Raw genomic sequence first — 56,782 nt, 5'->3', positions numbered from 1 at the left:
TGTTCGGAAAGCCTGACAGCGTGAAGGCTAACGCTATTATGCTGGAATCAGGCGTGGATGGCAAAGGCAGCCTTATTCTCACGTATGGCGAGATGGAAGCGATCCTGATGCACTCCAAGATATCCAGCTCTAATCTGCCTACCGAGATACAAGGGGAAGCAGCTAATATGATCATCGAACGAATTAGCCAACCGGCCACTGTTCATATTCAGTATAGAGATGGACGGCCAGATGAGGATGTTGGAAGGCCTCAGGTCAGCAATACGATGCTGTATGAGATTCAATCATTCGCAGAGCTAATTAGAGAAGGAAAGACCGAATCGCCAGTCAATTCTTTTGCCAACTCGCTTACGGTGCTTGAAATAATGGACGAAGCAAGAAGACAAATTGGATTGGTATTCCCGGCTGATCAGGTGCAGTAGCATATAAGTGGAGAAAAAGAGGCTGTGCCAATGTCGGCAGACATTGGCACAGCCTCTTAAATATTGCTTAACCGGCGTTCTGAGGAGCCTGCTCAAGCTGTTCCATTAGAAAAGCGGACAGCTCCTGATAACGTTTTGTTACAGTGGCAGCGGACACCTCATATTTGTCGGCCAGCTCATTCTTCGTGCATGCTCTCTCGGTTACTTCGCAAACCATATATTCGAGTGCCGCGCAAATCGCTCCGGCCTTGCGGAACGTTGGCTTGGTTCTATTCGCGTAATCATGCCAGATCATAATCGCCATAGCAATATGGTCATACTTATAATCGGCTTTCATAGTGTCGATCACTTGGTGAGCAAGCTCTGGGTAAGAGGCATGCTCCCACTCCATTTCCTTGTCGACCATTTGATTCAGCACCGCTTCATTATAGACGCGCTTGCCATTGGTGTTCCCGGCTTGTCTTGCTAGTTCCTCATCTTTGGGCAGGCAGCACTTTTTATATTTAAGTCCGCTGCTGCAATGGCATAATTCATTTCGACCTAATTTAACCATAATATCGTTTCGTTTCTCCTTCATCCGTAGATCATTTGTGAAAAACACGTCTATTCATCATACCACAAATTGAAGGCAGGAAAAATGAAAACCGAATTTTTCCAAGCAAAAAGCAGCAGATGCCTACATTCTGGAAAGGAATAGCAGGAAACTTTTATAAGCTTATTTTTCCTGTTATAATGACCTTCATATGTTGCTAGCCATCAGATTCATAGGAAAGATCATACTCGTATATACTAATCAAAAGAAGTGAGGAGAAGAGAGATGACGAACCAATTAGAGAATAACCTGAGCAAATATGCAGAACTAATTATTAAGACAGGCGTCAACGTGCAGCAAGGACAAGAGGTCTTCATTACAGGCTCAATAGAGATGGCGGAGCTTGTGCGGCTTATAGCGGCTAAAGGCTATGAAGCTGGCGCGAGCAATGTACATGTCGATTGGGTCGATGAAAGCTTGTCCCGGCTCAAGTATGAAAAGGCTGCGAACGATATTTTTAACTACTATCCAGAATGGGAAACAGCTAAGCGCAATTCATTCGTTGAACGCAATGCGGTCTTTATTAGCATCGTCTCCTCCAGCCCGGATCTTCTAAAGGGTATCGATTCAGAGCGCATTGCCAATTATCAAAAAGCTGCCGGACTTGGACTAAAAGAGTTCCGCAGAGCGACACAGGCGGATAAAGTAAGCTGGACAGTAGTCGCAGCGGCAGGCAAACAATGGGCTGCCAAGGTGTTCCCGGAGGCGAAGCCGGAAGAGGCAGTCGAACGCTTATGGAACACGATCTTCGATGCCGTAAGGCTTCATGCGGAAGATCCGGTACAAGCATGGGTGGATCACAATGACACGCTTCATTCCAAAGGCGAGATTTTGAACAACCAGCATTTTCATAAGCTGCATTACACAGCACCAGGCACAGATCTGACGATTGAGCTGGCAGACAAGCACCTGTGGGTGGCTGCGGGCAGCATTAATCAGAACAATGTATCATTCATGGCTAATATGCCTACGGAAGAAGTATTCACAGTGCCTCTGAAAACAGGCGTGAACGGTTATGTATCCAGCACGAAGCCGCTCAGCTACGGCGGCAATATTATTGACCGCTTCAAGCTGACCTTTGAGAATGGGCGGATTGTGAAGGTGGAGGCAGAAGAAGGCCAAGAGATCCTTCAGAAGCTTGTGGATACAGATGAGGGCTCGCATTATTTGGGCGAGGTTGCCTTAGTTCCGCATGAGTCGCCAATTTCACAATCAAATATTTTGTTCTATAATACGTTGTTTGATGAGAATGCTTCGAATCATCTGGCTATTGGCAGCGGCTATGCCTTTAATATCGAAGGCGGGAAGACAATGTCTCCAGAAGAGCTTGAGGCAAGTGGCGTGAATGCAAGCATTACCCATGTTGACTTCATGATTGGGTCCGCAGAAATGGATATTGACGGCATTCTTGCTGATGGAACAGCAGTACCCGTATTCCGTAAAGGCAATTGGGCGATTTAGTTAGAGCGCCGAATAAGGCCTTCTGGCAATGAAGAAAAGTGTTGGTGCTTCAGGTGAGTGAGTCCTGGCCCAGCACTTTTTTATTTGTCTAAGCTGCAATTGGATATATAAAGAAAAAGATTGACATCGTTAAGGAAAATTGATATCTTTAATTCCAATAAAACACATAAGATTAATTCTATATAAAAGTCGACCGTATGAACGGAGACATTCTCAGGAGCAATGGGGGATGTCTCTTTTTTTGTTCATTTTTTGTAGATTAACTTGTGGATGAGAGGAGGAAATGCGATGTGGACACCTGTAGAAGGGGCGGTATTGGATAAAAGAAGTTCGAAAGCCAAGATTGTAGTTCTCGGCTCTATACTGCCCATAACTTTACTTGCAGGGTGGCAGGTATTCGGACAGCTGGGCTATATTTCTCCACTGCTGTTTCCTCCGCCGCTGGCGATAGCAGAGGCTTTTGGAAGATTGGCAGCCTCGGGAGAGCTGCTGGAGCATTTTCAGATTAGCATAACTCGCGCATTGCTTGGCTTCTTGCTCGGCGGCGTGTTCGGTCTGCTCATGGGAATTGCGGTTGGCATGTTCCGGCAAACAGAACGGGTGCTTGACCCTACGATTCAGATGATCCGAATGGTGCCGAGCTTGGCTGTCGTGCCGTTATTCGTGCTATGGTTCGGTATTGGAGAAGAATCCAAAATCTTATTAATCGCAAAAGGCGCTTTTTTCCCCTTGTATATCTACTCTTTTCTAGGCATTCGGAATATCGACAATAAGCTGTTTGATGTGGCAAAAGTGCTTGGCTTCAGCCGCTTGAAGCAGTTGACCAAGCTGATTATTCCGGCTACTATGCCTAATATATTGTTAGGAATTCGTCTATCCATTGGCCTGTCCTGGCTCGGGCTGGTCGTAGCTGAGTTAATGGCCTCGACCTCAGGAATCGGTTATTTGATGACAGATGCAAGGCAATTCAACAAGACGCCGATCGTATTTGTCGGCATTATTATTTTCGCCGTTGTAGGTAAGCTGACTGACTCCCTCGTCCGAATGCTGGAGCACCGATTATTGAAATGGCGAGATCATTATGAGGGCTAGGGGGCAGGAGGCATGAGCAATCAAGTCGATCTGGTTGTACAGACACGTATTACAGGGACGCAGCAGCGGAAAAGAAATAAGCTGTGGAATGAACAGTGGCGAAGGAGAGGCAATGACGTCATCGTCGGGGCAATGATTCCGCTGATGATTTTATTGCTATGGCAGCTTGCAGGGGCTTTTGGCTGGATATCCGTGTTCTTTCTGCCAACGCCATCTATGATCGCTGCCCATGCAGAGGAGCTATTGCTGTCAGGTGATCTGTTCTCTCACTTGTCCATCAGCGTCCAGCGGGCGTTGCTGGGCTTTGTCATCGGAGGTGGAATCGGCTTCCTATGCGGGCTGCTGGTTGGCTTCTCCAGAACGGCCGAGCATGTACTTGACCCGACCTTCCAGATGTTAAGGATGGTCCCTCACCTAGCATTGGCACCGCTGATCATATTGTGGTTCGGCTTTGGCGAGACGTCGAAAATATTCATTATTGCCAACGGGGCATTCTTCCCGATGTATATTAATACGTTCATGGGCTTACGCAGTGTGGACAATCGGCTATTCGATGTGGCGAAGGTGCTGGAATTCAATCGGTTCAAGCTTATCACTGGACTTATCGTACCTGCGGCTTCTCCGCAAATTATGCTGGGGTTGAGAACTTCATTGGCCGTTTCTTGGCTTGGGCTTGTCGTCGCAGAGCTGATCGGCTCTCAAGCCGGCATCGGCTTCATCATTAATCTGGGCAAGCAGACCTCCGTTACGGAGCTTATCTTCATTGGCGTCATCATATTCGCGATTGTCGGCAAGCTGTTCGATTCCTTCGTAAGGCTGCTTGAGAAGAAGTGGTTGAACTGGCGGGACAGCTACTTAGGATAGAGATGCGGGTATCATCGGATATGGGCAGTGAGCTGCGAGTCGTTTGCTATTGTAGATGAAGGAGGAATGAAAAGTGACAGAATTAAAGGGTGAAGACATACAGTTCCATGCGGATGTACTTGTTATAGGAGGCGGACCGGCTGGAGCATGGGCAGCTGTTACGGCAGCAGCGAAAGGGGCCAAGGTCGTTCTTGCTGACAAAGGCTATTGCGGCTCAAGCGGGGCTACTGCACCATCAGGAACCGGTGTATGGTATGTAAAGCCAGAGCAGGAGCTGAGGGAAGAAGCGAAGATGAGCAGATTCCACATGGGAGGGCAGCTCGCCGAGAATCGCTGGATGGATCGAGTGCTCGATCGTACTTATGACAACATGAATAAGATCGCGGAATGGGGCTATCCCTTCCCACATGACGGCAACGGAACCCAATATCGAAGATCACTGCAAGGACCTGAATATATGCGCCTCATGCGTAAGCTGGTTAAGAAGTCCGGCGTAAAAATATTGGATCACAGTCCAGCACTGGAGCTGCTGGCAGACGAACATGGCGTTGGAGGAGCGAAGGGTGTGAGGACGCAGACGGGTGGTACGTGGACGGTACATGCCGGCTCCGTCGTGATCGCTACTGGCGGCTGTGCATTTCTAAGCAGGGCACTTGGCTGCAACGTATTGACGGGCGATGGCTATTTGCTGGCAGCAGAGGCTGGGGCCGAAATGTCAGGCATGGAGTTCTCTAATGCGTACGCCATATCCCCAACCTTCTCCTCAGTGACGAAGACGGCGTATTATCGTTATGCAAGCTTTTATTATGAGGATGGCTCAATTGTGGAAGGTGCCGGATCAACGAAGGGCCGATCGGTTATTGCCCGCAATTTGTTGCAGGGACGTCAAGTGTATGCGAGCCTAGACCAGGCACCGGAGGATATCCAGCCGCTGCTTCGGACGGGGCAGACGAATTTCTTCCTCCCGTTCGACAGGCAAGGAATCAATCCCTTCAAGGATAAGTTCCCGGTGACGCTGCGCCTGGAAGGCACGGTTCGTGGAACCGGAGGTATTCAGATCGTCGATGATTACTGTGCGACAAGAGTGCCAGGGCTATATGCAGCTGGAGATGCGGCTACCCGTGAGCTGATCTGCGGAGGCTTTACTGGAGGAGGGAGCCATAATGCGGCATGGGCGATGTCTTCAGGTTCTTTTGCGGGGGAAGGGGCTGCCGCATATGCGCTCGCCTTGGGTGAGCGTACTTCTTCAAGGCTGCTGCAGGGGCTGTCGACCTCGCCGCTCACGAGCAAAGCAGTGGCACCATCTAGAGCAGAGGAATATATTCGCGCCATTCAAGACGAAGTGGCTCCATATGATCGGAATTTATTCCGAACAGAGAAGGGGCTGACAGAATCGGTGGAGCGGCTTGATGGATTGTGGAAAGAACAGCGAGACCAAGCGATCAGCTTGGATGCAGCAGGAGTCAAAGCTCGTGAAGCAGCAGCGATGACTGCTACTGCACGATGGATGTATCGTTCCGCCCTTGCTCGTACCGAGACTAGGGGAATGCACAAGCGCGAAGATTTCCCTGTTCAGGACAACGAGCAGCAGTATCGCTTAATCAGCGGAGGATTGGATGAGGTGTATGTGAAGACACAAGCCGTGCAGAAGGAGGCCGTTACCACTTGATAGAAGTCATCAGCGAGTCCAAATGTATTGCCTGCAACCAATGCGTGAGTGTATGCCCAACCAACGTATTTCAACGAGTCGTAGACGGCATTCCCATTATAGCGAGGCAAAGCGATTGCCAGACCTGCTTCATGTGCGAGCTGTATTGTCCTGTCGACGCGCTTTATGTGGCTCCAGACAGCGAAGCTCTTCTTCATGTCAGTGAGGAGGCAGTAGAGCCGCTGCTTGGCGGTTATCGGGAGAAGGTAGGCTGGGGTCCCGGCAGACAGCCAGTTGCCAGCCATGACAATATGTATCAGTTGGGATTGCGGACCAATCTATAATCTAACGTATAGCAGAAGTGAGAGGGGTAAATAGAGATGAGACAGAATAGCTTGCAAGGACGTTTAAAACAATGGGGTCTTATTAGTGTAATGGTTTTTATTTTGATTATTATCCAAGCATGCGGATCGGAAAAAGGAGATAATAAAGCGAATGTTCCGGCTAACGGCAGCGCTTCTTCTGTACCAGCCGTATTGAATTATGGCTACATTGGATTGAATGAGATGAATCTGCCCACTGGTGCGGAGGGCTGGGGCTTTTATAAAGGAATTATTCAAGAGGAGCTTAAAAAGCATGGCATTACCGAGATTAAGCTGACTGCATTCCCGAACGGCCCTGACCAGAATGAGGCGCTTATTAGCGGCAGACTGGATATCGGAAGCTTAGGGGATACACCAGCGATCCTGGCACGTTCTTCAGGTGCTAAAACCCGCTTGATTACACAGGGGAGTACACAAGGCATTGCTTATCTAATTGGCAAGAAGGACGGCATAAAAACCGTTAAGGAGCTAGAGGGCAAGACAATTGCCATTCAGAAGGGCTCCTTCATGCATCGCTATGTGGTAGGGTTATTGCAGCAGGAAGGGGTAAAGGATTACAAGCTTGTACATTTGCTCCGTCCTGATGGAGAAGCGGCGCTTGCCAGAGGCGAAGTGGATGCCATTACGAATACAGGCGTTCATGCCTTGCAGCAGCTGGAGGATGGATTCGTCTTATTGGATGATGCAACGAAGCATCCTGATCTATATGGAACGAGTGCTACGGTCGTATCCGAAGAGTATCTCGCCAAATTCCCGGACTTCCCTAGAATATGGAATGAGGCGAGGCAAAAGGCGCTTGCCGACCTGTTGCAGCATGAAGAGGAGTACTATGAGCTGGTTGCCAAAATTCAGAAGACAACACCAGAGCTGGCGAAGCAAGCTTCGCCAATCTCTTCGATCAAGGATGTTGCTTTCACGGATGAAGGATTGAAGCTGCTGGAAGGTACCAAAAACTTTTTAGTCCAAGAAAAACTGGCGGATAATGATTTTGATGTGAACGAGTGGGTGCAGAAATAGAACAGCCATCTGAATAAGCATCATGTAGAGGCTCTTATGCTGGATTATATCTAGCATAGGAGTCTTTTAATTGTCCTATCGAAAGCTAAGAGAAGGCCGTAGAGGAGGACGAGCGCAACTTACTTGGCAAATCATAGTAATATAGATAGGCGAACAAGAAGCTTTTGACCACTAGAGGAGGAACGAAGATGAATAAGAAAACAACTAATGGATGGAGCATTCGTATTCTATTTACTATGCTGCTAATAACGGCTCTCTCGATACCAGCCGGTATTCCTGCACCTGTAGAAGCGGCAGCTACTCATCATTGGACACATTATAACAAAGGCGTCAGTTATATGAAGAAGGGCCAGATCAAGCAAGCGATCTATGAATTCGAACAGGCAGTTAAGCAGTCCGAGCAGGCGGGCTACTTGCGGAAGCTAGCGGAAGCCTATCAGCAGGACAAGCAATTCCAGAAGGCGGCGGATACGTATTATCGCGAAGCGAAGATACATTTGGCTCTTGGGCAGAAGTCCGGGGACTTGAATACGTATTATGCGGTGCTGGCCAAAGCAGATGCGCTGAATACGCAGATTGAGCTGTATCTGGAGAAGGACGGACAAGGCGGATCGAACACTGGCGGCAGCAAGCTGGCGAAGTTCGAGCCGGCAAGCGGGATGTACATTGGTGCTTTTGTCGACAAAGATAGTGGTGTCGAGAAACTAAAGGATGAGAAATTCAATGCCTTTAATAAATTGACCGGGAAGCAGCATGCCGTGTACTTCACTTATCACAAATACGGCAGTCCTTTTCCTTATCACTGGGCGCAGCAGGTGAAAGAAGCGGGAGGCGCTATTCAACTGGCCGTACAGCCGGAGCAAGGCCTTAGTGCGGTTAAGGATGATGCATATCTCCGCAAGTTCGCCAAGGATGCACAAGCGGCCGGGGTTCCGGTATTTCTAAGGTTTGCATCAGAGATGAACGGCAGCTGGGTGAAGTGGAATGGCAATCCGAAGCTGTATATTGAGAAATTCCGACTTGTATCGAAAGTGATGAAGGAGTATGCGCCGAACGTAGCGATGGTATGGTCTCCCGCTGCGAACCCCAAGCAGAAGATTAAGGATTATTATCCGGGCGACAATTGGGTGGATTGGGTAGGCCTCAGCATTTATAGCGTAAAGTTCTTTAATGGAGATGTGAAAAGCCCTGCTGATCAGGTTAATCCGCTGGACTCTCTTGATTATGTGTATAAGACCTATTCAGCGCGTAAGCCGATTATGGTCAGTGAGTATGGGGCTACTCATTTCAGCAAGGCAGGCAACACCTCTACGGTCAACTTTGCGATTACGAAGATGAACATGATGTATCATGGAGCGAAGCTAAAGTATCCTAGGCTCAAAGCAATCAATTGGTTCAGCTTGAATACGCTAACCGATTCTCACAGCGCAGACAGAAGCTTGAATAATTTCAGCCTAACGGAGAATAAGAGTGTTCTTAGCGCATACAGTAAGCTAATCGCAGATCCCTACTACTTGAAGAAGGTGGTTCAGTCGTCTGGCTCATCTACAGGATATGGCAAGCAGGTAGCCAAGTTTGCCAACCAAGGAACGATTGGCAAAGCTTCAACAGGAATTGTATGGGTCAAGACCTATGATCCGTATATTAGTAAGGTACTCGTGAAGCTGGATGGCACTGCGGTATTGACGAAGCAGCAGTATCCGTATTCTTTCTCGCTAAATCCGAATAAACTGAAAGCCGGCAGCCACAAGCTAGAGGTCATCGTATACGATTCCAAGAGCAGGGAAGCTTCTAGAAAGTCGTTCACATTCAAGACAGCAGGATGAATAAGAGAGGATGACCAACATGAGCTTCATGGATAAGGTAAAGGCCGGTATGGCCGAAGCGGGTCATAAAGCGAAGACTGTCGTCGAGATCAATCGGCTGAAATTGCAAAATCATAATAAGCTGGGCGAGATCGATCAGCAGTACAAGGAAATCGGGAAGCGGGTATACGTAGCTAGCCTGGAGGACAGCGGTATTGATCGAGTCGAGGGGCAGCTTCATCCGTTTTACAGTAAAATCAAATTTCTGCAGGAAGAGATTCAGCATAATTTGCAGCAAATTAAGTTTTTATCAGAGGAGTAGCAGAGAAGAAAAGGGCTGTAGAACGAGGATGATGATCCCGTTCTACAGCCCTTTGTTATTCATACTTACTTGATTAGTTAGTATAGCTTGCCTTGCTTGTACAATACGGTAGACAGCTTCAACACAGCATGGCTGTAGCAGGTCTGGCGAAGCGGATAACTATTGCCGAAAAAGGAAGGAAGCAGCGAATTCAAGGTTTCCTGCATTTTGTTGAACAGCATGGTGTAAATCTGATCTTCCGTATAGAATTGTGTCTCGCGTCCTTGCAGCCACTCGAAGTAAGAGACAATTACACCGCCTGCATTCGCCAAGATATCGGGAATGATAATGACGCCTTTGGAGGAAAGAATCTGATCGGCCTCGCCTGTGACAGGAGCATTCGCACCTTCAACAATAATTCGTGCTTGTACTTGCTCTACATTGCCTTGATGGATCTGCTCTTCCAGAGCAGCCAGCAGGAGAACGTCTACATTCAGGTAGAGGACATCCGTGCGATCAAGCAAAACTGCTTTTATTCCAAGCACCGTCAGATCAGCTTCCGTAGCGGGAAGATCTCCCTGATTGGCCGCAGCGTATTCAATGAGTGCCGGTATCGGCAGGCCATCCGGATTATATAAGGTTACATTGCGATCACTCACGGCAACCACTTTATTGTGCAGGAAGGAGCACTTATAAGCTTCTAGAGCAGCGATGGACCCCACGTTGCCGAAGCCTTGCACAGCGATCGTAAGCGGCTTGTCTACATGATTAAGTGCTGATTGCGCATAAGGATTCTCACTGCCCGACAACCAATCCGCTTGCTGCTTGAGAAAATCATGGAAGAGATAGCGGAAGGTGAAGTAGACGCCTTTGCCGGTTGCTTCCCGGCGGCCCAGAGACCCGCCATTAATGACGCTCTTGCCCGTGAAGCTGCCCAGATAAGGCTGACCGGGATGTATGCTCTTGAATTCAGCCATCATCCAGTCCATCTCACGTTCGCCGGTACCCATATCAGGTGCCGGAATATCCTTGTCGGGTCCGAGCACATCGCTGAAGTATTGCACGTATTTTTTGCAAATGAGATATAATTCTTTGGCTGAATGATTCCGCGGGTTAATGACTACTCCGCCCTTGCCGCCGCCGAAGGGTACTTCATGCAGGGCATTCTTAAGCGTCATGAGAGCAGCAAGATTCGTTACTTCTTCTTCATTCACCGATTCGTGGAACCGGATGCCGCCTTTGTAGGGGCCAAGTGTATCATTATGTTGAATGCGATAGGCAGGTATGCGTACGACGTTACCATTATCGAGAGGTACACGCAGAAAAGCTTTATGTACACGGTTAGGTGTCGATAATATTGCTCCAAGCGACAGGAAGGCTTGCTCTCGGCTCTGCGTTTGCAAATGCGGTAAAAAACTATTGTCTTCCATTAGAACGTTCAAGGATTGCTGTACGATGGAGCCAGTCTGGCTTGCCATGGGTGAAGACCTCCTTTGGGTTTACACAATAGTGGTGGTAATTCAATCCATGGTAACATATTAGGAGACTAAAGCCAAAGAAAGATGTCGATTGATTCGGTAAATGAAGTGGAAGTGGTATAATAGAAGATAACGAATGAGTCGAGGTGATTACAATGGCGAAAAAGAAAAACGCTCACAACCAATCCACCACAAAGGGGCGTGAGGACAAAGCTCCGACACTAAAGGATCTGCTAAGCGCAGATGTGATCAACAAGCTGAAGCTGCAGTCTGATGAGCTCAAGGCAGAGGAAGCTAATAGGCAACAGGAAGCGGCTCGCAAGGCGGAGGAAGCTAAGAAGCAGGAGCAAAAAAGGCTGGAGAATGATATGGCCTACTTGCTGGACAATAATAAGCAGGATTGGCGGAAATTTAAGTAAAAGATGGGTTGAAGCGGGGGAGCGCATTGCGAAGATGGTTACCAGTTGTTGCGCTGATCATTATGGGCTTGGGAGTGGTCGCCGGTTGCGGTTCAGGATTGGACAAAGGGGATTATATTCTTAGCAAGGAATACTTGACAGCTCCCTATACGATGCTTAGCAATCCGCCTCAGGCAGTCGTACAAAGTATTATGAAACACTCCGATGCGGAATAAGGAGAAAACGTTGGTTCAGAAACGTCCAACTCATATATAAATGCTGCCCTGTTGCAAACAAAAAGGAATCATCGCTGATTGAAGCGTGATTCCTTTTGTGTTTGTTATGGAGTTTATGAAGCTTTTCTCGTAAGGCGGGTGTAGTACGTTCAGCAGGGTTGATGCCTTGCCAGCTTCCTCGCAATTTTGCGGGATTCAGCAAGCCTTGCTTTTCAAGCTTTTGCCGTGCTTTTTTTGCTTTGCTCATTGCCATGGGGGAGTTCCTCCTTAGAATCAAATCTCTACTTCATTATACGACGAAGGGGGAGGACAGGAAAGAGGCGAGAGCAGGCTATGAGCAGCTTTATAAAGTGCATGGCTGATATCTGTAATCTTGAAACTTGGATATTCGCTTCGTGATGGTCAGTTTACCTGACGGATGCTTGCGAATACGGTAGTTTACGATTACATTGCCGTCCGAGCTTCCAGACAGAGAAGCTCTTACAAGCAAATCCTTGGTTGTCTCCCTTCGGATCACCAAGGAAACAATCTGAAGGGGTACAGGACCCGGGTCACCAACGATGACATATAGACGCCCTTTATAAGCGACAGGTTTCAGATTGCAGAACAAGGTTTTGCTAATACGGCAGCTCCAGAATCGTTTGAAATAAGCTAACACTTTGGCACGTGTGCTGAAGCGAAGAGGCAGCTGCGAGTATTCAGTTCCTCGTATTCGAATGACTGTTCCGTTACGTGCAGAGTCGAAGACGGTGAACCAGGATAGCTCGGCGCGGTTAAGGAATGATCGCAGCTGCGGAAGGCTGGTACCCGTTGTGTGTATCGGCATGAACGAACCCCCTTTCACTCTATTATTCTATGATTGTCTATTTAAATAGGTTCGTATTTGAGAGAGTAAGGATGGGATTGCCAGCGCCCTTTTTCAGCAAGATGGTTCAGTGGGAAGGGACGCCGTCATATGAATAGATAAAGGAGAATAGACAAGGCAGTGCGTGATAGGGGGACAAGGACGGAGTATGACATAGACCAACACTCTGTACAGTCTGAGGTGACGACTATAGGTAAATTGAACAGTCAAATAGGAGCAGCTGATTTGGAATTTCATAATGTGCTGGAACAACGGTTAAGCCTTGAGCAGGTGCATGATCGCATTATCTGGTTCATGCAACAGGACCCGCGCGGGAGCTATAACTTTATGATTGGAACGGATTGTCAGGTGTTCCCTGGATTCACGAATTTTATTACCGGACTCGTTATTCAACAGCTTGGCAAGGGAGCCTGGGCTTGTTACCGTCAGGTAATCGTACCCAGAGAGTTAATTTCCATTAGAGAAAAGCTTTCTCTGGAAACTTCCTATAGCGAGGAGGTTGCGATTCATTTTATCGGGCCACGGCGCTTGCAGATGGAGAGCATTGTACTGCCGTACGTGTACCAAGGAGCAACCTTTGAAGCTTACATTGATGTGGATGCGGGTACTGATCCAGCCATCTCCAAGACCGCTATTTTTGTAGAGGATATGCGTCTTCGTGTAGAAGCCATGGGAATGAAGGCTCGCGTGAAGCCCGATGCAGTGGTGGCTTCTGCTTATGCAAATAGGCATACCAAAGCCTCCCCTTCTGGTAGATCTTGAGGGGGAGGCTGGCAGTTGAGCGGTCTCTCAAAGTAGGAGATAGCTCTTTTTATGATTTAGGCGGATAAACGCCTTCCAAGGCGATAATGAAGCTCATGCTCACGAAAGGCTGCATGTTGTTATGAGGCTGGCTGCCTCCAGTCTGAGATAGAGCCAGTGGATTCATCTGTGTATCAATAACATTATCTTTGGAATAGATCGGCTTTGGAGTCAATCCAGATGTAACTCCCCAGAGCCCATTAGTTGGATCAACCGTTCCGCCAACTGTCGCAATAGAAGTAGCCGTATGAGTATGGGAAGGAATCTGAGTGTCAAGCAATGTAGTTGTTGCGCTTCCTCCAGTGGAGGCTATCACTCGGGGAGTAAGCCCTGGGCCTGCTCCCTGGCCGACGGCTGCTTTGGCTTGCAGATTAGGCAGAGCAAAGGTGTTCTTGCCGTCACCGCCGTATTTGAAGCCAACAATAGAAAATAAAGCCGTATTAGATTGAACAGTTAATAGTTGCCCGTTACAGAGCGCCCATCCCACTGGTGCATAGTTTCCTGAAAATATTCTAATTTCACCTACATAAGGGTCCATATTAACTCCTCCTAATTACGTGATGGATAAAGGCCAGTTAGAGCGATACAGAAAGAAAGAACGCTATAAGGCTGCATATTGTTATGCGGCTGTGAGGAGCCTGCAGTTGAGATTGCATTAGAACTCATGGTTGTGTCGGCTGTGCCTGCAAATGTCTGTATGTTGGAAGAAGCCCATACATTCCCTGTCGGGTTGCCCGTGTTGGCGGTACTGTTTGAAGCATTAACGGTATGGTTATGACCGGGCATTTCGTTAATGGTCAAAGTATGAGCTGCTTCTCCGCTTGATTGTCCATAGGCAATGCCTTGGGCTGGGCCTTGATGGACAGGCACGCGCCCTTGCAAATTAGGCAGAGCGAAGTTCGTTCTGCCGTCACCGCCATAAGTTGCGCCTATGATTGAGAATAGGACTTGATTAGTCTGTACATTAAGAAGCTGGCCATTGCATGGTGCCCATCCCTGGGGGATTTGTCCAAAAGCAAACGTTCGTATTTCTCCAACGAATGGTTCTGCCATATTTATTGTTCCTCCTTAAAATATGATTCGGTTATTAGTAGCTGCTAGGCCATAGACCATTGAGGGCAATAATATAATTGACTACAAGAAAAGGCATCATATTATCGTGAGCTTGGTTGCCTCCATACGAGCTGATTATGTTGGCATTCATTGTGCCGGTGGGAGCATTCGTTGTATACTGCTTTGTTAGAGCATTAGCAGCCCAGAATTGATTCGCTGGAGCAGCAGCATCTGCCGCCGTAGCATTAGCCGCTGCTAAATGTGTGTGTGCAGGCAGTTGGGTAGTTGTTATCGTAACGGTTTCAGTACCTGCTTTTTGTCCAAGGGTATAGCTGTTGCCGTTATTCGTTCCGGCATGGATAGGAATCCGGCTTTGTAAATCAGGCAAGCCAAAGGTTGTTCTCCCGTCTCCTCCGTAAGTCGTTCCAAGCAACGTATACAATACTTGATTATCATTAATGCTAAGCAATTGTCCTTTGCATAAAGCCCATCCTTGCGGAGCATAGTCGCCTGAAAACATTCGAATTTCTCCTACATATTGATCACTCATTCAACAAACCCCTTCCGTTTCAATTGTAAGCATCGTTTGTAAGCACCGGATTCCACTCCATTGATATGTACATTTCGGTGGCGCCGGTTATAGTAAAGCCCAGTCGCTCATAGAGTCGAAGGGCAGGGTTGGAGGGCGATACGCTTAAGGAAACCGATAAGCGCTGCTGACGGGCTTGTTCTTGAATCACTCGGATAATGAAAGTTCCAATCTGCTGGCCGCGATAAGCTGGTAGAAGAGAAATATCAATAATACGCAGAGTCCCAGTAGTAGTGAGAAGAATACAGCTTCCGATATTGCAATCATGTCGAATAATATGCGTTGCAGCGTTGGGAAATTGCAAAGCATAGGATTGCTTACGCATGGACCATTGCATATGGAGAAATGATTGGGCCTCTGTAGGACTAAATCCCCATCCGCTAACCTCTTCCATTCGTGTTGAAGCATAGACTTCATAGAGAAACGCCTGATCTTGCTCTTGCGCAAGGAAAAGAGAAGGAGAAATGTTCATAAAATGTTCAGAAGGGCTCCTTTATTACTAGAGTAGATCATAAAAACATTGTCACTTTGTTATTATCATATCTTGCAATAATATGTCAACTTTTGTTTGAAATTAGACTAGTTCTATTGACTAGTAACCATGCATCGTTTAGTCTGGAAAAGGATGTCATTTTAGTAGATTTACTAAAGATGGGAGAACGGTTATGAACAAAAAAGCGGCTTTATTGGTTTTGGCTATGCTATTCGCACTGATCGCGCCGGGAGTAGGACCTAATACGGTGAAAGCAGCAGGTGGAACAGTTACAAAGACCTACACAGCAACTGCTGATACGATGGAATTAAATGGTCAAGCGGAATATAACGGCATCTATGATAATGACGGCGATGGTTTTCTCTATGTCGGCATGAGCAATAATGACGGCTTCGTCAATGTGCGCAATAGAATGGCTGCGTCCTTCAATCTAGGTGCTCCAGAAGGGACCGTTGTATCAGCGGAGCTGGTCTTGACGGTTGCTACAGTATTAAGAGTTCCAAACCACACATTGTACATAGAGGCAAGGGGCTCTACTACGAATGATTTGAATCTTGTAACCTTCCCAACTGTAAATACAGGTAGTGCCTATGCAGATAAATTTACGGCGAAAAGCACTGCGGAAGTGCCGATGGGCACTTATCTACAGGATCAAACGATTACACTCAACGTTAAGAGTGCCGTCGATGCCTTTACGGATGGTTCTGATCGCAAAGTAACTTTCACGCTTAACGGCAATGAAGCAGATGCAGACAGCGGAAAATTTTTATTTTATTCCTTAGAAGCTAATGCTGCATTCCGACCGAAGCTAGTCGTTACTTACCAGACTGGACCGGTTAATAACCCTCCTACAGGAGCTTTCACAATTGTGGAGGGAGCAGCAACGAACACCAACACCGTCAATCTATCTGTAACAGGATCCGATCCTGATGCAGGCGATAGTGTTACAGATATGAGATTTGCCGATAGCGTTGCCAATTTGTCAGCGGCATCTTGGCTGCCATTCAGCAATACAGCAACCTATAGTCTAAGTGGAGGAGATGGAGCGAAGACCATCTATATGCAGCTTCGGGATTCGAACAATGGAATCTCAACCAATTCTTCTCAAACCATTTTATTGGATCAGACAGCCCCGACAGGAACAATTGCTATTAATGATGGCGCTGCATGGACAAATTCGGCTACAGTCACATTGAAAGGAACCTATTCGGATGGAAGCGGCTCAGGAGTTGATCAAGCACGTCTCTCCAACATTAACGGCACTTGGCAGACCAGTTGGTTCAATATCGCTGACCTGAATGGGAGGTCATGGGTCCTCCCGGCTGGCGAGGGAGCTAGGACCGTCTATGTACAATATAAAGATAAAGTCGGCAATTCGAGCAGTTCGACTATTAGCAATACAATTACAGTAGATACAATAGCTCCAACTATTTCGAATGTAGTGAATAACAAAGCATATAACACCATAGTTAATCCTCTATTTAACGAAGGCAGCGGATTGCTCAATGGGAACCCTTATTCTAGCGGTGCAGATATTACGCAGGATGGGACCTACTCACTGATCGTTACTGATCCTGCAGGCAATATTGCGACGGTGAGCTTCAAGATTGATACGATTGCACCTGACGTGGTGGGAGTAGCGAATGGTGGTATATACAATACAAGCAAAACGATTACCTTTAACGAAGGGACAGCGACCTTAAACGGAGCTGCTTTTGTTAGTGGTACACAGGTTACAATAGGTGGTGTGTATACTCTAGTTGTAACAGATGATGCAGGCAATAAAACAACAGTAATCTTCGGGATTGATAAGGTAGCACCTATAGTGACCGGGATTGCGAACAATGGAAATTACAAAGCGGCTGTTAAAGTTTCCTTTAATGAAGGAACAGCAAAATTGAATGGTGCGCCGTTTGCCAGCGGGACGGATATTGATCAGGATGGCAGTTACACTCTGGTCGTAACGGATGAGGCAGGAAACGTAACTACCGTAAGCTTCAACATTGACACTGTAGCTCCTACGGTTTCGGGCGTAACCGCTGGAGGCATTTACAAAGCGAAGGTAACGCCGAGCTTCAACGAAGGAACAGCAACGTTGAACGGAGCTGCCTTTACAAGCGGTACGGATGTTGTACAGGATGGTAGCTATACTCTAATCGTGACGGATGCGGCAGGCAATGTGGCAACCGTGAGTTTCGAGATAGATAAGACTGCACCAATTGTGACAGGAGTAAGCCAAGGTGAATTTTACAATTCGAAAGTAACCGTTGGCTTCAACGAAGGAACAGCGACATTGAACGGAGCAGCCTTTGCTAAGGATACAGAGGTTGATCAAGATGGAGCCTACACGCTTGTAGTTACAGATGCGGCAGGCAATGTAACAACAGTAAGCTTCACGATTGATACGGTAGCTCCTGTTGTGACGGGAGTTACTGATGGCGGGCTTTACAATGTTAACAAGACGGTAGGCTTCGACGAAGGAACAGCGAAGTTGAATGGAGCAGCCTTTAATAACGGTTCAGCCGTTACCCAAGAAGGCAGCTACACGCTTGTTGTGACCGATCAGGCAGGCAATGTAACAACGGTTGGCTTCAAGATTGATAAGACAGCTCCTGTTGTGACTGGAGTTGCAAATAATGGCATATACAAAGCGAAGGTGACGGCAGAATTCAACGAAGGAACGGCAACCTTGAACGGCGCTGCTTTTACGAGCGGAACAGAAATTGAACTGGATGGCAGCTACACGCTTGTTGTAACCGATCAGGCAGGCAATGTAACAACGGTTGGCTTTACGATTGATAAGACAGCTCCTGTTGTGACTGGAGTTGCGAATAATGGAATATACAAATCAAAGGTGACGGCAGAATTCAACGAAGGAACGGCAACGTTGAACGGGGCTGCTTTTACGAGCGGAACAGAAATTGAACAGGACGGCACCTACACGCTGGTTGTCACGGATGCGGCAGGCAATGTAACGACAGTAGGCTTCAAGATTGATACGGTAGCTCCTGTTGTTACTGGAGTAACGGACAATGGCATATACAAAGCGAAGGTGACGGCAGAATTCAACGAGGGAACGGCAACGTTGAACGGAGCAGCTTTTGTTAGTGGAACAGAAATCGAGCAGGATGGCACCTATACACTTGTTGTGACGGATGCGGCAGGCAATGTAACGACAGTAGGCTTCAAGATTGACAAGGAAGCGCCTATCGTTACTGGGGTAACGCCGGGTGGGATTTATAACACGAAGGTAACGCCTGAATTCAACAAAGGAACGGCAACGTTGAATGGAGCAGCTTTTACAAGCGGTTCAGAAGTTGAGCTCGATGGCATTTATACGCTGGTTGTAACCGATGATGCAGGCAACGTAACGACGGTAGGCTTTGAGATCGATACCGTAGCGCCAGTAGTTACAGGAGTTACTGATCTAACGACTTACAAGGATAAGGTGACAGCAAGCTTCAGTGAAGGAACGGCAACACTGAACGGCGCTCCTTATACGGCTGGGACAGATATTGAAGCGGATGGCACCTACACATTAGTTGTCACGGATGCTGCAGGCAATGTGACAACTGTTCAATTCTATATTGACACCATTGGTCCAACGGGCACCGTGCTCATTCATGCAGGTGCAGAATGGATCAACGCAACGGATACCGTACTTGCTCTTAGTTATGCAGATGACGGCGGAGTAGTGGAGATGCGGTTCTCCAGCAATGAAAGTGATTGGAGTGGCTGGGAACCTGTAGCGGCGACTAAGTCCTGGAGCCTTGCAGCAGGTGACGGCGAGAAGACTGTATATGTTCAATTCAAGGATGGCGCTGGCAATATCAGTGCAGCGACGATCAAGGACAGCATTAAGCTGGATCAGACGATTCCTACTGGAACAATCATCATTAACGATGGTACAGCGACTACCAATAATAGGTCAGTTACCTTGCATCTGACTTCTACAGATTCAGCAAGCGGTGTAACGGAAATGCGATTCTCTGCAGATGAGCTTACATGGTCGGATTGGGAGAATGCAGCTGCAACGAAAGCTTGGAATCTTGTTGGAGGCTCTGGTACTAAAAAGGTCTATGTGCAATATCGGGACCTGGCCGGCAATAGCAGCTTAGCCAACATGGCTACTATAGAATTTATTGATAATAGCGGCTCTGGCGGCAATGGAGGAAGCCCTGGCAACGGTGGCGGTATTCCAGGCGGTACGGGAGGCACGAATAATACCGATGTCATCATCAGCGTAGATCAGAAATCAGAACAAGCGGTTAAGGTAAATGTGGCAACAATAGATGGGAAGAAAGTGACAACAGTCACTCTGGAAGAAACGCAGATTAATGAGTTGCTCAAGGATACAACTAAGAAGCCGATTATTAAAATTACGGTTCGCAATAAATCTGACGTCGTTCTAGGGGAAATTAATGCGGAGCTCTTGTCATCCTTAGAGGATAAGGATGCAATGATTCAGGTGACGACAGAAAATGCAACCTATATCCTTCCAGTGGATCAAGTTCATGTTGAGAAATTGAAGGAACAATTAGGTGCTTCTCTGAAGGATATCAAGATTCGCATTGAGATGAGCAATCTTCCTAATTCGGCATTCGTGTTCAAGGATTCGGGTGACGGAAAGATTACGCTTGTTGCACCTCCGGTACAATTTTCTATAAAAGCTGTGTTTGGCAATAAAGAAATTGCAATTAGCCAATTCGATACGTATGTGGAGAGATGGGTAGCTGTTCCGGAAGGAACTGATCCGAAACGTATTACTACAGGAGTGAAGCTTGGTGCGGATGGCACACTGCTGCATATTCCTACTAAAGTGATACAGGATGGTGGACGTTATTACGCTATTCTGAACAGTGTATCCAACAGTATTTATGGACTCATTTATAATGAGAAATCATTCGCTGATATTACTACGCATTGGGCTGAGGAAAGCATAACTGACTTGGCATCAAGGCTTGTTATTAACGGCGCGGATGGAGAACGCTTCTTGCCTAATAACGACATAACACGCGCAGAGTTTACGGCGATTATGATAAGGGCATTAGGGCTAACTTCGGCGAACAAAACGCATAATTTCACAGATATTGCTGAGAAGGACTGGTATTATTCTGCTATTCAGATCGGATATTCTTATGGCTTGGTAGATGGCTACAAGGATGGTTCATTCAAGCCGAATGCGAAGATTACTAGACAAGAAGCAATGGTGATTCTATCCAGAGCTATGAAGCTTGCTGAGCTATATGCAGAGCTTGATTCAACAGAGCAGCAAGCAGCGCTCGGAGCTTTCGCAGACAATGGAAAAGTGGCTCCATGGGCTAGACAGGCGGCGGCATTAACCGTTAAGTTCGGCATTGTCGGTGGTTACCAAGGGGATCTGCTTCCTCAGAAAAATATTACGCGTGCAGAGACGGCCGCTATTATTCAGAGAATGCTTCAAAAGAGCGATCTGATTAATTCCTAACATCAAGAGACTGCGGAACCCGCAGTCTCTTTTCTTTCTTACCAACGTCCAACAATAGGCTGATTATGGGATAAATTTTTTGCAAAACACATAAAGAATCGAGAGTGAGCGAATGAAAGCTAGAATATTAGTAATCAGTGATATTCATGGGTGCTATGAGGAATTTAATAGACTGCTTGAACTGGCAGCTTATCATCCGGCAAAGGACAAGCTGATTCTGCTAGGTGACTTTGTCGACAAAGGCCCAGATAGTCAAAAGGTAGTGGAGCAGGCGATTCAGCTTGTGCGTGAACAGGGTGCTATTGCGATTCAGGGCAACCATGATGAGCGATTTGCTGATGTGATAATGGGCCGAAGTGAAGAGGCTAGAGCAAAGTTTTTCAAGCATGGCGGAGAGGAAACGTTGAGAAGCTATGTACAACAATCCTCCTGCTGGGCAATGGCTGAGGAAGAGAAATTAGCGGAGCTTCAGATGATCGTAAATCATCAATATGAGCATCATGTTGCTTTTATGGATCAGCTGCCTTTGTATGAGGAGGACGAGCATTTTATATACGTCCATGCGGGTTTGAATCCTCGTTATCCGAATTGGAGGGAGCAGCCTAAGCGAGATTTTTTGTATATAAAAGAGCCTTTCCATAGCGAAGATCCTATCGTAAGCAAGACGGTCATTTTCGGACATACCAAGACCATTGATCTTCAGGGCAATCCAGATATTTGGTATGGAAATGGGAAAATTGGTATTGATGGGGGCTGCTCCGTCGGCCTGCAATTGAATGCTTTGGAGATTATTGGGAGCGAAGTTACTAGAAGCTATAGAGTACTAGCAGGCCAAAAGCGTGCATAGAATTGGATGAGTATCCTATTGTATCCAGAGTGGAATGAAAATAAAGTGTTTGGATCAAGTTAGTCTTAGAGAACCTTGACAATAATGATTGAACCAACCAAGTGCTTAAAGCTAGATAAGGTAAAAAGGGTTGTGTTTTCGGATGTTTCGACACCATCTGAGCGCAGAAAAACATAACATTAGATTTTTACCCCCTTATTTAGAGGAATGTACCCCCTTGGATGCATTGACGCTTTCCTGTGCTTGGCATAAAATTTTGATAGGCACCAACAGAAGTTACACCAGCAAGAAAACATTACTTAAGGGGGATTTACAGAATGAAAAGATCTTCACTGGTACTTATGAGTGTTATGCTAATGCTCACCATGTTCTTGGCTGCTTGCGGTAACAACAAAAATGAGCCGGCTCCAAGTGCAAGCCCTGATGCAAGTCAATCTCCAGCAGCTAATGCCGATCCGGTTAAGCTGCGCGTGTTCTCCACTTTCGGTGGTACTGACGCTGCTCGCGAAGTATTCCAAGCCGTATTGGATGAGTTCACAGCTAAATATCCAAATGTAACAATCGACAACGACGTTATGTCCGCGAACGATGATGGCTTCAGAACTAAAGTTAACACTGACATGAACAGCAAAAACGAGCCAGACCTTCTGTTCTACTTCGTTGGTGCTGATGCTGAAGGTTTCGTAAACGCTGGTAAAGTTGTACCATTGAACGAAATCCTTGATGCTGACAAAGAGTGGAAAGATGGATTTATTCCTGACTCCCTTGAGCTTGTAAAACAAAAAGATGGCAACATCTACGCTGCTCCATTGACTGGTTTCTACGAAGGTCTGTTTGTAAACAAAACAATCTTTGAAGAAAATGGTCTTGAGCTTCCTACTGACTGGGAGAAGCTGAAAAAAGCGGTTACAACATTGTCCGCTAAAGGTATCACTCCTTTGGCAGCTCCATTTGACCAATCTCACTACCTGATTGAGCACTTCATCCTTGCTGCTGCAGGTGCTGAAGGCCAAAACAAACCACTTGTTGATGGCATCGAACCAAACTGGGAAAAAGGCTATGCAGCTATGAAAGAACTGTATGACCTTGGTGCATTCCCTAAAGATGCAGCAACTATCGATCTTGGTATGGCACAAAACTACTATGACGAAGGTCTTGCTGCAATGCTTCTTGAAGGTTCATGGGCACTTGGCGGCTTGAACAACGCTGCTGTTAAAGACAACACAACTGTAATTCCTTTCCCTGCAATCCCTGGTGGTGCTGGTACAGGTAATGAAATCATCGGTGGCTTCGGTACTGGTTTCTACATGTCCAAAGCAGCTTATGACAATGCAGCTAAAAAAGACATGACAATCGAATTGTTGAAATTCCTGACTTCCCCAGCAAGCATTCAAAAAATTGCTACAGCTAACGGTGGTACACCAGCAGCTGAGGTTGAAGTAACAGGTCTTCCACAAGCAGCTCTTGACGGTTTTGCAATGGCAGCTAAAGCTGATTCCATCAGCGCTCCAGTTGACAGCAAAATCTCCCAAGAAACTTTCTCCACTCTTCGTGCTAACGTTCAAGCTGTAGTGACTGGTTCCAAAACACCAACACAAGCTATGGAAGAAGCGAAGAAAATCGAGGATGCTAACAAGAAGTAGTTCTTAACCCGTAACGTTCTGATTTATATGCAATGTACGCCGCCCTGTTGAATATCTCGGGCGGCGTAATCATTTGATAATCAAATGAATGAAGAAAAATAAACATCAAAGGTGATAATTATGAAGGGCGATAGAAAGTATATCTTGATGTTTTTGTTCCCTGCTGCAGCGTTAATGTCCATCTTCCTGTATTATCCTTTCTTTAAGAGTTTATATTTGAGCTTTTTCAGAACCTCCGGTTTCTTTGATAAGAAATTTATAGGCTGGGATAACTACGGTCGTCTATTTACGGATAAGCTGCTGGGTGCCGCTACATTAAATACGCTAGAAATTATGTTGTATGTAATTGTTTTTCAAGTTGGTATTGCACTTGTACTTGCAGTGTTGGTTGATAACATTAGTAAGTTTCAGGGATTCTATCGGACGGTGTTTTTCTTCCCGGTTGTTATCTCGGGTACGGCAATCTCCTTGCTGTTCGTCTTGTTCTACAATTACCAATTCGGTCTTCTTAACAACATTCTGGCTAACTTCGGAATCGAGAAGATTTTGTGGCTGAATGAATCCAATGCTTTGAGAGCAGTATCTATACCGACGGTATGGCATTATGTTGGCTTTTACTTCATCCTATTCTTGACGGCAATGTCCAAAATTCCTGCTGATTACTACGAAGCTGCTAAGCTTGAGGGTATTACAGGGATTAAGAAAACGACAATGCTGACAATTCCTTTGATTATGAGTGACATTAAAGTAGTAATCACGCTTGCAATTACAGGTACTATGAAAGTATTTGAATTCATTTTTGTCATCACTGGCGGGGCGAACGGTACAGAAGTACTGGGAACCTATATGTACAAAAAAGCAATGGTCGACCAAAACTTCGGTTATGGTTCAACAGTTGCGATCTACATGGTCGTTTTTGGTGTTATACTCGCACTGGTTGCGAATCGCTTAATGAAGCGGGAAGAAATCACATACTAAGCTGTTATTAGGGGTGTACGTTATGCAAGAAACCATTAAGGATAAACATAAAGCTCGGCCTTCCAAACGAAGCCGATTTAGTTTAGGCACCACCCTCATGTATGTTGTGTTGACAGCATGGTCCCTGACGACAATATATCCACTGTTCTGGATTGTTAATAACTCCTTTAAAATTTCACGGGATGTCATGAATAACTCGTTTAAATTAGCATTAAATCCGATCACAACGAACTATACGACTGCTTTTGAGCGTATTAATATCGGAAAAAGCTATATTAACAGTTTGATCATGTCAGGAAGTACGGTACTGCTTGTACTATTGTTTGGCGGATTAGCTGCTTATGTATTATCCAGATTCAACTTCAAAGCTAAAAGACTGCTGATGTCCATACTGTATGCTACACTATTGATCCCAGCATTTGCTACCGTTGTTCCAGTATATGAAATTCTAATCAAATGGAGCTTGGTAAATACTTATGGCGGATTGATTTTTCCACAGACGGCGGGTAACTTGACCTTTGCGATCATGGTAATTGCGGGTTATATGGCTACTATTCCAAAAGAGTTGGAAGAAGCTGCTTTTATTGATGGTTGTAACAGATGGCAAATGTTCCTTAAAATCTTTGTTCCAATTACACAGCCGGCTTTCGCATCGGTAAGTATCTTCGTATTCTTATGGTCGTATAACGACTTGTTCTCCGCATTGATCTTTGTTAATAAAGAGAACGTTCGTCCGATCGTAGCCTTGCTGAATGAAATCAGTTCCCAATATGGAACAGACTTCGGACTGATGGCAACTGCAGTGGCCTTGACGGTCATACCGGTACTCGTGGTCTATCTCTTCATCTCGAAGTTTATCCAGAAGGGTCTGACAGAGGGCGCAGTAAAAGGTTAGAACGCACAACAAATAGACAAGTCAAACGGGACGGATATCCGCCCCGTTTGACTTGTCTATTTGGTTATTGACGAGGGTCAGGAATGATATCGTCCTCCAGCAGCTCGCTATTGGTCGGCATATGGTCCATCTCCGCGCCTAGACGCTTCATTTCCTGCTCGGTTTGAGCCATAGCTCCATTCTGTACAGTTGCGAGCTCATAAGTATGCTGAAGCTCCTTCAGCTTATCTATCGCTGCTTGGCGTACCTCGAGAGCGACACCGCCGCTTCCGGCGATGTCAGGCTCATCGAAACGAATGACCTCTTGTCCATTCTTATCAGTCTCGATGGGAATAAAGAGCTGATAAATCTGATTTTCTGGCTCATAGAGAAAATCGTATTGGAGAATAAGGCGTTCCTGATCTTCAACAGGACGGAAACCCAGCTCTTTTAATTGCTGTTCCGGAAAAGTATGCGCCATACTATTCTCTCGCAGAAGAGGCTGTGGAAGCTGCTTTCTGTTCGATATCATCCTTTGCAGAACGAACGTGATCAGCTACTCGCTCTGAGCTTTGTTTGGCTTGCTGCAGTAGATCAGAAGCCTCAGAACCTACGGTATGGGCGATTTTTTGACTCTTTTCACCGATAGCGGATACGAGATCACCCGTCTTCTCCGTTAATTCACTATATTTGTTGCATAGCGTTTCCCGCATTTCGCTTCCTGTTTTAGGTGCAAGTAATAGAGTGGATATGGCACCAACTGCACCTCCGATGATCATTCCTAACAACAATCCATTTGATCCGCTTGCTTTAACTTGGTTTGACATTTGTATCCTCTCCCTTTGTATGTGGTTGTTTTATCGTTCTTGACACTATATAACCGTGCCAGGGCGGAATGAAACATTACCGTTCTACTTTGTGCCTCGCGTTATGGTATAACTAATGTAGCTATTATTTCGTTTGAACTGTCGAATATGTGTTGATATATATGGAGAGAGTAGAGAGGAGAGTACCGATGCCTATAGTAATAGTTGACGATAACAGTACAAACCTTCTTATTATTGAACGAATATTACAGCGAGCGGGCTATGATAAACTGGTTGCGGTATCTTCCGCTAAAGAGTTGTTCGCTGTACTTGAGCTAGAAGATCCGAACGCCATTGAGGCACCGGTATCGTTGATTCTGATGGATTTGATGATGCCGGAAATAGATGGAATTGAAGCTTGCAGGCGAATTAAGGAGCAAGAAAGATTCCGTGATATTCCAATCATCTTCGTAACTGCACTGGGTGACTCCAATAAATTAGCAGAGGCACTTGATGCAGGAGCGAGCGACTATGTAATGAAGCCGATTAATAAGGTGGAGCTGCTTGCTCGTATACGCTCTGCATTGCGGCTTAAATTTGAGAAGGACTGGCATAAGGAACGCGATATGCGAATTTCGCTCGAGCTTGATCTGGCGAAGCAAGTACAGCGGAGCGTGCTTAGTGCACCGATTGATAATGATGAGGTGCGAATTGGCGCTATTTATAAGCCTTCCTCTGAATTAGCTGGGGACTTCTACGCCTGGTACGACCTCGGAAAAGGACGTTACTCCGTCATGCTTCTAGATGTGATGGGGCATGGGATATCTTCTTCCCTTGTATGTATGTATGTATATTCCGCGTTGCAAGATATCGTCATTAGGACAACTGACCCAGAGCAGCTGGTCCATGAGATTAACGGACGGATGCTTCAGCTGCATACATCCAGCCAGTTAATGAATTATTATTTTACCGGGATCTATTTCGTCCTCGATACAACAACCAAGACGGTTGAGTACGTTAATGCAGGACACCCGGCAGGCATTGCCTATGTTGATGATGAACCTATATTGATGACAGAGGGCTGCGGAGCAATTGGCTTTTTCCCGAATATTCAGGTGACGAAAGGAACGCTTTCATACAACAACGATCTGAAAATTGTCCTGTTCACAGACGGCTTGTTGGATCAAATGGTGGGCTTTGAGAAAGATGGTCCTCTCATGCTGGCTGATAAGCTTGGCAGCGGTGAGCATGTAAGAGACAAGGTTCATGGGCTAGTGCAGGATATTACGAGTGCCGATATCAATCAGGTGGACGATATATGCATACTAACCGTAGAAACGAAATAAACTTTTGCATTTAGGCTGATTCAATACTCCCAGAACCGGGTACACCATCCTATAACCACTAAACGTGAAAGATGGGCAGGGAGATGATTCATGTGAATACGATGGGTATCATCAGCTTCATCATTGGAAGTGCAATTGTACTGAGTGGATGTGGAGCTGATAAAGCTATCAGTGCGCATCAGTCAGAGACAACAGCGACAGTCGTCAAGCAACCTGTAAACAGCGCACCCCCTAGTGAGAAACCATTGCCTCTGCTTGAAGTAGAGGGAATCTCGTTATATGATGATCGCAATGCGGTTATTCGTAAGCTGGGCGAACCGACCTCCACAACGGTGGATGCTTATTTCGAGGATGTTGAAGTGTACGAATATCCAGGAATAAGCGTTGGTTTCATGGGTGGTATGGTTGATTATGTGGAAGTGTCAGCTGAAGATGCGGATCGTATTGATGTGGATGATCAGACAGTAGCCTTAACTGTTGAAGACCTGCTTAATAAGCTAGGCACGCCAGATTATAAAGCAGAGGACGGAATCGTCTTCGAGAGGAATGAGTTTATATTGAAGCTATTTACAGATGAAGCAACAGGCAAACTAATTTCTGTCAGTTATTATCATATGGCAAGTGTCTAGCTACTAGCTGATCTATGGATCAGCTTTTCCTCTTGTCCATAGCGGGTAAGAAGTGGTATAAGTGAATAAGCGAATATGTGAACTGTAACCATAATAGGGGAGTGTATCCAATGACGTTGAGCAAATTTCAATTAACCTTAAAGGAAACGGAAGAAGCCATTCTCATTCATGCTGGTGGAGAACTTGATTTGGCTGCAGCTCCGGAGTTTAGAACTGTACTTGAAACGGTTGTGAATCGCACAGATAAGCAATTGATACTAGATCTCGAACGTCTAGCCTATATAGACAGCACGGGTATTGGCATTATTGTCTCAGTCTTGAAAGTGAGAGAGGAGAACAATACGCCGTTTTTTGTTAGAAACATACCGAGCGGTGTGAAAAGGCTATTTGATATGACTGGCATTTCCGGGTTTCTGAAAGAAGAGGCATCGGGTAAAGGATGAGAAGGGTTCAACTAACAATACCGGCAGATGCGGAGTATCTGGATATTGTGCGGCTTAATCTTTTCGGTGTAGCTTCCAAGCTGGGATTCAGCTATGAGGAGATCGAGGATATGAAGGTTGCCGTAGGTGAGGCCTGTAATAATGCAGTGCTGCATGCGTATCCTGATCAAACAAGCGAGGAACACCCTCCTAGTCTTGAAGTGATATTTGAATACACTTCTTCGTCTCTTACAATAACGGTAAAGGATGAGGGGGCGAGCTTTGTTTCCAATAATACAGCCGCTGAAGCCTCCTCTTTGAAGGCAAGCACTGCAAGTGAGCTAGAAACGGGAGGACTTGGCTTGTATCTTATGCAAGCATTGATGGATGAAGTAACCATTCATTCTGAACAAGGAACCACCGTTATTATGACTAAGAAGCTTGCAGCAAAAGCTTAGCTTTAACCACGAGATTACTGGGTAATTATCCCTTGCCTCTCGTGGTTTTTTTATTGTTATGTGGTCGTTTCACTTATAAATTATGCGGGTAAGTATAGAATAACAAAGGCAATAAGGAAGGGGTTGGACAAAGATGATATGGGAAATAGCGGTTATGATTGTAGCACTTGCTTTCGCAGTGCTTGTGTACTTTATTATCGATACATTAAAGTCATTGAAGAGTTCATTGGATGAGGTAAAGTACACCATGGTTGAAGTGAAGCAGGAAATTACCACCATTAGCTCGGAAGTCAAAGGTGTCGTGAATACGACGAATCAAGTCGCTGCGGATGTTAATGCCAAGCTGCATTCGCTTAATATCTTATTCGATTCAGTTAATGATGTTGGACAAGTAATTAAGCAAGCGACGTCTGCTGTCAAACACACAGCAGCTGGAGTAATGACATCGATCAAGTCTCGGCAAGAGGAAAATAGACAGGCGAAGCAGCTAAAAACCAAGCAACGCGGTACGATGGATACGATATCCAAAGGTGTAGCCATTGCAGCCAGATTGATGCAAGCCTACTCTAAGAAAGAGCAATCTCAAAAGGTTAGAACCCAGGTGTCTTCTCATTCCTAGTTATTGAATTAGATTAGTTAGAATACTTTGAGCAGTCGTGCAGAAAGGAAAGTAGGCTATTATGAAACCAATTGTCCAATTAAGTATCCCAGCAGAGGCAGAATACCTTGATCTGGTGAGACTAACGTTATACGGATTGGCTGTAAAATTAGGCTTTCAATATGAACAAATCGAGGATATGAAGGTTGCAGTAGGTGAGGCATGCAATAATGCTATCTTGCATGGCTATGAAGGAGGGGAGGTGGGCAATGTCCACCTTCAATTCGAACAAACGGCTCACGGGCTCACTATTCGGATTAAAGATGATGGCTCTGATTTCAATTACAAGCAAGCCATCAACCGGAATACCGCGCTTCATAAGACCAAGCTGAGTGATGCCGCTATCGGAGGACTAGGTCTCTATCTCATGCAAGCACTGATGGATGACGTAGTAGTGAACACGAACGGTGGCACGGAGGTTGTTCTCACGAAGCTGCTTAGCAGAAAAGAGGAAATGGCATGAGTGCTAAACCAACCTCTCAGGCAGCTGCATTCAATTTAATGGCTGCTATGGAGACTTATAGGGAGACAGGCTGCAATGAAGCAGCTACGGAGCTTCTACAGCATTTTGAATCCATTGTCAGGATGGCCGCGGGGAAAATGTCTCGAAGCCGTCCCGATCTTTATGAGGATTTATTTCAGGTAGGTCAAATGTCCATGCTCCGCTTATTCAAGCAATATGATCCTTCAATTGGAATTCCTTTTGAAGGCTATGCTATGAAAAGCGTCATCGGCAATCTCAAAAATTATTTGCGAGACCGCTCTTGGTATATCCAGGTTCCTAGAAGAGTGAAGGAAAAAGGCAGTCTATTGCAGAAAGCAATTGATGAATTAACGATGAAGCTGGAGCGTTCTCCTAAGGTAGAAGAGATCGCGGCCCACCTGGAGTTGACTGAAGAAGAAACGATCGAAATATTGGCGGGGCGTGATTATTATCACTTTACCTCGCTGGATACCCCTCTTACCAATGAAGGCGACAGCGCTTCGATCGGTGATTTAATTGCGAATCCCTCCGATGAATATGGCGCGCTCGACTTGCGTCTTGATCTGGAGGAAGCAATGGTTCATCTTAAGGAAGAGGAACAAACCGTACTGCGCCTTATCTACCAAGAGGGTCAGTCGCAGCGTACGATAGCCGATCAGCTCGGAGTATCGCAAATGAGTATATCTCGGATACAAAAACGAGCGATAGAAAAGCTGCGTGAATGGTTGTAAGGTGAAATGTTTGCATCACTTTCTTCCATTTCCTTGTCCTAAGTGTGTAATTAATGTTACAGTTAGATTAAGGCAAGGAATGGGGAGGCTTTAGATTGCGATTATTTCAATTTAATATTCGAACAAAGATTATTTTGGGTTACACATTTATTTTGTTGTGCTTGGGTGTCTCTGTAATCATTGTCGTTGATAGGGTAGCTTCTCTACAGGAAGAAATTAATTTCATAGCTGATCATGATATTGAGGTCCATGAAGTGCTTAACCAGTTGGAGATTAGCGTACTGGAGATGCAAACAGGACAACGGGGCTTCATGATTACAGGTAATGAACGCTATCTCGAACCATATAATTCAGCAAAGCTGGCGTGGGTAGAACATTACAATAAGTTGCTTGAGCTGATTATAGACAATCCAGCACAGGTGAATAATTTGGAGCAAATTAAGCCGATTATCGAAGAATGGATTAATAAGACAGGAACTATGACAATCGAGCTTAAGAAGGCTGGTCGTGAGGAAGAGATTCAAGAATATTACGATGTAGATGTGGGCAAGACAAGGATAGAGCAAATACGGAAGCAGATTGGTTCTTTCCGGGTAACAGAAAAAGACTTGACTGTCGCTAGAGCTAATGCACTTGAAAATAATAATCGCAACCTGCAGGTTGTGTTATTTATCGTATTGGCACTTGTAACGGCATTTTCAATTGCAGTCGCTTTATTTATCTCGGGGTCTATTGTGAACGCACTTAAAAAAGTGACGAGCACGATCCGAGATATTTCTACGTCCAACGGGGAAATTACGACACGTATTCATGTGTATAGCAATGATGAGATTCGAGAACTAGCTAATGCGACGAATTCATTGTTGGACGATATGAATAAGGAAAGCTGGCTCCAGAAGCGTGTAGCCGATGTTTCCCAGCTTTACCAAGGATTTAATCAAATTAATGAATTGTCGGAGACATTCATTAATCATGTAACGCCAATGGTCAATGCCGCCTACGGGGCAGTGTATGTGCGTCATATTGTTAGTGGTAATACGCGATTCATCAAAACCGCTGCATTCGCAGATCAAGATGAGAATAGTGGAGTAGCAGCAAGCTTCAAGCCAGGCGAAGGTCTCGGCGGGCAATGTGTGGTAGATAAGAAGATGTATCATCTGCATGATCTTCCTGTAGACTATGTGAAGATTAATTCGGCACTTGGCTCGGCCTCGCCAAAAAGCCTATTGGTCATTCCTGTCTTCTACGAGGGCAAGGTGCTTGGCGTGGTAGAATTGGCTTCTTTTGAACCGTTTGAGGATACTCATATCGAGCTAGTTGAATCCTTGCAGCATAGCTTCGGTATAGCGATTAATAGTGTGCTTGGCCGAATGGAGGTCGAGAAGCTGCTTAACGAATCGCAGATGCTGACCGAAGAGCTTCAGGCACAGTCGGAAGAACTGCAAGCACAATCCGAAGAGTTACAAATGCAGCAAGAGCAGCTTCGTCTTACAAATGACTTTCTGGAAGAGCAGAAGGAGCTTGTGGAGCAGCGAGCAGATGAATTGGAGAAAGCTAAGGTGGAGCTGGAGGCTTATTCAGAGAAGCTGGAGCAGAGCTCCCAGTACAAATCTGATTTCTTGGCTAACATGTCCCATGAGCTAAGAACACCGCTTAATAGCATTCTTATTTTGTCTCAGATGCTCTATGAGAACGATAATGATACGCTATCGGAAGAGGAAGAGCATTATTCCCGTGTTATTCATTCAGCAGGTAATGATCTGCTCTCTCTCATTGATGATATTCTTGACTTGTCTAAGATTGAGGCAGGCAAGCTTGAGATGCTGGTAGATGAAGTGAATGTGACGGAGCTTCCGGCACTTATGAGGCAGTTGTTTGATCCGATAGCAGACAGCAAGCAGCTCCTCTTCCATACGAAGCTGGATGCCAATGCGCCGGATGTCATATCTACGGATGGCCAGCGTCTGCAGCATATTCTTAAAAACTTGTTGTCTAATGCTTTCAAATTTACAGAACAGGGCTCTGTTACAATGTCCATTCGAGCTGCTGATGCAGATGAGATTAAGCAGCTGTTTGGTGTAATTCCAGAGACAGAGAATGTAGTTGCAATCTCGATCAAGGATACTGGTATTGGAATTCCGCCTGAGAAGCAGGAGATTATATTCGAAGCCTTCCAGCAAGCAGATGGCACTACGAACCGTCAATACGGCGGTACAGGGCTTGGCCTCTCGATATGCCGCGAGTTCACTCGCTTGCTTGGAGGAAGACTAGTACTGGTTAGCCAAGCGAATGAAGGCAGTTCATTCACGCTCTATTTGCCAAGCCTCAAGGAAGAGCATATTCATGCTTATCATTTGTTGCAGACAGGAGAGCAGCAAACAGCGGCAAGCTCTGAGACGGTTATACTCCAATCTCCAGTTTCAATAGGAACTCCAGTGCTAGAACAAGCTGATTTACTAACGGATGATGTCTCTACGCCAGATGAGGCACAGTTGTTCAAGGGGAAAAAAGTGCTGTTGGTCGACGATGACGATCGCAATGTGTTTGCCCTGAAGACCGTGCTTAACAATAAAGGCGTGATTGTCAATTCGGCAAGCAATGGCAAGAAATGCTTGGAGATTCTTGAAGTGGATTCGGATTATGATGTTATTCTGATGGATATTATGATGCCGATCATGGATGGCTACGAGGCGATGAGGAATATTAAGGCAAATTCAGAGCTGAATCATATACCGATTATTGCGCTTACTGCAAAAGCAATGCGTCAGGATCGAGAGAAATGCCTGGAAGCAGGTGCATCCGACTATATAAGCAAGCCTCTGCAAATGGAACAGCTATTTTCCTTATTGCGAGTATGGTTGACAAAGCAGGTGAGCTAGTTGATAAATGAGTTAGAAGATGTTGAATTGACCTTGTTTTTGGATGGCATATACAGCTACTATGGGTTTGACTTTCGGAATTATGTTCGGGCCTCTTTGAAGCGACGCATTCAAAACCGAATGAGAATCGAGGGCATTCCAACGATAACTGCATTGCTGGATAAGGCTCTTCACGACCGCGAGGTGCTTGATCGAGTATTGAGGGATTTCTCGATCAGTGTAACCGAGATGTTCCGGGATCCGCAATTTTTCCGTATCTTGCGGGAACAGGTATTTCCTGTACTGCAGTCCCTATCAGAGATCCGAATCTGGCATGCCGGCTGTGCTACAGGGGAAGAAGTCTATTCTATGGCGATTATGCTTGAAGAGGAAGGTCTGGCTGATAAGGCCAAGGTCTATGCAACAGACATGAATGAAGCAGGTCTGGAGAAAGCCAGAAAAGGCGCCTATCCGTTGAAGCAAATGCAGGCTTTCACAAAGAATTACCTCGAAGCAGGCGGAACGAAGGCCTTCTCTGAATATTATGCGACAGATCATCAATATGCGTATTTTATTCCTGAGCTCAAAAAAAACCTGACCTTCGCTCAGCATAATCTGGTGACGGACGGCTCATTCAATGAATTTCACTTGATCTTATGCCGTAATGTGCTTATTTACTTCGATGGAGAGCTGCAGCAGCAGGTTCATAAGCTGTTCTACAGCAGCCTGGCGGAGAAGGGCTTCCTCGGTCTTGGAAGCAAGGAATCTATCGTGTTAGTCGAGAATTTGGTGAAGTATCAGGAGTTCAATAACTGTAGCCGCATATATCGCAAGTCATAAGGAAGAAGCGCTGGTTAACATCCAGCGCTTCTTTTTTTATATGATTCAATCTTGGCAAATTGGGTTAATAAGAGTTATACAGATTTACACTAAATGATAGGAAATGGGAGGTTATACACATGTTATATTGGGCTTTTGTCTTCTTATTTATTGCAATTGTCGCAGCTATTTTCGGATTTGGCGGGATCGTATCCGCAGCAGTCGGAATAGCGAAAGTCGTCTTCGTTATCTTTCTTATCTTGTTCATTATCTCGCTCATTACGGGACGTCGTCGATCTATGTGATTGATCCCAATTCGAAAATAACTGACGATAAAAGAGGAACAGCAAACGCTGTTCCTCTTTTTATTTGCAAGGCACTGCATTGGCGAAATGGTAATGGCTTTGTGTAGAACCAGTTATAGTGATGAGGTTAAAAAATTTTGTAAAAAGGTAAATCTTTGAAGGGTCTTTATCGAAGTTTGTCGAATAACTAAGAAATAAGTACTAATTTTCATATCTTTTGACTCTTCGAGGTGCATGCATGAAGGCGTTTTTGAAATTCGTAGTATTTATCATCGTATTCCTTGCTTTACAGCTACATTTCAATAATTCCCCCGTTCAAGCGAAGGCTGACAACCCCGAGATTCTGATTCAAGAGTGGCAGATGAGCTGGCATACGGACAATGAGCCGCATAAGGGTGCCGAACCATTTACTCCTCAAGAGGAGTGGCTCAGCATGGACACCTTCAAGGAACAGCCGTCTCGTCCCAAGGGGAAACAATCCGCATGGATTAGAATTCAATTACCTGATCTTCAGGAGATCCAGGACCCGGGCATTTATTTCAGAAAAATATTGGCACAAAATGTGCGCATCTACATAGAGGATAGAGAGCTGTATGTCTCTGAACGGAATTATAATTACACGATCAATAAATTTGTCGTTCATCTGACGCCAACCGACTCTAATAAAATAATGTATATTCACTTGAGTAGTGTGAAGGATCTGCTCGGCATTCAACAAAAGGTGACCATAGGCGATTTTGAAACCTTACTGAAATCTTTTATTATGCACGGCAGTTTGGATATTATATTGGGCAGTGCTTTTATTTTTATTGCTCTTGTCATGCTCATCTGCCTGTTCTTTCTGGATAAGTCCTATCTGAAGGGCTGGCATTCTCTTAGCCTGATCATACTGACTCTCGGTGTTCTTGTTATTGTTAATCCGCCTTATATATACACGTGGTTCAGTAAGTATGGCATTATCTATTATTACTTATTTGATCTTGCTTCTAATATTCTTATTGTCTCCTTGTTCTACTTCTTTGAGAAAATGTTCGGTAAGGGGAAGTTCGCCTTAATAAGCAAAATCCGTGTAATCGCGACGGTGCTCGTTATTATTTCTTTTATTGGGACGATCGTGAAGCTGATTGTCGGGGAAAGAATATTTGAGCTTTATTATTTGCTCTCCACCGCTTTATTCGGGATATGCATATTAGCAGGCTGCTCCGTTTTTTTAATACGATTAATATACAACAGTGTTAAGGGCGATAAAGATTCTATTATTTTGTCTGTAGGGCTGGGCAGCTTCTTAATTATCTGCTTTATTGAGATCCTATGGTACTTCATGGAATCGAGAGCGTATGATTTGGTTTATTGGAAATGGGGCATTCTTTGCTTCGTAAGCTCCCTAATTATTCTATTGGGAAGAAAAGTGGCCCAAAGCTTCGATCAGGTAGTGAAATACTCCGCCCAACTGGAAGTTTATAATAATGAACTGCAGAGAGCAGAGAAAATGGCTATTATTAGCGAGCTGGCTGCATCTGTCGCGCATGAGGTTCGCAATCCTCTACAGGTTACTAGAGGCTTCCTGCAATTGCTTGGCGAAAAGACGCCGAATGACAAAGATAAAAACTATATGCACATGGCAATCGACGAATTAGATCGTGCATCCGAGATTATAACCGATTTTCTTACGTTCGCGAGGCCTCAGATTGAGCATAATATTGAGTTGAATGTAGCGGAGGAGTTCTCCCATATTGAAGGAATTCTAAGCCCGTTAGCGAATTTGCAAGGCGGGGCGATTGAATCTCGTATTCAAGACAAGCTGTTGATTCGAGGCAACTCCACAAAGTTTAAGCAGGCCCTCATCAATATTATCAAGAACAGTATTGAAGCCTTAAAAGAAGAGGGCAAGGTTGTCGTGACAGCCTACAAAGAACTAGATAACGTCATTATCCATATTCAAGATAACGGCGAAGGCATGACGAGCGAGGAATTGAAGAAATTAGGGGAGCCTTACTATTCAAATAAAACGAAGGGGACAGGATTGGGCTTGATGGTCACCTTCCGGATTATTGAAGTGATGCAAGGAAGCATTACTTTTGAAAGCCGAAAAGGAGTGGGGACAGAGGTCATACTGCGGTTTCCTACCTTGAATTAAAAAAGCAAGCTCCTAATTATGAAATTAGGGGCTTGCTTGGTTTATGCGAATAAGGGGTAGTTGCTTACCATCTATCAATATATACGGAAGGATCATTTTGCAGCGAAGAAGGATTCGGTGGAATGACCAGATAGAAATGAGTGCTCGTTTCTTCAACTACTGTAATATTGAAATCATCAGGTATATCAACACCAAAAGCTTCTTTCACAGCTGTCTTAGGATCTTCCATGAGCCTTTGCTTAAATTGCTCATCTGCCCATGCTTTTTGGATAACGCTACTGCTTAAATTTTCCTTTGTTGTCATCATCCTCATCCTCCCTGTTTGTCTATCTTTCCATAGTCTACCATGAGTGTAGGTCTATATCCATAGAAAACAATCTAAAGTTCGACAATAATACTTCTAATTGCCTAGGAAGTAATTCAGTCCGCCCGACAACAGGCGAGTTCGGTTTTCTTGCACCTTGTTGGCATAGATCGTCAACTTTTCCGCAAGCAGATGATGATACGATAACAGGTATGGACAATGTATAGGAGATTGCTTGGCAATGGCAACCTGCTCCCAAGCCTGCTGTGCATAGAGAAACAGGCAGTCCTGCAAATAGATCGCATTTTCTATCACTTTTTCGGACAGCATTTGTTGGCTGGTTTGCTTAATCATGGCTATCAGGCAATTGTAATTGTCCTCTTGGAAGTCTTCTTTCCAATCAATCATATCATCTGACATTTGCAGGGTAAGCAATACCTGATCGATAAGAGCCTCCATATGTGGTATTTCATCATTCTTATTTGCCAGAAGAAGTGACGCTGTACTAATGATTTTGAGAGGGGCGGCTTTTCTGGCAATCATAATTTTATTATTCGTCTGCAAGTAATCATGGTCATGATTCGTGACAACACTTGCTGCCCATTCTCCGATATACTTATGCAAGTAACGCCAGAAATGGCCCTCGGGAAAAAGCTCTCTCATAAGCTGATGAAAGGCCAAATTAAAGAAGTTTCCCAATGAAAGCTGCTGCTTTCGGTCTATTTGCATTTTATCCATAACGTCATCCTGTATGAAAAAATACAGCATATACATGATGCTTGCTACGGTGAGTTGACGGCATTGCTGATCATTAATAGAACTGTGGCTTTGCAGCCAGAAGGGAAGCAGATAACAAATATCGTTCTTGGTGCATCCGGGCTTAAACAAATGATACTGATTAAAATAAGCTGCAGCGATGTCATTAAACGGCTCGGGGAATTCAGCTATAATCTGCTCTGCTTCAAGAAGGGCGGCTCGCAGTTGGGCTTCAAAAGGCTGGATGAGGTTCATCGGATCTTCCTCTACATGGAATGGATTAATGGCGAATCTTTCATTTTGGTAACTATATAAGTATAAGGTCCTGTTTTTTATGTTGGGTTTGTTAAGTAAAAAGAGGATATATTTACTATATAGTAGTTCTTATGCACTGCCAATAGTTGGATTGGATACATTTCTAAGTTTTGGTTGAGAAAGCGCAGAAATTCCATTAGAATAAGAAGAAGTGCTGGTTCATAGATAAACTAGACTAAGGTCGAGGTTCATATTATTACCTAAGAAGGTTATGAAATTGAGGCAACTGCATTAAAGTAATACATAAGACATTAGTTCTTTAATGTGGAGGTTGTAATGAAACATGATGAGTGAGTTCGAAGTATACGTCATTTTAACCGATACAGGGACGCTGTTCACCAAGACGATAAAGTGGTTTACGAAGGATCCTCTTAACCACGCTTCAATCGCTTTTGACAGTGACTTGAATGAGGTATACAGCTTTGGCCGCAAGAATCCTAACAATCCTTTTTTCGGCGGTTTCGTCAAAGAGAACATGCGAGGGCAATTGTTCGAGCAGGCGGCATGTGCATTGTATCGGATTCGGATTAACAAAGCGGCATATGTGAAGATGCGTAATTTAATTGATCATATGGAACAGAATCGTGACCAATATCGGTATAATTTGCTCGGGGTACTAGGGCTTCCTTTTAATATTCAGATGAAGAGAGAGTATGCTTATTTCTGTTCGCAGTTCGTTGCAACCGTCTTTGAGGAAAGCGGCGTACATCTAGTGAATAAGTCCTCTCTATTGGTTAGACCAGGTGATTTGGAGAATACGTCCATGCTGGAGCTTGTCTATGAAGGTACCGTGGAATCCTATATGAATCATTATAAGAATATTGTAAGGAACAGAAGCAGCATGAGCATCAAGGTAGGGCGCCAGTTGAAAGCAGTTGGAACATAAGAGATCTCTACCATAGAGATCTTTTTTTTTATCTGCTCCAAAATTAAGTTTTATATCAATCAGGTTTGGATATTGTGGTAATATAAGCGAATAAACATCATGATAAATAAAGGTGGGGATGTAGGTGAAAGGACAGAATTTACTTATTGCCGCCTTACTGTTCGCGTTTATTATTGCGTGGTTCGCGGTCATTAATGTCGATGCGGTACAGGTGAATTTTATGTTTACGAAAGCCCAAATACCGCTTATACTCGTTATTCTTTCTTCAACCTTGCTTGGAGGTTTGACGGTTGGACTCATTGGAGGCATACGCCAGTACAAGCTGCAGCGATCGGTCCGGGCTTTGGAGAAGCAGGTTGCTGATTTAACTGGGGGCCTTGAGAAGGGGGCTGCCGATGATTACACGCAATCATTTGGGGCCGAGAATTCTGAGGAAATACCGCCTCCTCCCCAAAGCAAATGACGTCTTACGTATATACTTATGCTTGTCATGAAGATGAAGCAGCCCTCTGTGCGTTGGAGCGCCGCAAGCTATTTTCCTTGCAGCAGACTGGGCAAGAGCAAGCCGGCTACTTGATCAGCTCTTATCGGCTGGACCCAAGCCGAAGCCCGTTCCTCAAGCGTCGGATGGAGCAGTGGCTGGAAGGGGATAGCCTTGAAGCAATCATAAGCTTGCTCCCAGCTATTGAATTGGAGGGTAAGACGTTCAAAGTCAGCTATATGGCTACAAGCGTTAAGCCGACCTACGAGGAGCAGCGGACTATCGAGCGGGCTGTCGGAGCTGCCATACGGGGTACAGCCCAGATGAAGGCTCCCGAGCAATTGTTCGCAATCACCTGCATGGACGGCAAATGGCTATTTGGTCCGTGTGTCGATAGTGAACCGATTTGGCTCAGACATCAGCAGAAGCCACAGAACTATTCCACAGCATTAGGCACTAGAGTAGCGAGGGCTATTGTGAATATTGCCTTCGGACGCGTTACAGACGATATTAGAGCCATTGATCCCTGCTGTGGCATGGGAACGGTGTTGATTGAAGCACTTTCCATGGGCGCTGAGATTAAAGGAATCGATCGAAATCCTCTTGCGGTAAGAGGAGCGAGAGTCAATCTTGCGCATTTTGGTTATTCTGATCATATAGTGAGCTTGGGAGATATGACGGAACTGACGGGAAACTATGATATAGCCATAGTCGATATGCCCTATAATTTATGTTCAGTCTTGCCGATTGACGAGCAGCTTGCTATGCTGAGAAGTGTAAGGAGGCTGGCTCGTTACGGCGTTATCGTCACGACCGCTCCAATCGAGCAGCCGTTGGATCAAGCAGCGTTCCGAATATCGGATCGTTGTCAGCTGCACAAAGGGTCTTTTACCCGATATATTACGGTTGTCGAATAAAAGCGAGGTGATTCTATGTCCACGAGCGAAATTAACGGAGCAGAAGAGCAAGAGCAGCCCAAAAAACTGACTCAAGCAGAGAAAGCAAAGCAACTGCTAGCTCAGAAAAAGCAAGGAAATAAGGGTCTGCCAGGCCAGAAGCATCAATCCACCAACATGCAGGAGATGCGCAGCCAGAGCACGAAGAAAGTGAATAATCAACGCAAAAAAATGGGCGTGTAGCTGCTGCAGGGCTTCCAACTTCACCAACAAGGTGAGGCTGGAAGCTTTTTTTTGTATAAGGTCCTCTCCACAGGTTATCAGTCTGCTACGTATAAAGCGATGCTGATTGCTAATGATGATGAATAGTGAAATGGAATAACCTGGACGGGGGCTGACGTGATGCTGGCGCGCAGATTCATGAATCGCAGTAATGGCATGGCTGTTATATGTGCACTGCTGCTGCTCCTGCAGGGGGCGCAGTGGAGAGATACAGAAGCGATCAACACGAGTACAAGCGTCATATTCACGGAGCAGCAGAGGGATTGGACGGTACACTCATCCGGGACAGACTACACGCTTGCGAAATTAGAACCAGCAGTGGGAATCTATACCGGTGCGTATGTATTGCAGAACAGCCGGATTCAATTTAGCATGGCCGAATTCAATCGCAGGACAGGGAAGAAGCATGCCAGTTTTTTTAAATACGTAGGTTATGGAGAGCCATTCCCAGCTCAGTGGGTAGAGCAGGTAAAGGAGCATGGTGCCTTCCCGCATATTGCATGGGAGCCCAATAATGGTCTGGATGAAGTGCAAGACAATGCATATTTGCAGAGCTTTGCTGATGAAGCGAATAAGGCAGATACACCGATCTTCTTGCGTTTTGCCTCTGAAATGAACGGCAGCTGGACCAAATACAGCGGTGATCCCAACCACTATATCCGTACTTGGCGAATGGTGCATGACGTATTCGAGCAAAGGGCGCCGATGACCGCTATGGTATGGACGGTATTGAATGTGCCTGAAAAGCCGATAGAAAGTTATTATCCAGGCGATGACTATGTGGACTGGGTCGGGATTAATATGTACAGTGTAAAATACCATAACGGCAAGCTCAATCAACCAGCTGATTTCGAAGACCCGCTTCAGCTGATGGATTATGTCTATAACCGCTTCAGCAGAACGAAACCAATCCAGTTGTCTGAATATGGAGCTACCCATTATAATACAACCGACGGTTTGAAGGATATTGATTTTGCCGCAAGCCGGATCGCTCGCTTATACGATAAGCTGCCGAGGTTGTATCCTCGGGTGAAGGCGGTATATTATTTTGATGTGAACAATTTGACGGAGTACAATGCGCTGCGTCGGATTAATGATTATTCGATTACAAGCGAGAAGAAGCTGCTTGCCGTCTACAAGCGAGCGATCAAAGGCAAAGCTTACTTAAGTGAGCTGCCTCAGGAGGCCATCCGATTAACCAAGCCAGTACAACAGCGGTTCACTTCACGGGGGCTCGTATTTACGAGGAATGGTGAGCTTTATGCGGATAAGGTGCTGTTCGAGCGGCTCTTGCAGCTGAAGGTCGTGCAAGCTGGTGCTGAAGGCGAGTGGCTTGTCTCAAGAGGAGACAGGCCAGAGCCTAAGCAAACGGTACGGGCTGTATCCGCTCCGCATAAACTATGGAGTGGGTACAAAATGGATGGAGAGATACCGATTCAGAGAACATTAACCGGCCTGCCACTTGTACAAACGATCACACAGCTGGGGTATAAGGTCAAGATAAAGGGAACTAGCATATATATACAAGAATGAATATTGGCCTCCCCCCGCATAATGAACGTATGCCAAGTTGAATCATTGGATGACGGAGGGGTTTACGATGAAGACAATGGAAGGATCGACGATTAGCGTTTATTTGCTTGCCGGCGTTGCAACTACAACGTCGGCATTCAATGAATGCAGGAGCAAGCTGGATCAGCTGCTGCGCTCAAATGGGCTAGAGCCCTTCATTCATATTGTGTATCCATATGGAGACGCAAGCCGCAGCCTGTATAGGCAAATCGCTGAGGTTAGCAGTGATCTTACGAATAGAGTAGCCATAGGGCGAATTGGCGGTCGTGCCGTATTGGAGAAAATTAAGCAGACGTCTAGAGGAGACAATGAGCCGTTATTGCTTATTGGACATAGCGGCGGCGGGGCAGCCGCTTACCAGGCAGGAAGAATGCTGCATAGACAGAAGCTATCCCGCAATTTTCGGATTATACAGGTGGGATCTCCGCGAGTTCGTATCCATCCCGAGCTTCGGGACAAGGTCTCGTATTTTCATTCTATAGATGGACAAGGCAAGCTCAATGATCCGATTAGCCGAATTGGCAGCTGGGGTGGATGGTCGGTGCAAGGAAGAGCGGTTCCGCGTTGGAATCCGATGAAATATGCGCCCAGCATAGTAGAAGGCATTCCATTAATCGGCGGACATCCTCATTATTTCAGACATCAGGAGCCTTATATTGACCATGAGCAGGTGTGCAATCTGGACAAAACGATCGACCGTATGCAGGGATGGTTGAAAGGCTGGAGTTGATCCGTTACACTGAATATAGCTTAATGCAGTAAATGGAACGTTCAAGAATGGAGGAGTTGTATGGCAAATACGCACACCTATTCCAAGCGAGAAGAAATAGCGAATGCCATTACGCATGGTATCGGGGCAGCTCTCAGTGTAGCTGCTCTAGTCCTGCTTATCGTGTTTGCATCAGTGAAAGGGACGGCTTTTCATGTCGTCAGCTTTACGATATACGGCTCGGCTATGCTGCTCTTATATTCGGCATCGACCTTGGTTCATAGCTTCCCTGAAGGTAAGGCGAAGCGTGTGTTTGAATCACTTGATCATTCTTGCATTTACATTTTCATTGCAGGAACCTATACGCCAATCGTATTGCATATCGTGCAAGGAGCACTGGGCTGGGTATTATTTGGCATTGTGTGGGGCTGTGCTTTGGTTGGCGTTGTATTTAAAGCCTTCTTTGCCTCTCGCTTTCTCTTTACGTCAACGATTGTATACATAGCGATGGGCTGGCTTATCGTCTTTGCATGGAAGCCGCTTACGGAGCATTTGGCTCCAGGAGGTCTGCAGCTCCTCATTACTGGCGGTTTGCTTTATACATTCGGTACCATCTTTTATATGTGGCGAGCTTTTCCTTACCATCATGCGGTATGGCACTTATTCGTGCTTGCGGGCTCGATTGTTCATTTTTTTGCAATTCTGCTCTATATGCTGCCGAACTAAAACAATCCCCGCTTCAAGCCGTTGGTCTATGGCTTGAAGCGGGGATTCTTTGCTTGTGGTCAATTAATCTAAAAGCGGGCACCATCCGGGCGGCTCAGAGCATACCGTAGTTGCGAATATAGGGTCCTCTTGGAATAAGTCGGTGAAGTAGCTGGTTAATATATGATTGCCTGCGATGGAACCCATGCGGAAGGAACGTTTTGTTTCCCCTTTCACATGCATGTAGTAATAGGACTTTTTGGTGTTGGGCGCTTGATAGACGAGAGTTGGCAGATGAGGAACGATATCATATTCATTCTGGAATCGCCAATGGGTAGCAATCGTCGTATTGTAGGCACGAACAAATTTCGGGTCGCCGACACGGGGAGACCCGAAGGTATAGACGATAGGGGAACGAATGCTGGTATTGCTTGCAATATCCATTGCAGCCAACGTGGCAAGCGCTCCTCCTAGACTATGTCCCGTTATGAATAAAGGTTTGTCAGGCGGCAGTTTATTGATTAGGTCGAGAATTTGTGAACGAGCAGAAGTATAAATATCGGTAAAGCCTTTATGGGTTTGCCCGGAATTTTTCACTGGACGGTAGGTGATTTGCTGCGCGATGAAGTCAGAGACCCAGTCGACAGCCGAGCCTGAGCCGCGAAAAGCAAGAACGGCAGACCGCTCTGAATCCAATAAGAAGCCGAAGCGCTCTTCGGTTTCATCATAGGCCCGTGCCGTGAAGGAGCCGAGCGCTTGATAGTTGCGGGGAACAAGGAAGAGCCCATTGCTATTCTCGAATTGCATATAAGTTTGTCCACAAACGCCGGCTAGGAATAGGGCAGTGCGGATGTCTAATTCTTGTGATGCCAATTGCTTACGCGTGTTCTTGTTCAGTTTCTTTTGTGTGGTCATCCCAATCCCTCCGCTCATGCGAATACGACATTCTCTGATGTTGTATTGTATGAGGGAGAGAGAGCATCGGTAACCCGTAGGACAGACCATAATCCAATGAAAATAAGCAAGGATTGTTCGAATAGCAAAGAACCCTCAACGCCACGGCATTGAAGGTTCTTTGTTTGTTGCAGCTAACAGATTCAGCTAGCCTCGCTTCGATCTCTTTGGCAGTCGCTCGGTCGATTGTTCGGCCTCTGATGAGGATGGCTTCGCCTTGAATATACTTCTGCTTTTTCTGCGGGTTGACCCATTGGCAAGCTTCTTGCTTCCCTTACGCCCTGTGAGCAGGTCTCCTGTCCAGCCCTTCTTCCAGAGCCAAATGTAAATTGCGGAGGTAATCATAAGAATAACTGCGCATAGGACGGCGAAGCCCCACTCAAGATCATCTAGAGGGAGATCCTTCATATTCACACCCCAAATGGCTCCTACTACAGAAGGGGGAGTGAAGAGAACGGTGAATATCGTAAGGGTCTTCATAATATCATTGCCCCGAAAGCTGGATATCGCATCATCCATAGAGATCAGCGTATCAATCTCCAATGCATAATGCTTCAATAGGGTCTCTATTCTATCCAACCTGTGAGTGATTCTCTTGAAGCTGTCGCTTTCAGTCAGATCCTCCATAAAGGCTTCTTTGGCTCCGCTGTGGAGTTCCCTTACGGGTAGGAATAGATGGCTCCAATGAAGCAGCTCATAGCGGCGTTCAAATATGACATCCATGAGACCGGTGCGATTCGAGTGCCGCATCGCGTTCTCAAGCTCACCCAATCGATTCTCAAATCCGTCCAGCCCATCGTTAAAAGACTCCAGTATAACTCTGAGCATAACGAATAATGCCTCAGGAGCAGTTTCGCAAGCATCCAGCCTGGCAGCACAAATATCCGTCTGCAATCGAATCAGCATTCTTAAGTCATCATGTATGGTAACGAGCTTATCCGCGGAGAGCCAAAAATGAAACGGATGGATATCCGTCTGCTCCTCCGAGACCTGGAACATGATCGTTCCCTTCAATACCGGCCCGTTCTCAAGAGAGGTAGCAACCGTTATCTTGTTCGTATTCCTTCCGCTGCATTCATCCAGCCAAGAAGCACACTCTGGCAGCAATCGCTTGAATTCATTGTATTGTTGCTCTTCCTCTTCCAAGACCCTTGCGTTCAGGCTGGCCATGGAAGGAGAAGCATCGCCTGGCTTATCATTGTTACTGCGCTTCGGCCATTCTTCTACTGATTCAGTCTGCAGCCGTTCGTACTGCAGCACATGCCATTCCCATTTGGCCGGATAACGAAGCACCCGATGAATCATCGATTTGCCCCCCGCTTGTCCGATTTCATTCTTATATTCATTTCCTTCCATAATACCCCGAATAGGCATCCCTGCACAACCTGCATGGTTCATTCCTTCCTATTTAGCCGTTTTGCTTGTTAGGCGATTGATAGGCCTTCAATAAGGGTATAACTACGTAAAGCTGATAAAGAATTTGAGGAGGATGGGAAATATGGCTAAAAAATTAGGTGTTTTTTCCACAGAGCAGCAGGTTATTGATACGATTCAGCAATTAGAGAACGCAGGATTCCAGACGAGCGAGCTTCGCATATTTGCCAAAGACTCGGAGCATTCGCGCCGAATTGAAAGTGAAAGCAATGTTCATGTCGATGAGGTTAGGGAGCTCGCTGAGACGAGAGGTTCAGGTCCGGTAGCAGATTATGCAATCGCTCCTGGTCTGGTGGGGGCTAGCGGGCTGACGGGTACGCCTGGTTTGGCGCTAGATCCTGCATCAGTGGGCGGCGCTGTCTTAGGAAGAACGCGTATTGACGAAGAGGATGGAATGGACTCAGCCTTAGGAGCCCTTGGCTTGGATCGTACCGAGACATCGGCCTGTGTAGATGCCCTTAGACAGGGCTCGACAGTTGTCGTTGTTGAGATTGCCGAGACAAAGTCTATGCTTGATCCAGACGGAGGCCCTGATCTATCGAGGTTAGGTGTAGCCGAAGGCGTGTTTCGTGCCAATAATGCCTCGCAGATTATTTCAGGAACCTAAATGGGCTATAATGCGCAAAGAAGTTGAGCAGGAATTCCTGCTCAACTTCTTTGTTGTTCTTTAAGTGCAGTGCTATTCGATGGGCGCTCAAGGCGAACAATATCGGCGATAGGATGCTGCGAGCCAAGAATCATATCTCGCAAAATATTCGCCGCAATCATGCTGTATACCGTACCGTTGCCGCCATAGGCCAGACAATAATACACACCTGGTATAGCAGGATCTTCTCCGATAAACGGCAGGTTGTCTCGGGATTCGCCAAATGTCGCGCTCCATTCGAATTCGATGGGTGCCTTTAAATCTGGGAAGTGTGCCAAAATTTCATTATGTAGCTTATCCGTTCTTTTATGCATGGCTTCATTTCCTTCGACGGGTTCTTCTAGTTCTTCATCTAGTCCACCGATGATGATTCGATCGTCGAATGTTGTTCTCATATAGAGATAAGGCCGTGCTGTCTCCCAGATCAAATAATTATCATGCCAGCTGCGGAGAGCCGCTTTGTCCTGCACGCCAGTGACAGCGGCGAAGGAGCGGTTGATGTTTGCCTTCACAAGCTGTCCGCGCAGCTCCTCCGGTTCATAGCCAATGGCAAAAATGACGTGGTCGGCCTCTACTTCATAGCCGTCGGAGGTACGTAACAATTGTGTGCCATTAGATAAGGTCTCATGAGCAACGATATCGGTATTCTCATAAATTTGAAGCCCATAAGACATGGCGGCATCAGTAAGGGCTTGAACGAATTGGAAGGGATTCACTTCCGCATCGCCTCCCGTTACAATAGCGCCAGATTTTCGGAACGGAAAATGCGCCATAATATCATCAGGGCCCCAGAAGCGAACATCGAACCCATTGTCACGCAGAGTCTCGTATTCCTTAATCAGCTTCGGAAGGTCCTGCTCAGAGCTTGCATAATAAAGACTGCTTCTTTTTTTGAAGCCGACATTTGCGGGCAGTTTCTCAGCCAGATTGCCGAGCTGTTCAACAGCCGTCTTACAAGCGGAGTAAAATCGTACAGCATCATGCTCGCCGATCTGATCAATGAGATCTGACAGCATGACATCATTGGAGAATTGGAGCAGACCTGTGTTCGCGGAGGTGCTGCCCCCAGCAATACTGTCTCTCTCCAGTACAGCTGCAGAAATTCCGCTCTGTGCAAGCATATAGCCGCAGATCGAACCGGACATGCCACCACCTACAATGGCTGTGTTCACTTTGATAGAGGTGCTAAGAGGCGGATAGACCTTCGGGTTATCCAAGGTGGTCGGCCAATACAAATGACCCGTATGTAGCTTTTTCATTCATGTTCTCCCCTTCGTAAATAAGCATAGGACAGGATGTCTACAATTAATATGTCCATTTCTGATAGATGCGTACCACGAAGAGAGAGATTGTTTACATATTTGTGTTGCGCATCGCTTCACGATAAGCGGTAGGGGACTGCCCGTAGAAGCGCCGGAATTGCTTGGAGAAATAGAGGGCATCTTGCATACCTACCGAGGCCGCAATTTGTTCGATAGTTAATTGCTCGCGCTCGCGAATCATCTGCCTTGCTTTATCAATGCGGAGCTTGAGCAGGAAACTAATCGGGCTGACACCAGTATGCTTCTTGAAGAAGCGCGATAGGTAGGCACGGCTATAGCCCAGAGATTCTGCCATCTGTTCGATCGAGACAGGCTGGGCATACTGCGTGGACAAATAGTGAATGACTTGCTGGAGCAGCCATTCACTCTCATTGTGGGCCTCTTTGAAGGGCAGCTTCCTGATGGGGTGTGCAGCCTTGCTATATTCTGCGAGCAGAAGATGAAGGTAGCCCGCAGCTTTTAAATGAGATGCAGGGTCTCCTTGTCGAAAGGTGGAGAAAATATGGTGATAGAGCAAGCTGATCCGTTTGTTGCTGCCCGTATCAACAATGGGCTGTTCAGTTCCCAGGCCTGCTGCCTGGAGAAGCTCAGAGGCTTGAGATCCATTGAAGGCAACCCAGCGATAACGCCATGGCCAGGCAGCATCCGATTCGTAGCTGACGAGCTGCTCCGGCTCGATGAGAAAGGTATGGCCGGCCCGCAGGTCATAGCGATTGCCTCCGCTTGCGAAGACGCCCTTTCCTTCAAGGACCGTATGCATCAAATAAAAATCATAGACCTTAGGCCCAAGTAGATGGGAGGGCTTAGTCTGGCTCTCACCTGAGAAAAGCACATTCGTCAAGCCATTAGGCGTAATGTCTGGATTGGAAGCTACATAATAGCTTTCTTGCTTATTCATCATTAGCACCTGCCTTAATCTAGGGTGTCTTTTGTTAGAATGAAGATATAATTGATCATAACATGGAATGATCTCTATCCAAAGGTCACATAAATCCATGTGAAGAGCATTTTCCGCCATTTCGTTTGGAGGATTCATTGCGTTATACTGTAGGGGAACATAAAGATTACTTACACTCATGAAAAAGGAACGTGATAGCAAATGGCAAACCTCCAAGAGCTGACACAGAAATTTATACAGCAATATGGCGGAGATAAGGCGACTGTCCATGTATTTCATGCACCAGGACGAGTCAATCTGATTGGTGAGCATACCGATTATAATGGCGGATACGTTTTTCCGGCGGCCCTTACATTCGGTACGACACTATTGATTCGCAGACGTGATGACAATCAATTAGGTTTGTCGACAACGAATTTCTCCTCCTCCAAACATTTTTCGCTTGATCAAATCGTGTTCGACGAAGCTGATGATTGGATGAATTACCCAAAAGGCATTGTGAATGAGCTGCAGCAAAGCGGCATCACCTTCAAGAATGGCTATGATCTGCTGTTTCATGGGGAGATCCCGAACGGCGCAGGCTTGTCCTCCTCTGCTTCGATCGAGGTAGTGACGGCATTCGGTTTGCTTACAATGGAGGACCAGCCTGTTGACACAGTCAAGATTGCCCTGCTCTCGCAGAAGTCTGAGAATGAATTCAATGGCGTTCAATGCGGAATTATGGATCAGTTCGCTGTTGCCAACGGGAAAAAGGATCATGCGATCCTGCTGATGTGCGATACGCTGGAATATGATCTTGTTCCGTTCCAGTCAGGCAGCTACAAGCTCGTTATCGGTAATACGAACAAGCGTCGCGGCCTTGTAGACTCTGCTTATAATGAACGCCGCAGCCAATGCGAGCAGGCTGTCATTGATCTGCAGGCTGCATTCCCGGAGCTGACCCTGCTCGGTCAATTGAATGTGCAGCAATTCAATGCGAATAAGCATCTGATCAAGGATGATCTTGTTCGCAATCGCGCACAGCATGTCGTGGAAGAGATCGACCGTGTTCTTCAATCTATGGATGCGCTCAAAGGCAATGATCTGGCACGCTTCGGTCAATTAATGAATGCTTCACATGATTCGCTTCGTGATCTGTATGAAGTAACGGGAGTAGAGCTGGACACCATGGTGGATGCGGCTCGCAAGGTTCCCGGTGTGCTTGGTTCGCGTATGACGGGCGCAGGCTTCGGCGGCTGTACGGTATCGCTTGTCCATGAGGACAGCATTGAGGCATTCCAGACAGAGGTTGGTCGTCATTATCGGGAACAGACAGGACTTAAGCCTGATTTCTATGTATGCAGCATTGGCAATGGCGTAGAGCAGCTTGTGTAAGGAAGAATGGATAAGAAGAGAACGGTAATTATAATTGTTGATTCTGAAGAAAAACAATAGAAATAGAGCAGGGAGAGGGATGAGAAAATGGCAGTTTTAGTGACAGGCGGGGCAGGCTATATCGGTTCACATGCAGTAGCAGCTTTAGTTGAGCGCGGGGAAGAGATTGTTATTGTCGATAATATGCAGCAAGGGCACCGGGATGCGCTGCTGGGCGGCAAGCTGTATGAAGGAGATCTGCGCGATTCAGATTTCTTGGATACGGTGTTCAAGGAAAACACTATAGATGCTGTTATTCATTTTGCTGCTAATTCGCTAGTAGGCGAGAGTATGCAAAATCCAGGCAAATACTATCACAATAATGTTTACGGAACGCTGTGCCTTTTGGAAAAAATGGTGGAGCATGGCGTGAGCCGAATCGTATTCTCTTCTACGGCAGCGACTTACGGAGAGCCGGAAAATGTACCTATTGATGAATTTGATCGGACGCTTCCGACGAATGCCTATGGCGAGACGAAGCTTGCTATGGAGAAAATGATGAAGTGGTTCGATGTGGCGCATGGCCTCAAGTTCGTATCCTTGCGTTATTTCAATGCGGCAGGCGCTCATGAGAGCGGGAAAATCGGCGAAGACCATAGCCCGGAGACGCATTTGATTCCAATCGTTCTGCAAGCAGCACTGGGACAACGCCCTCATATCGTCGTATTCGGTGATGATTATAATACGCCAGATGGCACTTGTATCCGCGATTATGTTCACGTAAGCGATTTGGCGGATGCGCATGTACTCGCTGTGGACCGACTGCGCGGCGGGGCAGATAGCGCGATCTATAACTTGGGAAGCGGGCAAGGCTTCTCCGTAAAAGAAGTGATTGATATTGCCCGTACCGTGACAGAGAAGGAGATCAAAGCGGTAATAGAACCGAGACGCTCTGGCGACCCCGCGATTCTTATCGCTTCCTCGGAACGTGCCCGTACAGAGCTTGGCTGGAAGCCGACACGCACGAAGCTTGAAGATATTATTGGCAGTGCTTGGAGATGGCATGAAGCTAATCCTAACGGCTATAACGATTAAGCTGCCCTCTTGAAAGGAGTTCTTGCATCATGAGAAAGACCGAACATCAGAACACCGGAGCAACGGAAGCGCTGGTACTTATAGAAAGACTGGTCGGATTCGCTTTGCAAAAAGGGATGATTGAGCCGCTTGATGTTGATGCATCCCGCAATGCCCTATTGGATTTATTCCAATTCAGTGAGCCATTCGCCACAGATGTGCAGCAGGAGCCGCTTGATAGTGCTGTCACCGTGTTAGAGCCGCTTCTCGATTATGGCTATTCTATTGGCTTGATTGAAGATAATACGATGACCTATCGAGATTTGCTCGATGCCCGTATTATGGGGCTGCTCATGCCGCGCCCATCAGAGACTGCTGCGAGCTTCCGCCGGACGGCTGAGCAATCAGGAATAGCTGCGGCAACCGACGCCTTCTATAAGCTCAATCTGGATTCAAACTATATTCGGATGGATCGTATTCGCAACAATAAATATTGGCTGCATGATACGGAGTACGGCGCGCTTGAAATCACGATTAATTTGTCCAAGCCTGAGAAGGACCCTAAGGAAATTGCCTTGTTAAAAGCTATGCCGCAAGCGCATTATCCGAAATGTCTGCTCTGTGCAGAGAATGTAGGCTATGCAGGCCGTGCCAATCATCCTGCACGCCAGAATCTGCGCGTTATACCGCTGGTTCTGCAAGAGGAGCCATGGTTGTTCCAATATTCGCCTTACGTGTATTATAATGAGCATAGTATCGTATTTAAGGGTGCTCATGAACCGATGGCAATCTCCCATGCTTCGTTTGCGAGATTGCTTGATTTTGTGGAGCAATTCCCGCACTACTTTATCGGCTCTAATGCGGATCTGCCGATTGTAGGCGGCTCGATACTGAGCCATGACCATTTTCAAGCGGGGCGCCATATCTTCCCTATGGAAAAGGCTAAGACAGAGATTACTTATCAGTCGCAAGAGCTGCCTGGCGTAAGCATCGCTATCGTCAGTTGGCCGATGTCTGTTGTTCGGGTGACAGGCGCTTCGAAGCGCGATGTGCATACAATGGCTTGCCGCTTGCTTGATGAATGGAAGAGCTACAGCGATCCAGAGGCAGACATCCTTGCTTTCACCGAGGAGAGCGATGGCAATCTTGTCCCTCATAATACGATTACGCCCATTGCAAGGCTGCTTGATAATGGAGATTATGAGATTGACCTTGTTCTGCGAAATAATCGTACCAGCACTGAGCATCCGGACGGCATTTTCCATCCCCATAAGGCTCTTCATCATATTAAGAAAGAAAATATTGGCTTAATCGAAGTGATGGGGCTGGCTGTGCTGCCAGGACGCCTAAAAACGGAGCTGGAGCAAATCGCTGCTTATTTGACGGGCAATCCTGCGGAAGAGCTGAATGAGGCTGACCACCCGCTCCAGCAGCATGCCCAATGGATTCAATGGTTAGTTGGGCGCTACGGTACGAAGCATACAGCTGAGCAGGCGATGGCTATCGTTCAGTCGGAGACGGGAGAGAAATTTCTCGATGTGCTCAGAGATGCTGGCGTCTATAAACGGACAGAGGAAGGATTGGCGGCATTCAATCGTTTTCTTACCGCAATTAATCTGCAGCAGATCACATAAAGGATAGAGGAAGGACCACTGCTTTGGTCATTTGACAAAGCGGTGGTCCTTTATATTTTGACAATTTAGTGGCAGAAATAAATCTGTTAAGAATTTAATTTGTAAAGAGCAAAGAATTATGGTATTTTTTATAGGAAAATAAAAAAAGATAATTTTATTATTATTGACTCAAATGATAAGTGTTTTTTCAAATACCGCGCTTGTCTTTTGGTGGCAAAAATAAGTAAAGTGGAGGGAAACAAATGCCGGAAGCCATTATGCCTTTGAATGATTTTTTGGATTTGAACACCGAGGAACAGATCGAAAAGCTAAAACGCTGGAAAATGGATTATACGCTTAAGGATATCCGGGAGGCTTGGAACTTCAAGCATTCTGCCCAGTATTACATGCTTTTGAAGAAGCTGCGTATCTACGAGCGAGTGGTCAATAAATCGGACAAGTTCTATCCGGTTTCCGAGCATATTCTAGTGCAAGCAGGAGGCATTCCTGACCGCGGTGTGTGGAGAGGACGCAGCTTAGCTGAAGAGCAGCCATCCGATCGGTTCACTTATAATCTGAACACAACACTTAGCGGTGCCGAGCTTGCAGAAAAGCTAGAGAGGCTGGCTTTTTTCCTAAGAGGCGAGCAAAAGCAAGTGACAATTGCGTTGTCTATTGAGTCGAAGAATGAAGTTGCAGCTGCAGATAAAGAGGAACAATCTGAATAATAAATAGAATGGAGCCGCTATTAGTGCGGCTCCATTATTTTGTCGAATTACAACATTAATTGTCTAATAATGGTATTAAATGACTGTAAAAATAATTGTATTATTTTCCACGTAATTTTCCGAGTTCAGACACTAATGCTTCAACTTCACTGATGCTGAATTTCTCTTTGGAAGCGACAACTTCGTATAATTCTTTAATATCCTCATATTGGTCAATGTTAAAGTGTGAAGACTGCATAGCAGCTGCTGTAGCCATTTTTAACTTGGTCTTGATTGTCTCGATCATGAATTCCACATTCTGCTGTGATTTCTGTTCCAGATCCACCATGATGAATCCCTCCTCTATTGGTCATTGCTGTGGATATTGTATCATATATTTTTCGCTGGCGTTGCAGGGAAATTGAACGTTGCAACACAGTTCAGGTACAATGAAGCAAGAATAGGAAACAGTTCAGGTACAATGAAGCAAAATAAGAACACCATTCAGGTGCATTGAAGCAAGAATAGGTTAATAAAGCAGGTGCAGTATAAATGAGTAAAGTTGCAGAAGAAAAGAATAGTCACGAGAGTAGTCTGCTGAAGTTCATCGCATCGATTGCAAGCAAGCATCCTCATCGGGATCATCTCGTTTTGTTATGTATTGGCTCTGACCGTTCAACGGGAGACAGCTTCGGTCCCTTAGTTGGAACGATGCTGGAGGAGCGCGGCTGGCCACATATAGTTGGCACATTGCAGCAGCCTTGTGATGCCCATAAGGTCGAGAGAGCGGCACGTGAGATTGCGGAAGGCAAGATCGTGATTGCAATTGATGCTTGCCTTGGCAAGCCGTCCTCCGTCGGGCAATTCGTAATGGCAGAGGGTTCATTGACGCCAGGGCAAGCGACTGGGGCGGGATTGCCTGCTGTTGGGCATTATAGCATTGCAGGTGTAGTCAACGCGAATAGTCATAAGCCGTACATGACGCTTCAGACGACTTCGCTGTACAGCGTGATTCAGATGGCGAGAGTGCTGGCGGAAGCGATGGATCAGGCATGGGGCAGCAGCAGTCACCTAATAATGGATGAGGAGAGTGTACAACATGGATAAAAAGTCTATCGCTAATCAATCGGTTAAGCTTCAAAGCGGGGTTGAAATTGCTTATTACGACTCCTTGGAGAATGGGAAGGACGCCCTTGCAGATAAAGGACAAGAGGAAGGACAGACCGTTGTTCTCTTGCATGGCTTTTGCGGGAGCTCCGCTTATTGGGAGCAGGTTGTTTTGCCGTTATCCACTCACGCCCGGATTCTCGCAATTGATTTGAGGGGGCAAGGGCTATCTAGCAGTTCCTCCGATGAGGCTTATTCGATGGAGCTGTATGCAGATGATGTGGCCAGTATGCTGGAACAGCTAAGCTTAGGAAAAGTAAGTATGCTAGGCCATTCTTTAGGAGGTTATATTACGCTTGCTTTTGCAGATAAATATTCTGACAAGCTGTCTGCATTCGGCTTGATCCATTCGACCCCGCTTCCAGATGGCGAAGAGGCGAAGGCAGGACGGGATAAGGCAGCCGCTGCGATTGAGAAGGATGGAATAGAAGCGTTTGTTGATGGGTTAGTGCCTAAGCTATTCGCTCCCGAGCATAAAGAAACGATGAGTGATAAGATTGAGCATGTTAAGCAGATTGGATATGGTACTAGCGCACAAGGTGCGATTGGAGCGGCACTAGGAATGAAGGCAAGACCGGATCGCACTGCGATATTGAAGCAAACGCAGCTGCCGCTGCTGCTGGTCGCTGGAGCTTACGACCAGGTCATTCCAGCTGAAAAAACCTTCTTGGCGAACGGTGCTCATGTTACGCAAATAACTTTAGAGCAAGCAGGACATATGGGGATGATTGAGCAGCCGGAAGCACTTGCTGCGGCTATTGCGGATTTTTTAGTAACTTTGAGGTAAGAGCGGGAGGATGAGGCTGTTGTTTCAACGCGATTTTTTCATGCGAATGATTGAGCAAATGACGCAAGCAGTAGGACAAGTTATGCAGTTGAAGCGAGATATGAAGCATGAGGATGCTCTGCTCGTTATTGACGAGCTGCTTGATAAAAGATTCGGTCTGAGCGGGAAGCTTATTCGCTCTTTGTCCGATGATGACTTGCTAGCTGTTATGACGACGAATGGCGTTATTGCGACAGATAATATTCAAGCGATTGCGGTGCTGCTCAAGCAAGAAGGAGATTTGTACCATGACCTTGGCAATGAAGATGCAAGCTTCACACACTATCTGAGGTCCCTTCATTTATTCATGAGACTATCGTTGGTGGATGCCCCGCCGACGATAGTGAATTGTTCGCAAGAAGCCACGCAATTGCTGGAGCTGCTGAAGCGTTATGAGCTGCCCAAAGCGACTAAATTGCTGCAAGCCGAATGGCATGAGGGTGAAGGACAATTCGATCAGGCAGAGAATGTCCTGCACGAACTGCTTGAAGATGGCGATATCGAGCCCGCCGAGGTGGATTCGTTCTATAGAAGAGTCATGCTCTATGACGATGAGAAGCTTATTAATGGTGGCCTGCCTCGCGAGGAAATCATGTTCGCTCTGACAGAGCTCAAGGCAGCACAGTAAGCTGCCGGCGATTAAATTGCGAGCGGTTGCGGCGAAATCGCTGTTGCGCGATGATTAGCGGGATTGGGGGAAGCGCGTAGCGTACCTGTGTTCCGCTAAAGAAGCGAAAAGCGGCTAGTGGGTGCGAATAGCGGAACACGGTTCCGTAAAGCAGCGCGTGAGAGAGGTAAGCGGTGCTAGGTCGAGCGAATAGCGTACCTGGGTTCCGCTAAAGAAGCGAAAAGCGGCTGGTGGGTGCGAATAGCGGAACACGGTTCCGTAAAGCAGCGCGTGAGAGAGGTAAGCGGGGCTAGG

The 56,782-nt window shown here is 46.1% G+C and carries 60 protein-coding genes (1 of these 60 cut by a window edge); 43 read left to right on the top strand and 17 right to left on the bottom strand.

Translation table 11 applies throughout. The features are described from left to right. Positions 1-422: the 3' end of a Gfo/Idh/MocA family protein gene (locus tag AC50YO_RS24575; RefSeq protein ID WP_494851134.1), read on the top strand. 571 nt of this gene lie to the left of the window's left edge; only the last 422 of its 993 coding nucleotides appear in the window; its start codon lies off the left edge, out of view; its stop codon occupies positions 420-422. 67 nt (positions 423-489) lie between these two features. On the opposite strand, the gene AC50YO_RS24570 is transcribed toward AC50YO_RS24575, so the two are convergent. Next, a complete protein-coding gene (locus tag AC50YO_RS24570; RefSeq protein WP_494851130.1) occupies positions 490-999 on the bottom strand; it encodes an SEC-C domain-containing protein in 510 nt (169 codons plus the stop codon). Positions 1,000-1,239: 240 nt separating this feature from the next. Here AC50YO_RS24570 and AC50YO_RS24565 point away from each other — a divergent pair, with 240 nt between their 5' ends. The 8 genes from AC50YO_RS24565 to AC50YO_RS24530 all read left to right on the top strand — a co-directional run bounded on the left by AC50YO_RS24565 (position 1,240) and on the right by AC50YO_RS24530 (position 9,606). Next, positions 1,240-2,475, top strand: a complete 1,236-nt coding sequence (locus AC50YO_RS24565; protein WP_494851128.1) for an aminopeptidase — start codon at positions 1,240-1,242, stop codon at positions 2,473-2,475. Between the two features lie 288 nt (positions 2,476-2,763). Continuing rightward, complete coding sequence (locus AC50YO_RS24560) at positions 2,764-3,567, top strand: ABC transporter permease (protein ID WP_494851126.1); 804 nt, start codon at positions 2,764-2,766, stop codon at positions 3,565-3,567. 12 nt (positions 3,568-3,579) lie between these two features. Beyond that, positions 3,580-4,431 (top strand): ABC transporter permease, encoded by an 852-nt coding sequence (locus tag AC50YO_RS24555; RefSeq protein WP_494851125.1) that lies wholly within the window; start codon positions 3,580-3,582, stop codon positions 4,429-4,431. 73 nt (positions 4,432-4,504) lie between these two features. Then, on the top strand, positions 4,505-6,100 hold the full coding sequence (locus AC50YO_RS24550; RefSeq protein ID WP_494851124.1) for an FAD-dependent oxidoreductase: 1,596 nt from the start codon (positions 4,505-4,507) through the stop codon (positions 6,098-6,100). Further along, positions 6,097-6,423, top strand: a complete 327-nt coding sequence (locus AC50YO_RS24545; protein ID WP_494851123.1) for a 4Fe-4S binding protein — start codon at positions 6,097-6,099, stop codon at positions 6,421-6,423. The genes AC50YO_RS24550 and AC50YO_RS24545 overlap by 4 nt, the downstream gene beginning before the upstream one ends. A 36-nt stretch (positions 6,424-6,459) precedes the next feature. Continuing rightward, complete coding sequence (locus AC50YO_RS24540) at positions 6,460-7,479, top strand: ABC transporter substrate-binding protein (RefSeq protein WP_494851121.1); 1,020 nt, start codon at positions 6,460-6,462, stop codon at positions 7,477-7,479. A 188-nt stretch (positions 7,480-7,667) separates the two neighbouring features. Further along, complete coding sequence (locus AC50YO_RS24535) at positions 7,668-9,305, top strand: glycosyl hydrolase (RefSeq protein ID WP_494851119.1); 1,638 nt, start codon at positions 7,668-7,670, stop codon at positions 9,303-9,305. 10 nt (positions 9,306-9,315) lie between these two features. Beyond that, a complete protein-coding gene (locus tag AC50YO_RS24530) occupies positions 9,316-9,606 on the top strand; it encodes a hypothetical protein (protein WP_494851118.1) in 291 nt (96 codons plus the stop codon). Between the two features lie 77 nt (positions 9,607-9,683). Here the strand turns inward: AC50YO_RS24530 and AC50YO_RS24525 are convergent, their stop codons facing one another. Further along, complete coding sequence (locus AC50YO_RS24525; protein WP_494851116.1) at positions 9,684-11,063, bottom strand: Glu/Leu/Phe/Val family dehydrogenase; 1,380 nt, start codon at positions 11,061-11,063, stop codon at positions 9,684-9,686. Positions 11,064-11,218: 155 nt separating this feature from the next. On the opposite strand from AC50YO_RS24525, the gene AC50YO_RS24520 reads away from it, so the two are divergent. Next, positions 11,219-11,482, top strand: coding sequence for a YqkE family protein (locus tag AC50YO_RS24520; RefSeq protein WP_494851115.1), 264 nt, complete (start codon positions 11,219-11,221; stop codon positions 11,480-11,482). Between the two features lie 26 nt (positions 11,483-11,508). Further along, on the top strand, positions 11,509-11,697 hold the full coding sequence (locus tag AC50YO_RS24515; protein ID WP_494851114.1) for a hypothetical protein: 189 nt from the start codon (positions 11,509-11,511) through the stop codon (positions 11,695-11,697). Here AC50YO_RS24515 and brfA read toward each other — a convergent pair. Both brfA and AC50YO_RS24505 read right to left on the bottom strand, forming a co-directional pair. After that, a complete protein-coding gene (gene brfA, locus AC50YO_RS24510; protein WP_494851113.1) occupies positions 11,672-11,950 on the bottom strand; it encodes a ribosome rescue factor BrfA in 279 nt (92 codons plus the stop codon). The two genes, AC50YO_RS24515 and brfA, sit on opposite strands and share 26 nt — an antisense overlap. Before the next feature lie 90 nt (positions 11,951-12,040). After that, a complete protein-coding gene (locus AC50YO_RS24505; protein WP_494851111.1) occupies positions 12,041-12,523 on the bottom strand; it encodes a DL-endopeptidase inhibitor IseA family protein in 483 nt (160 codons plus the stop codon). Positions 12,524-12,682: 159 nt separating this feature from the next. Here AC50YO_RS24505 and AC50YO_RS24500 point away from each other — a divergent pair, with 159 nt between their 5' ends. Next, positions 12,683-13,324 carry a ribonuclease H-like YkuK family protein gene (locus AC50YO_RS24500; RefSeq protein WP_494851109.1) on the top strand — a complete coding sequence of 214 codons (642 nt, stop codon included), beginning with the start codon at positions 12,683-12,685 and terminating at the stop codon, positions 13,322-13,324. A gap of 49 nt (positions 13,325-13,373) precedes the next feature. Here AC50YO_RS24500 and AC50YO_RS24495 read toward each other — a convergent pair whose 3' ends face one another. The 4 genes from AC50YO_RS24495 to AC50YO_RS24480 are packed head-to-tail and all read right to left on the bottom strand — an operon-like array spanning position 13,374 to position 15,477. Beyond that, positions 13,374-13,901 (bottom strand): phage tail protein, encoded by a 528-nt coding sequence (locus tag AC50YO_RS24495; protein ID WP_494851108.1) that lies wholly within the window; start codon positions 13,899-13,901, stop codon positions 13,374-13,376. A gap of 11 nt (positions 13,902-13,912) precedes the next feature. Further along, entirely contained in the window at positions 13,913-14,416 is a 504-nt protein-coding gene (locus tag AC50YO_RS24490; RefSeq protein WP_494851106.1) for a phage tail protein, read from the bottom strand. Positions 14,417-14,450: 34 nt separating this feature from the next. After that, a complete protein-coding gene (locus AC50YO_RS24485) occupies positions 14,451-14,966 on the bottom strand; it encodes a phage tail protein (protein ID WP_494851105.1) in 516 nt (171 codons plus the stop codon). Between the two features lie 19 nt (positions 14,967-14,985). After that, on the bottom strand, positions 14,986-15,477 hold the full coding sequence (locus tag AC50YO_RS24480; RefSeq protein ID WP_494851103.1) for a GNAT family N-acetyltransferase: 492 nt from the start codon (positions 15,475-15,477) through the stop codon (positions 14,986-14,988). A 193-nt stretch (positions 15,478-15,670) separates the two neighbouring features. On the opposite strand from AC50YO_RS24480, the gene AC50YO_RS24475 reads away from it, so the two are divergent. From AC50YO_RS24475 to AC50YO_RS24455, 5 genes are all read left to right on the top strand, one after another. Further along, on the top strand, positions 15,671-20,965 hold the full coding sequence (locus AC50YO_RS24475; RefSeq protein WP_494851101.1) for an S-layer homology domain-containing protein: 5,295 nt from the start codon (positions 15,671-15,673) through the stop codon (positions 20,963-20,965). A 112-nt stretch (positions 20,966-21,077) separates the two neighbouring features. Then, positions 21,078-21,812 carry a metallophosphoesterase gene (locus tag AC50YO_RS24470; RefSeq protein WP_494851100.1) on the top strand — a complete coding sequence of 245 codons (735 nt, stop codon included), beginning with the start codon at positions 21,078-21,080 and terminating at the stop codon, positions 21,810-21,812. A 317-nt stretch (positions 21,813-22,129) separates the two neighbouring features. After that, positions 22,130-23,455: an ABC transporter substrate-binding protein gene (locus AC50YO_RS24465; protein ID WP_494851097.1), complete on the top strand. Its 1,326-nt coding sequence runs from the start codon at positions 22,130-22,132 to the stop codon at positions 23,453-23,455. A 120-nt stretch (positions 23,456-23,575) separates the two neighbouring features. Further along, positions 23,576-24,433, top strand: a complete 858-nt coding sequence (locus tag AC50YO_RS24460; RefSeq protein ID WP_494851095.1) for a carbohydrate ABC transporter permease — start codon at positions 23,576-23,578, stop codon at positions 24,431-24,433. A gap of 187 nt (positions 24,434-24,620) precedes the next feature. Then, positions 24,621-25,328 (top strand): carbohydrate ABC transporter permease, encoded by a 708-nt coding sequence (locus AC50YO_RS24455; protein WP_494851093.1) that lies wholly within the window; start codon positions 24,621-24,623, stop codon positions 25,326-25,328. Positions 25,329-25,392: 64 nt separating this feature from the next. Here the strand turns inward: AC50YO_RS24455 and AC50YO_RS24450 are convergent, their stop codons facing one another. Both AC50YO_RS24450 and AC50YO_RS24445 read right to left on the bottom strand, forming a co-directional pair. Beyond that, a complete protein-coding gene (locus AC50YO_RS24450; protein WP_494851091.1) occupies positions 25,393-25,839 on the bottom strand; it encodes a hypothetical protein in 447 nt (148 codons plus the stop codon). Then, complete coding sequence (locus AC50YO_RS24445; RefSeq protein ID WP_494851090.1) at positions 25,790-26,134, bottom strand: YtxH domain-containing protein; 345 nt, start codon at positions 26,132-26,134, stop codon at positions 25,790-25,792. The genes AC50YO_RS24450 and AC50YO_RS24445 overlap by 50 nt, the downstream gene beginning before the upstream one ends. Before the next feature lie 188 nt (positions 26,135-26,322). On the opposite strand from AC50YO_RS24445, the gene AC50YO_RS24440 reads away from it, so the two are divergent. From AC50YO_RS24440 to AC50YO_RS24390, 11 genes are all read left to right on the top strand, one after another. Then, positions 26,323-27,459, top strand: a complete 1,137-nt coding sequence (locus tag AC50YO_RS24440; RefSeq protein WP_494851089.1) for a PP2C family protein-serine/threonine phosphatase — start codon at positions 26,323-26,325, stop codon at positions 27,457-27,459. A 92-nt stretch (positions 27,460-27,551) separates the two neighbouring features. Further along, a complete protein-coding gene (locus AC50YO_RS24435; RefSeq protein ID WP_494851088.1) occupies positions 27,552-28,088 on the top strand; it encodes a hypothetical protein in 537 nt (178 codons plus the stop codon). A 110-nt stretch (positions 28,089-28,198) separates the two neighbouring features. Next, positions 28,199-28,531: an STAS domain-containing protein gene (locus AC50YO_RS24430; protein WP_494851087.1), complete on the top strand. Its 333-nt coding sequence runs from the start codon at positions 28,199-28,201 to the stop codon at positions 28,529-28,531. Beyond that, complete coding sequence (gene rsbW / locus AC50YO_RS24425; RefSeq protein WP_494851086.1) at positions 28,528-28,968, top strand: anti-sigma B factor RsbW; 441 nt, start codon at positions 28,528-28,530, stop codon at positions 28,966-28,968. The genes AC50YO_RS24430 and rsbW (AC50YO_RS24425) overlap by 4 nt, the downstream gene beginning before the upstream one ends. A gap of 133 nt (positions 28,969-29,101) precedes the next feature. Then, on the top strand, positions 29,102-29,587 hold the full coding sequence (locus tag AC50YO_RS24420; RefSeq protein ID WP_494851084.1) for a DUF948 domain-containing protein: 486 nt from the start codon (positions 29,102-29,104) through the stop codon (positions 29,585-29,587). 61 nt (positions 29,588-29,648) lie between these two features. Continuing rightward, a complete protein-coding gene (gene rsbW / locus AC50YO_RS24415) occupies positions 29,649-30,089 on the top strand; it encodes an anti-sigma B factor RsbW (protein ID WP_494851082.1) in 441 nt (146 codons plus the stop codon). Further along, entirely contained in the window at positions 30,086-30,841 is a 756-nt protein-coding gene (locus AC50YO_RS24410) for a sigma-70 family RNA polymerase sigma factor (protein ID WP_494851080.1), read from the top strand. Before rsbW (AC50YO_RS24415) ends, AC50YO_RS24410 begins: the two co-directional genes overlap by 4 nt. Positions 30,842-30,936: 95 nt before the next feature. Continuing rightward, positions 30,937-33,720, top strand: a complete 2,784-nt coding sequence (locus tag AC50YO_RS24405) for a CHASE3 domain-containing protein (RefSeq protein ID WP_494851078.1) — start codon at positions 30,937-30,939, stop codon at positions 33,718-33,720. Further along, a complete protein-coding gene (locus AC50YO_RS24400) occupies positions 33,721-34,539 on the top strand; it encodes a CheR family methyltransferase (RefSeq protein WP_494851076.1) in 819 nt (272 codons plus the stop codon). It abuts the gene before it with no gap. A 119-nt stretch (positions 34,540-34,658) separates the two neighbouring features. Further along, positions 34,659-34,823 (top strand): DUF1328 domain-containing protein, encoded by a 165-nt coding sequence (locus AC50YO_RS24395; protein ID WP_494851074.1) that lies wholly within the window; start codon positions 34,659-34,661, stop codon positions 34,821-34,823. Positions 34,824-35,061: 238 nt separating this feature from the next. Further along, the gene (locus tag AC50YO_RS24390) at positions 35,062-36,960 is read left to right on the top strand and encodes an ATP-binding protein (RefSeq protein WP_494851073.1); all 1,899 of its coding nucleotides are present in this window, start codon (positions 35,062-35,064) and stop codon (positions 36,958-36,960) included. 64 nt (positions 36,961-37,024) lie between these two features. Here the strand turns inward: AC50YO_RS24390 and AC50YO_RS24385 are convergent, their stop codons facing one another. Both AC50YO_RS24385 and AC50YO_RS24380 read right to left on the bottom strand, forming a co-directional pair. Further along, positions 37,025-37,267, bottom strand: a complete 243-nt coding sequence (locus AC50YO_RS24385; protein WP_494851072.1) for an NHLP leader peptide family RiPP precursor — start codon at positions 37,265-37,267, stop codon at positions 37,025-37,027. 93 nt (positions 37,268-37,360) lie between these two features. Further along, positions 37,361-38,275 (bottom strand): class 1 isoprenoid biosynthesis enzyme, encoded by a 915-nt coding sequence (locus AC50YO_RS24380; RefSeq protein WP_494851070.1) that lies wholly within the window; start codon positions 38,273-38,275, stop codon positions 37,361-37,363. A 343-nt stretch (positions 38,276-38,618) separates the two neighbouring features. Between AC50YO_RS24380 and AC50YO_RS24375 the strand changes: the two genes are divergently transcribed. The 7 genes from AC50YO_RS24375 to trhA all read left to right on the top strand — a co-directional run bounded on the left by AC50YO_RS24375 (position 38,619) and on the right by trhA (position 43,887). Further along, entirely contained in the window at positions 38,619-39,221 is a 603-nt protein-coding gene (locus tag AC50YO_RS24375) for a hypothetical protein (RefSeq protein WP_494851068.1), read from the top strand. A 124-nt stretch (positions 39,222-39,345) separates the two neighbouring features. Then, entirely contained in the window at positions 39,346-39,684 is a 339-nt protein-coding gene (locus AC50YO_RS24370) for a LapA family protein (RefSeq protein ID WP_494851067.1), read from the top strand. Further along, positions 39,681-40,619 (top strand): TRM11 family SAM-dependent methyltransferase, encoded by a 939-nt coding sequence (locus AC50YO_RS24365; protein WP_494851066.1) that lies wholly within the window; start codon positions 39,681-39,683, stop codon positions 40,617-40,619. The genes AC50YO_RS24370 and AC50YO_RS24365 overlap by 4 nt, the downstream gene beginning before the upstream one ends. Before the next feature lie 15 nt (positions 40,620-40,634). Continuing rightward, positions 40,635-40,841 (top strand): hypothetical protein, encoded by a 207-nt coding sequence (locus AC50YO_RS24360; protein ID WP_494851065.1) that lies wholly within the window; start codon positions 40,635-40,637, stop codon positions 40,839-40,841. A gap of 159 nt (positions 40,842-41,000) precedes the next feature. Beyond that, positions 41,001-42,413: a glycoside hydrolase family 26 protein gene (locus AC50YO_RS24355; RefSeq protein WP_494851064.1), complete on the top strand. Its 1,413-nt coding sequence runs from the start codon at positions 41,001-41,003 to the stop codon at positions 42,411-42,413. Between the two features lie 67 nt (positions 42,414-42,480). After that, positions 42,481-43,182, top strand: a complete 702-nt coding sequence (locus AC50YO_RS24350) for a hypothetical protein (RefSeq protein ID WP_494851062.1) — start codon at positions 42,481-42,483, stop codon at positions 43,180-43,182. A gap of 60 nt (positions 43,183-43,242) precedes the next feature. After that, positions 43,243-43,887 (top strand): PAQR family membrane homeostasis protein TrhA, encoded by a 645-nt coding sequence (gene trhA / locus AC50YO_RS24345; protein ID WP_494851061.1) that lies wholly within the window; start codon positions 43,243-43,245, stop codon positions 43,885-43,887. A 63-nt stretch (positions 43,888-43,950) separates the two neighbouring features. Here the strand turns inward: trhA and AC50YO_RS24340 are convergent, their stop codons facing one another. Then, positions 43,951-44,781: a lipase family protein gene (locus AC50YO_RS24340; RefSeq protein WP_494851059.1), complete on the bottom strand. Its 831-nt coding sequence runs from the start codon at positions 44,779-44,781 to the stop codon at positions 43,951-43,953. Between the two features lie 186 nt (positions 44,782-44,967). Continuing rightward, on the bottom strand, positions 44,968-46,194 hold the full coding sequence (locus AC50YO_RS24335) for a magnesium transporter CorA family protein (RefSeq protein ID WP_494851057.1): 1,227 nt from the start codon (positions 46,192-46,194) through the stop codon (positions 44,968-44,970). Positions 46,195-46,318: 124 nt separating this feature from the next. On the opposite strand from AC50YO_RS24335, the gene AC50YO_RS24330 reads away from it, so the two are divergent. Further along, a complete protein-coding gene (locus tag AC50YO_RS24330) occupies positions 46,319-46,861 on the top strand; it encodes a hypothetical protein (RefSeq protein ID WP_494851055.1) in 543 nt (180 codons plus the stop codon). Positions 46,862-46,902: 41 nt separating this feature from the next. Here AC50YO_RS24330 and AC50YO_RS24325 read toward each other — a convergent pair whose 3' ends face one another. Further along, a complete protein-coding gene (locus AC50YO_RS24325) occupies positions 46,903-48,159 on the bottom strand; it encodes an NAD(P)/FAD-dependent oxidoreductase (RefSeq protein ID WP_494851052.1) in 1,257 nt (418 codons plus the stop codon). 94 nt (positions 48,160-48,253) lie between these two features. Continuing rightward, positions 48,254-49,120, bottom strand: coding sequence for a helix-turn-helix domain-containing protein (locus tag AC50YO_RS24320; protein ID WP_494851051.1), 867 nt, complete (start codon positions 49,118-49,120; stop codon positions 48,254-48,256). A gap of 201 nt (positions 49,121-49,321) precedes the next feature. Here AC50YO_RS24320 and AC50YO_RS24315 point away from each other — a divergent pair, with 201 nt between their 5' ends. The 4 genes from AC50YO_RS24315 to AC50YO_RS24300 all read left to right on the top strand — a co-directional run bounded on the left by AC50YO_RS24315 (position 49,322) and on the right by AC50YO_RS24300 (position 53,888). Continuing rightward, positions 49,322-50,494 (top strand): galactokinase, encoded by a 1,173-nt coding sequence (locus AC50YO_RS24315; protein ID WP_494851050.1) that lies wholly within the window; start codon positions 49,322-49,324, stop codon positions 50,492-50,494. Between the two features lie 87 nt (positions 50,495-50,581). Next, positions 50,582-51,568, top strand: a complete 987-nt coding sequence (galE, locus tag AC50YO_RS24310) for a UDP-glucose 4-epimerase GalE (protein WP_494851048.1) — start codon at positions 50,582-50,584, stop codon at positions 51,566-51,568. Between the two features lie 29 nt (positions 51,569-51,597). After that, complete coding sequence (locus AC50YO_RS24305; RefSeq protein WP_494851046.1) at positions 51,598-53,181, top strand: UDP-glucose--hexose-1-phosphate uridylyltransferase; 1,584 nt, start codon at positions 51,598-51,600, stop codon at positions 53,179-53,181. A 242-nt stretch (positions 53,182-53,423) separates the two neighbouring features. After that, positions 53,424-53,888, top strand: coding sequence for a hypothetical protein (locus tag AC50YO_RS24300; protein ID WP_494851045.1), 465 nt, complete (start codon positions 53,424-53,426; stop codon positions 53,886-53,888). A 100-nt stretch (positions 53,889-53,988) separates the two neighbouring features. On the opposite strand, the gene AC50YO_RS24295 is transcribed toward AC50YO_RS24300, so the two are convergent. Continuing rightward, entirely contained in the window at positions 53,989-54,216 is a 228-nt protein-coding gene (locus AC50YO_RS24295) for a DUF1128 domain-containing protein (protein ID WP_494851043.1), read from the bottom strand. A gap of 203 nt (positions 54,217-54,419) precedes the next feature. On the opposite strand from AC50YO_RS24295, the gene yyaC reads away from it, so the two are divergent. Genes yyaC through AC50YO_RS24280 form a run of 3 tightly spaced genes read left to right on the top strand, consistent with a single transcriptional unit; the run spans position 54,420 to position 56,488 of the window. Next, the gene (gene yyaC / locus AC50YO_RS24290) at positions 54,420-54,974 is read left to right on the top strand and encodes a spore protease YyaC (protein ID WP_494851041.1); all 555 of its coding nucleotides are present in this window, start codon (positions 54,420-54,422) and stop codon (positions 54,972-54,974) included. Continuing rightward, positions 54,967-55,821, top strand: a complete 855-nt coding sequence (locus AC50YO_RS24285; protein WP_494851038.1) for an alpha/beta fold hydrolase — start codon at positions 54,967-54,969, stop codon at positions 55,819-55,821. The genes yyaC and AC50YO_RS24285 overlap by 8 nt, the downstream gene beginning before the upstream one ends. A gap of 19 nt (positions 55,822-55,840) precedes the next feature. Beyond that, the gene (locus AC50YO_RS24280) at positions 55,841-56,488 is read left to right on the top strand and encodes a DUF6483 family protein (protein WP_494851037.1); all 648 of its coding nucleotides are present in this window, start codon (positions 55,841-55,843) and stop codon (positions 56,486-56,488) included. Positions 56,489-56,782 lie beyond the last annotated feature (294 nt).

The sequence above is a fragment of the Paenibacillus sp. J22P59 genome, from assembly GCF_059383895.1.
This window is presented reverse-complemented; position numbering and strand designations above follow the sequence as displayed.

What these genes read in the sequence shown, in the direction of transcription:
- AC50YO_RS24505 (WP_494851111.1), bottom strand. Translation starts at nt 12,523, where the DNA reads ATGCCGATACACACAACGGGTACCAGCCTTCCGCAGCTGCGATCATTC.
- brfA (WP_494851113.1), bottom strand. Translation starts at nt 11,950, where the DNA reads ATGGCAATGAGCAAAGCAAAAAAAGCACGGCAAAAGCTTGAAAAGCAA.
- AC50YO_RS24520 (WP_494851115.1), top strand. Translation starts at nt 11,219, where the DNA reads ATGGCGAAAAAGAAAAACGCTCACAACCAATCCACCACAAAGGGGCGT.
- AC50YO_RS24440 (WP_494851089.1), top strand. Translation starts at nt 26,323, where the DNA reads ATGCCTATAGTAATAGTTGACGATAACAGTACAAACCTTCTTATTATT.
- AC50YO_RS24375 (WP_494851068.1), top strand. Translation starts at nt 38,619, where the DNA reads ATGATGAGTGAGTTCGAAGTATACGTCATTTTAACCGATACAGGGACG.
- AC50YO_RS24340 (WP_494851059.1), bottom strand. Translation starts at nt 44,781, where the DNA reads ATGACCACACAAAAGAAACTGAACAAGAACACGCGTAAGCAATTGGCA.
- AC50YO_RS24480 (WP_494851103.1), bottom strand. Translation starts at nt 15,477, where the DNA reads ATGAACATTTCTCCTTCTCTTTTCCTTGCGCAAGAGCAAGATCAGGCG.
- rsbW (WP_494851086.1), top strand. Translation starts at nt 28,528, where the DNA reads ATGAGAAGGGTTCAACTAACAATACCGGCAGATGCGGAGTATCTGGAT.
- rsbW (WP_494851082.1), top strand. Translation starts at nt 29,649, where the DNA reads ATGAAACCAATTGTCCAATTAAGTATCCCAGCAGAGGCAGAATACCTT.
- AC50YO_RS24445 (WP_494851090.1), bottom strand. Translation starts at nt 26,134, where the DNA reads ATGTCAAACCAAGTTAAAGCAAGCGGATCAAATGGATTGTTGTTAGGA.
- AC50YO_RS24390 (WP_494851073.1), top strand. Translation starts at nt 35,062, where the DNA reads ATGAAGGCGTTTTTGAAATTCGTAGTATTTATCATCGTATTCCTTGCT.
- AC50YO_RS24455 (WP_494851093.1), top strand. Translation starts at nt 24,621, where the DNA reads ATGAATAACTCGTTTAAATTAGCATTAAATCCGATCACAACGAACTAT.
- AC50YO_RS24420 (WP_494851084.1), top strand. Translation starts at nt 29,102, where the DNA reads ATGATATGGGAAATAGCGGTTATGATTGTAGCACTTGCTTTCGCAGTG.
- AC50YO_RS24300 (WP_494851045.1), top strand. Translation starts at nt 53,424, where the DNA reads ATGCCGGAAGCCATTATGCCTTTGAATGATTTTTTGGATTTGAACACC.
- AC50YO_RS24560 (WP_494851126.1), top strand. Translation starts at nt 2,764, where the DNA reads ATGTGGACACCTGTAGAAGGGGCGGTATTGGATAAAAGAAGTTCGAAA.
- AC50YO_RS24460 (WP_494851095.1), top strand. Translation starts at nt 23,576, where the DNA reads ATGAAGGGCGATAGAAAGTATATCTTGATGTTTTTGTTCCCTGCTGCA.
- AC50YO_RS24430 (WP_494851087.1), top strand. Translation starts at nt 28,199, where the DNA reads ATGACGTTGAGCAAATTTCAATTAACCTTAAAGGAAACGGAAGAAGCC.
- AC50YO_RS24320 (WP_494851051.1), bottom strand. Translation starts at nt 49,120, where the DNA reads ATGAATAAGCAAGAAAGCTATTATGTAGCTTCCAATCCAGACATTACG.
- AC50YO_RS24395 (WP_494851074.1), top strand. Translation starts at nt 34,659, where the DNA reads ATGTTATATTGGGCTTTTGTCTTCTTATTTATTGCAATTGTCGCAGCT.
- AC50YO_RS24325 (WP_494851052.1), bottom strand. Translation starts at nt 48,159, where the DNA reads ATGAAAAAGCTACATACGGGTCATTTGTATTGGCCGACCACCTTGGAT.
- AC50YO_RS24355 (WP_494851064.1), top strand. Translation starts at nt 41,001, where the DNA reads ATGCTGGCGCGCAGATTCATGAATCGCAGTAATGGCATGGCTGTTATA.
- AC50YO_RS24315 (WP_494851050.1), top strand. Translation starts at nt 49,322, where the DNA reads ATGGCAAACCTCCAAGAGCTGACACAGAAATTTATACAGCAATATGGC.
- trhA (WP_494851061.1), top strand. Translation starts at nt 43,243, where the DNA reads ATGGCAAATACGCACACCTATTCCAAGCGAGAAGAAATAGCGAATGCC.
- AC50YO_RS24490 (WP_494851106.1), bottom strand. Translation starts at nt 14,416, where the DNA reads ATGGCAGAACCATTCGTTGGAGAAATACGAACGTTTGCTTTTGGACAA.
- AC50YO_RS24305 (WP_494851046.1), top strand. Translation starts at nt 51,598, where the DNA reads ATGAGAAAGACCGAACATCAGAACACCGGAGCAACGGAAGCGCTGGTA.
- AC50YO_RS24555 (WP_494851125.1), top strand. Translation starts at nt 3,580, where the DNA reads ATGAGCAATCAAGTCGATCTGGTTGTACAGACACGTATTACAGGGACG.
- AC50YO_RS24295 (WP_494851043.1), bottom strand. Translation starts at nt 54,216, where the DNA reads ATGGTGGATCTGGAACAGAAATCACAGCAGAATGTGGAATTCATGATC.
- AC50YO_RS24565 (WP_494851128.1), top strand. Translation starts at nt 1,240, where the DNA reads ATGACGAACCAATTAGAGAATAACCTGAGCAAATATGCAGAACTAATT.
- AC50YO_RS24380 (WP_494851070.1), bottom strand. Translation starts at nt 38,275, where the DNA reads ATGAACCTCATCCAGCCTTTTGAAGCCCAACTGCGAGCCGCCCTTCTT.
- AC50YO_RS24485 (WP_494851105.1), bottom strand. Translation starts at nt 14,966, where the DNA reads ATGAGTGATCAATATGTAGGAGAAATTCGAATGTTTTCAGGCGACTAT.
- AC50YO_RS24410 (WP_494851080.1), top strand. Translation starts at nt 30,086, where the DNA reads ATGAGTGCTAAACCAACCTCTCAGGCAGCTGCATTCAATTTAATGGCT.
- AC50YO_RS24335 (WP_494851057.1), bottom strand. Translation starts at nt 46,194, where the DNA reads ATGCCTATTCGGGGTATTATGGAAGGAAATGAATATAAGAATGAAATC.
- AC50YO_RS24570 (WP_494851130.1), bottom strand. Translation starts at nt 999, where the DNA reads ATGAAGGAGAAACGAAACGATATTATGGTTAAATTAGGTCGAAATGAA.
- AC50YO_RS24470 (WP_494851100.1), top strand. Translation starts at nt 21,078, where the DNA reads ATGAAAGCTAGAATATTAGTAATCAGTGATATTCATGGGTGCTATGAG.
- AC50YO_RS24540 (WP_494851121.1), top strand. Translation starts at nt 6,460, where the DNA reads ATGAGACAGAATAGCTTGCAAGGACGTTTAAAACAATGGGGTCTTATT.
- AC50YO_RS24330 (WP_494851055.1), top strand. Translation starts at nt 46,319, where the DNA reads ATGGCTAAAAAATTAGGTGTTTTTTCCACAGAGCAGCAGGTTATTGAT.
- AC50YO_RS24535 (WP_494851119.1), top strand. Translation starts at nt 7,668, where the DNA reads ATGAATAAGAAAACAACTAATGGATGGAGCATTCGTATTCTATTTACT.
- AC50YO_RS24350 (WP_494851062.1), top strand. Translation starts at nt 42,481, where the DNA reads ATGAAGACAATGGAAGGATCGACGATTAGCGTTTATTTGCTTGCCGGC.
- AC50YO_RS24465 (WP_494851097.1), top strand. Translation starts at nt 22,130, where the DNA reads ATGAAAAGATCTTCACTGGTACTTATGAGTGTTATGCTAATGCTCACC.
- AC50YO_RS24495 (WP_494851108.1), bottom strand. Translation starts at nt 13,901, where the DNA reads ATGGACCCTTATGTAGGTGAAATTAGAATATTTTCAGGAAACTATGCA.
- galE (WP_494851048.1), top strand. Translation starts at nt 50,582, where the DNA reads ATGGCAGTTTTAGTGACAGGCGGGGCAGGCTATATCGGTTCACATGCA.
- AC50YO_RS24385 (WP_494851072.1), bottom strand. Translation starts at nt 37,267, where the DNA reads ATGATGACAACAAAGGAAAATTTAAGCAGTAGCGTTATCCAAAAAGCA.
- AC50YO_RS24285 (WP_494851038.1), top strand. Translation starts at nt 54,967, where the DNA reads ATGGATAAAAAGTCTATCGCTAATCAATCGGTTAAGCTTCAAAGCGGG.
- AC50YO_RS24475 (WP_494851101.1), top strand. Translation starts at nt 15,671, where the DNA reads ATGAACAAAAAAGCGGCTTTATTGGTTTTGGCTATGCTATTCGCACTG.
- AC50YO_RS24360 (WP_494851065.1), top strand. Translation starts at nt 40,635, where the DNA reads ATGTCCACGAGCGAAATTAACGGAGCAGAAGAGCAAGAGCAGCCCAAA.
- AC50YO_RS24365 (WP_494851066.1), top strand. Translation starts at nt 39,681, where the DNA reads ATGACGTCTTACGTATATACTTATGCTTGTCATGAAGATGAAGCAGCC.
- yyaC (WP_494851041.1), top strand. Translation starts at nt 54,420, where the DNA reads ATGAGTAAAGTTGCAGAAGAAAAGAATAGTCACGAGAGTAGTCTGCTG.
- AC50YO_RS24525 (WP_494851116.1), bottom strand. Translation starts at nt 11,063, where the DNA reads ATGGCAAGCCAGACTGGCTCCATCGTACAGCAATCCTTGAACGTTCTA.
- AC50YO_RS24530 (WP_494851118.1), top strand. Translation starts at nt 9,316, where the DNA reads ATGACCAACATGAGCTTCATGGATAAGGTAAAGGCCGGTATGGCCGAA.
- AC50YO_RS24450 (WP_494851091.1), bottom strand. Translation starts at nt 25,839, where the DNA reads ATGATATCGAACAGAAAGCAGCTTCCACAGCCTCTTCTGCGAGAGAAT.